Origin of the sequence: Nostoc sp., from assembly GCF_036917615.1 — a bacterium.
Taxonomy (GTDB): Bacteria; Cyanobacteriota; Cyanobacteriia; order Cyanobacteriales; family Nostocaceae; genus Nostoc.
Map to the genome: position 1 here is coordinate 1 of NZ_JBALCZ010000004.1, position 57,671 is coordinate 57,671.

Sequence of the window (57,671 nt, forward strand, 5' to 3'; positions counted from 1 at the left end):
TGACAGTAATCTGCTGTCGGGCTGGATTAGCTATTTACGGACTGGTTACCGTGATTTACTAATCAACGAATCGCACGTATTGTCCAAACTGAATCCTAGCTGCTCCTTTAGGATTCATTGGATTATAAGTGTAGTACTTCCCTGGTTCTGTAGTAGCTTCCCAGTGATCTACGATTTTGGGAACACCATTTACTACTTCAATGACAATCCGCCGATCATTAAATTGATTGGGTGTATCACTATTTAAACTCCAGTTTCCATTTATACCCTCTACATAAACAATGTTGTATTCTTTTAGATTGGTGAATACCTGATAATCTTTAGATAGCAAGTATTTCACAATCCTGCTGGCAATGTCATTACCAAGTTTTAAGGGGGGTTTAGGAAGATCATCTGGTTTGGTTTCAATTAGTTTCTTGGCTGTGACTGCTCCTAAAAAGTCACTTTCTCCAGTCTTTGCTAATTCTTGAAATTTTTTGAGAGATATCACAGAAACCGGCCCAAATTTCCCATCGGCTGGAGGTTCTAGCAAATCTAAGCCGATTAACAGTATCTGAATCTGACGAGCCAAGTCTGCATCTTGTGCGATCGCCTCGAATCCCCATTTCTCATCTTTTCCCAAGAAATCTTGTAGTTTCATTATGCACCTGCTTTCATTTTCTCGGTTCTAAGTATAAACATCATTTTGAGTATTGATATTGTTTAAAACAATACTCTCACTATTGTCAAAATTTTTACTATTATATAATTTAGCACTTAAAAACTAATTCAGTATTTATACGTAGCTAGCCTTGACTTCACAAAAAGACATAAATCAGCTTCAGACTAGTTTTTGAAGCATAAAATCTCAAAAATTTTTGTGTTAAAACATTAATTATTTGTGTAAATAATTTACAAATGCTAGATAAATAAAGTTGTTTTGCCATAACTAGAAAATCAAAATTATTCTTGGGTATTCAATAAAAATGGCAAATACAATACTACTTAGTCTGCAAGAACTAAAACCAGAATATCAAAGGCTTTGGGATAGCTGCGAAATTAGGCCAGATAAACTCAGCACTACTCAAAATATAGTTGCAAAAATCAATGCAAATCGGCGTCATTACGAAGCATTACAGCAAAAAATTAATGTGCCTTGGCACTTTGTTGCAGTCATCCATAATATGGAATCTTCGCTGAACTTTGCCACGCATCTGCACAACGGCGACTCGCTAAAAAAACGCACTGTCAACGAACCATCTGGCAGACCACTAGCCGACCCGATCAAGAGCTGGCAGGAGGGATACACTTGGGAAGAAAGCGCAATTGATGCTTTGACAATGAAAGAATTCAACCGAGTCAAAGATTGGAGTTTGCCAGCACAGCTTTGGCAGCTAGAGAGATACAACGGTATTGGTTATAGAAAATACCATCCAGAAGTTCTCACACCTTACTTGTGGTCAGCGACTAACCACTACAACAAAGGCAAATATGTAGTCGATGGGAAATGGGATGCTAATGCAGTTTCTGACCAAATTGGCATAGTAGCTTTGTTAAAAGTTTTAATAAAGGAAGCAAATCTGAACATTCAACACTTCTGGTGGCGATCAAGTGACGGGGACGCAAAGACGCAAAGAGTGGGGGACGCGGAAAGTGGAGAAGATGCGATGACGCGCTAAGGTAAATTGTCCCCGTGTCCTCGCGTCTTTGTTAACCTCAACCCATCAATTTCAAGTTGACAGACTATTACTTGATTTGCGGATAAACATCTTGTCCATCCCAACAGACTAAGGTAGGTGTAGCAATGGCTTTAGTTTGGTAAGCGTTTTTGACACCAACCCAGTTACTAGCGATAGGCATTCGCCAACCAGTTCCAAAGGCGCGATCGGTGATTTTTAAACCGGGGGGTGCTTGTCGCCGTTTAAATTCAGCCCGCGCCACCATTTGGATTACTCGGTTTACAATCACCGGATCGTGACCGGCTACAACAATTTGCGCTGCTGATTGGTGATTATGAATCAGGCGTTGCAAAATATCGTCCAAAATTTCGTAAGGCGGTAGAGAGTCTTGATCAACTTGACCTGGTTTGAGTTCGGCGCTGGGTGCTTTAGTCAAGACATTTTGCGGGATGATTTCGCGTAGGCGTAGCCCGTCGTAGACATCGCGATTTAACCATTGGCAAAGTGAATATACACGGGTTTTAGGAACATCTGCAATTACTGCTAACCCGCCATTCATATCGCCGTAGAGAGTACAGTAACCGACTGCCATTTCTGACTTGTTACCGGTAGATAGGAGAAGATAGCCAAATTTGTTAGCGATCGCCATTAATAAATTACCCCGAATTCGGGATTGTATATTCTCCTCAGCCAGTCCAAACTCGGTATCTGCAAACAAATCACCTAAAGTTTGATCAAAGCCTTGCATTAACTCCCCAATTGGCAAAAGGTTAGTCTTAATCCCCAAATTTTCGGCTAATGCCACAGCATCACTGATGGAATGCTCAGAACTATAAGGGGAAGGCATGAGAACACCGAGAACATTTTCTTTACCAAGTGCAGCAGTGGCGATCGCAGCTACTATTGCAGAATCAATCCCGCCGCTTAAACCCAACACTACTTTAGAAAAGCGACACTTGCGGGCATAATCTCGGACTCCCAAAACCAAAGCTTGCCAAATTTCTTCATCTTCCGATTCATATGCAGGTGCTACAGAACCCAACTGCAAATCCCGTTGCGCCTCATCAAATTCGACTACTACTAAATCGGTGTCAAAACCACGGGCACGACAGATAATTTTACCTTGACGATTCAAGGCAAAACTACGCCCATCAAAAATTAGGTCATCATTTCCCCCAACTTGATTAGCATAAATAATTGGTTGTTGAAAACGTACTGCACTATGCCTGAGAATGGTTTCACGAAACTGCTGCTTGCTGACACTGTAGGGGGAAGCAGACAAATTTACAATCAAATCTACACCCAGAATTGCCAAGTCAGCAATCGGATTCACTGCATAACTACGTTTGCCCCAAAATTCCTCATCGTTCCATAAATCTTCGCAAATAGTTACGCCAATATGAATATTATCAAGAGTGAAATAATTAGCTTGTAATCCTGGTTCAAAATAGCGACGTTCGTCAAATACATCGTAAGTAGGCAAAAGTCGCTTGTGAAAAACTTGTTTTACCTTACCATTCTCTAACAAAGCCATACTGTTAAATAAAGTTTTACCGCCAGTAATAGACGCTTTCAGGTTCTGTTCAACAGTTCCTACCAATACAGCTAAATTTGGTGGTAAATCCTGGGCCAAGTTTTGCAAAGTGATGCCCATCGCTTCCACAAAACTAGGATTTAGTAATAAATCCCTTGGTGGATAGCCACACAAAGAAAGTTCTGGTGTCAACAACAAACGCACACCGCTAGATGCAGCGCGTTGTGCCGCCTCCAGGATTTTTTGGGCATTCAAAAGCAAATCACCAATTGTCGGATTAATTTGAGCGATCGCAATCTTCATTGTATTAGTCATTAGTCATTGGTCATTGGTCATTGATCAAGAGTCAAAATAAGTTACTCAGGATTTTCGACTCTGCAAAGTGATTAGCTAAATAAACACTAAAGGTTTATCTTTTAAGGGAGCAAAAGCTTCAGCGTCAAACTTATACAAACTAGCCGGACGACCAGCACCCCGTGATACCTTAATTCCGGTATCGCATAAAAAACCTAACTTGAGTAGACGCGCCCGAAAATTAGAATAATCGGAAAAGTTGTCACCTAAAACTGTGGCGTATAACTGATATAAATCATTCAAGGTGAACATTTCTGGCAAGACTTCAAAAGCCACCGGGCTATACTCTAATTTATTTCGCAATCGCCTGTGCCCATAGGTCAGAATTTCATTATGGTCAAAAGCTAATTGCGGCACTTGTTTTATCGGATACCAAGCTATGCCAGTCATGCGATCGGCAATTAATTCGGCTTCCTCAAATCGCACTAGGGCAAAGTAACTAACTGATAGATAACGCACACCATAACTATCGGTTGCTTCGCGTGGGTCGCGATTCGGCCCTCCAAATGTATAAAGTTGTTCTAAGTAGAGATTGTTGACCTTAATTTTCTCTGCCATAATGCGATAGGCGGCATCTTCTAAAGACTCTCCTCGACGCACCAAAGTACCGGGAAGACTCCAATGATTTAGAAATGGTTCTTGCTGTCGCATTACTAGAAGAACTAACAGCCGATTTTGTACAGTATCTACAGAAAAAATTACATTATCAACACCAACCTTGAAATCGGCCAAAGGTTGTTGGTTTAGCGGAGTTGGTATCTTTTTTTGGGAACGTCCTGGCATTTGTACAAATGCTCTCGATTAATATAGGCAACTACAGGGGCTGTGAGGGCTTGGGGATTTCCATGTTCGCGGTACGCTGTTGAGGAAACATCTAGACCGGTCAGACTTGCGATCGCAATCTTCCCTCCCAGCTTTTGGACTACCTCTGAACTAGACTCATCTATTCCATATCCCGGTCGCGGCACGATCAGTAGTTGCACTTCCTGTAACAAATCTTCAACGCGATACCAACGTGGTAGCTGACTGAGTAAATCTGAACCAATGATCAACGTCAATTCAGCCTCTTCACCCCAAGTAAGTTTCGCTTTTTCTACTGTTTCCAGTGTTCTGAAGCTACTCAATTCTTGTTCCAAAGCAATATTATGCCGTGGCGCGTTTATATCCGCAATCAACAGTTGCAGCATTGCCGCCCGATGCTCTAAGGGTGTTTGATGGGACTTAAATGGATTATCCGCTGCCCAAACCGCTACCCAATCATAACGCTCAGATAACCAACTCAGAATTTCTTCATGTCCAGCAGTTGGTGGATCGGCACTAGTACCAAACAAAGCAATTCTCATCATCTTACTTTGCGTCCTTCTCTACGTTCGCGCAGCGTGTCGCAGACAGACGCTGCGCGTAGCTTGCTTCTCCGTAGGAGTATGCGTCCTTTGCGGTAGCCTGCGGCAAGCCGCTGGTGCGTCTACGTTTCTTAGTTTCTTCAGTCAACACCCGTAACCCCTCAGAAATTTCCACCTCCACCGCCACAGGATGATCCAAACGCCGTGTCTGTTCTGGCAAACTAGCAACTGAGGCGGCGGTACGCTGACGAATTGTTGCCAAAGACTCTAGTGGTTGCACCCGTTCACCCTCCTGTACTACCAACTGCAACAAAGGTTCTTCTTCCACAGAACTTTCACCTAAGAGTCCCAGCCTGTCTGCTTTTACCTTACCTCCCGTAAAGGAGCGAAAAATCTGCTTGCGCCCTGGATAAGTAACCTTACCACTCGACTGCTTCATCACTGGGATACCATCAATGTCTACAAGTTTATAAACTCCATTTACAGGCGAACCTGTAACTAGTCGCGTTCCCAGTCCGTAACCATCAATTTGGGCCCCAGCAGTTTTTAACCTGGCAATTTCCCACTCGTCCAAATCGCCACTGGCAAAAATTGGCACACCGGGAAGGAGCGATCGCACCTGTTTTGACAAGATAACTAAATCTCCTGAGTCCAATCTCACTCCTGTTAATTGCATTTCCCCGGAATTTACTTTTTCGGCCAAGCGCTGGGCAGCAGCAACTGTATCGTAAGTATCAATCAACAATGGCGCACCCGGAAAATATCGATGAAATGCACTAAAAGCTTGTTCTTCAGTGCCTTCTATTGCTGACAACGCCATCACTAAGGCGTGTGCCATCGTACCACTTGGCTTTTGTCCTAGTTGTAGCGCTGCTAACACATTGGAAGTGGAATCTAACCCACCTGCCAACGCCGCCCGCGCCGCCCACAAAGAAGCCTGGGGACTAAATGCTCGTCTTGTACCAAATTCTAAAAGTGTTGCTGACTCCCCCGCTACATCCCGCAACCGTGCTGCTTTTGTGGCAATCAAAGTCTGGTAATTAATCGTATTCAGCAGGTAAGTTTCCACTAGTTGCGCTTGCCAAAGGGGTGCTTCCACCCGCAACAGTGGCTGATTGGCAAAGACGGCTGTCCCTTCCGGCACTGCCCAAACATCACCCGTAAACTTTCCCTCAGCTAAAAGTGACCAAAAGCGATCGCCTGCTTGAGCAAAAATTTCCGTTGCCTGTAATGCCGCAATTTGCGAAGGACTAAAGCGGATTTTGGCCAAATATTCCAATGCTTGCGTTAGCCCCATTGCAATTAAATAACCAAAACCCTCTGGCAATCGCCTGACAGACAATTCAAAGCTTGCCCGTCGTTGTTCTATTCCTTCGCCTGTGTAACAAACTGCCATCGTCAACTGGTAAAGGTCGGTCAGTAAGCTGTAGTCATCCCCAGAGAGGTTTAGTTCCTGGTTCTGCTGGCTTTGCTGTTTATGTACATAGTCCAAATCTGGCAAAGTTGTCATGCAAGACCTTCCTTACAAGAATGCTTCTTTTACTTATAGTAATATTTACCATAAATAATGTCAACTCCCGGCAAGTATATTTTAGATATTGCCGTATAACAGTAGATTCCGAGGCAAATTAATACTAACTTCATAAAATAATTAATATTTTTTAATAGTAATAATAGTAATAATGTTAATCGGACAAGGCGGCTAATGAAAAGAAATAATATCCTGTAAGGCAAGTTTGTTTACGAGCCTCTTTCCCAGACTGGGGTTGAAAAAATAGCTAAGTTACAATTAGAATTAATGAGAAAAGTTTGGCTTTTTGACAAGCTAAAGTATTGCGAAGTTATCTGAATAAACATTGCATATAATCTCAATATATTGAGAATATGAGCCACCGAAGAATATCAACATTAAAGTAATAGGTATCACTTATATAGCGACTCGAAAATAAGGAGTCAAATATCATGGCTATTTCCAACATCATTGCGAACATAACCAAGTATATTTCTGAAGCTGCAATGCGGATTTTTGGGACTAATGATGACGCTTATCCTGCTACAGGCGTACAACCTTTTACAGGTGAACCTTACGATAAGCGTAAAGATGATAATAATTAGGTGCTGAATATAAAAATCTCTGCTGATAGTAGCGGGCAAGGTGCCCGCACTACTTATTTATCGGTGTTTTATATCTCTGAAAAGATAAAAATTAAGATGCTGACCTTCAATCTTTTTCAAAGCCGCATAAACAAGGTTTTTAATATTTTCTATTCATGGTAAAAAAAAGCGTTATATAGCAATCCTATTTGATTTGTGAAAATCGCAAGACTCCGATCCCCGACTTATTAGAAAAGTCGGGGATCTCCTTTTTCACTAATAATTTAGGATTGCTATAACTTATGCCAAAAATATAAATTTAGGACTTACGCATTGATAGGAAAAACTAAATGTGTGTATGGATTTCAAGCATTAAACCCTGATTTTTTGACACTTTTTAGGCGATTGCTATTTATTAAAGAATGATTAATAGAAGCCTGAAACGACGTATTTTAGTTGATGCACAAGATAATAAATTTGTACAGGGCGTGAGTCATAAAATTTTACGAGTTTTACTAACTTGACTTATCAGCGACAAAAGATTAATATAAGCTCGTTATGAACTTCAGAGGAAGTTTTGAAAGTTTAATTTATTACTCGCGAGGGCAACTTTTAGTCGCGGCTGGACAGACAAAACCTGTCTTTGCAGATTAACAAACTCTTGATTTTGCATTAGTCCACCTCTGTGGACTTGTGTTGTGTAGTAGCGAATTATATTTGCCCAATACCCCAATACTTTTAAAACATCCTCTGATAATATTTACTTGTTTTTTATCGGGATTTTAATCTGAAAAAGTAAAGGTTTTAGCAACTCTCTCAGACTAATTTAGTAGTTTGGCAGAATGCATTTTTTATTTTTCAGACATCCTTTCATCTGGCTTGATTTGGGTAATTAAGACTACTTGCGTCTACGATTACACGTTTGTTTTGTCTATTCGAGACATTTAATCACATAGCAAAGGACTGAAAATTTATGAATGGGAAACTTTTCAAGTATTTGGGTTTACCTTGTGCTTTAATTATGCTGGGTAATACATCAGCTTTGGCTGACGATGTAACTGGTACAATTGTAGATTATCATATAAATTCAGGTAATCTAAATTCAGGTAATCCGATCGAACAAAGGGGTGTATGTCTTCAAATGAACCCTACATCACCAACTGTTAATGGTTGGGTATGTTTGTGGAAGGATAATGCTTCGTACAAAGAAATTACTGATTTACTTCTTGAGGCTTATTCGTCAAGAAAAACCTGTAGTATCACTTATTCGTACTCAAAACCGTCGATAACTTCTCTGGCAGTTATTGATTATGTACACTGCTACAATTAAGCGTTTCCACAGTTGAAACCAAATACAGGCTTTGAGTATTTCAACGGCGGACTAACATCTGTCAAGATAAAATTGATGGCGTGAATAGTTACTTAACGCCATCAATTTTATCTCAAACCTAACCCCCAACCCCTTCCCTTGTAGGGAAGGGGAGCGAAAATCAAAGCCTATGACGCCACTTGCTTCATTTTTGTCAACATATATTAGTGGACTGGCTCTCTAGGAATTATTCATTAGCAGAACGTTCAAACACTACTGAAAGATTATTTGCTGGCATTTGGTAAGTCTGTTTCAAGGTAAGATTTTGGGTGCTAGCTACTGCTACAACATCATCCAAGTTACGTACACCCCACTGTGGGTTTTGGGCGCGTAAAGATTTGTCAAAAGCTGCATTACTCGCTGCTGTATGTTCTCCACCTTGTTTAAAAGGCCCATATAAATAGAGGATACCTCCTGCTGGTAAGATCCGACCTGCCCCTGCCATTAGTCCTAGACAGGCTGACCACGATGAAATGTGAATCATATTGATGTTGACAATAGCAACAATTGGCTCCCTATTAAGCCAATCAAATGCAGGATTCTCGACTGCCCAAACTGGTTCTCTGACATCAAGCTCAAGCGGTGGATAAAGATTATAACAGCCAAAGTGTTCAGCCCATGCAGTAATGCTGGCTCGTAACTGGGGATTTGCATCTGTTGGCAGCCACGAACGAGGACTGAGCTTGGGGGCAAAAAATACTGCATGTTCGCCAGTACCACTTGCTATTTCCAATATCGTGCCACTCTCTGGCAACACTTGTAAAAGTACTTCTATAATTGGTTTGCTATTGCGCTGAGTTGCTGGTGCGTATTGTCGTGCGTCTTGTGGTGTCATCCGTATCGTTATATTATAAAATCTGACCGCATCTTATTTCATTTCACTGAATGACTGATCGCCCAGCCGTAAAAACTTGTTGTGCTGTTAGTTGCAAGTTGGGAAAGATTGAGGAAATAAGTTGATCGTTGTTTTGAAACAACTGTTTTTGATACTCATCCTCTATTAGAGTACAAATTGTTATCGTTGGCTGTTTAGGTTTGCCAATATATTCTCTGCCACCAATGCCCAGATAGTCAACAATCCAATATTCATGAACTCCCAACAAGGCGTAATCTTCAGCTTTGCGGGCGTAATCGTTTTGCCAGTTTGTGCTGACAACTTCAGCAATCAGTTTGATTGAGTTTCCTGATGTAATTACAGGTTCTTGCTGCCACAATGGTTCATTAATCAATTGAGTTTGGTCTAACACAATCACATCGGGACGAAAAGCTGTTTCTGTTCCTAATAGTTTGATTAGACAGCGATGGGGGATAAAGTAGCTCAGTTCCTGACGGTCAATTTCTACATTCAGTTTTCGTCCAATCAACGCAGATACTTGCTCGTGTGGCCCGGTTGGTTCCATCTCAATTAATTCACCATCAATTAATTCATAGCGATCACACTCACCGTAATGGCTAATAAATTCATCAACGGTTAGAACTTTTGGGGCTGATTGAACCATTGTGATTATTCCTGATGATTTGGTACAAGCCAGCTATGAAGTAATGCTTTCATTGTCGGATGCGTTATTTAAGATGAAGGCGTGATGAAAAAACTCACGCCTTTTTATTTAAACTTTTTTCCCCCAGCCTGCTAAAAGTTCCAGAATAACTCCATTTGTCCAGCCGAAGCCAACTTCGTTAGAACTATATCCAAAGCAGATTTCGTCGGAAACGTTAGCAGAACAGCGTTCAACATCGTATTTCTCGACTAGGGTGTTGTAACGCCCAAATTCCTTAATGACCATAGCCAGGAACTTGTTGGCAATGCGATCGCCTTCTGTATGATACCCATAGCGGTGAAGTCCCTGAACGGCAATTAATGTCAGTGGTGCCCAACCGAAGGGTGCATCCCACTGGTTTCCGGTGACATGAGTACTAGTAAGAATTCCTCCTGGGGCTTCAAACAAAGAGAGATTTTCCACAACACGTTTAGCTTGGGTTGGAGAAGCAATTCCCAGCCACAGGGGATAGAAGGTGGTAGCAAATTCGTAGCGGCGGCGTTTTCCACTCTGGAAGTGATAATCCAGATAAAGTCCCTGTTCTTCATCCCAGAGAAACTGATCGATGCGATCGCGGCGGATATCTGCGCGATTGCTCCATTTTTGTTCCAATTGTTCGTTCCCCAGAATATGCTTAATTTGCGCCATGTCTCGTTCAACCTGATACAGCAAACTGTTGAGGCACACAGGAGCGTAGTGGAGGATATCAGCACTGAAAGGGCCAAATCGGTTGGTGATATCAAAACCAGACTCGCGCATGGTGCGATCGCCTTTGTAAAATAGGTTGGTCAGTTCGTCAGTTTCCTGGTTGTAATAAAGACTAACGTCATAATCCTCAACTTCAAAAGTTTTATAGTACTCCTTGACGCGATCGTAGTGGCTTTTTCCTTGCTCATCCCGCTCGGAGAACAAAACTTCTGGCGCGGGGCCTTCCCCAAGAGCATAAAATCTAGATAAGCCTGTTGCGGAATTTAGGTGAGGCGGTACTACCCAGTAATAGTAAAATTGCTCTAGCAGCGGTACAATTGACTTTAACCACTCTTCATCCTGGGTGTGCTGGAATAATGCCAAAACCATCATGCTGAGAACAGGAGGCTGCGATCGCGACAGCATGTAAGTCCGGTTGGAATTGAGGATGATCCCGTAATTCTGCACCTGGTACAGCAGTTGGTCTACTTGGCTTTGCGCTAGCTCCAATTCTCCATCGTGCAAAAGTCCCAGTAATATAAAGTAGCTGTCCCAGCCATACATTTCATTAAAGCGACCACCTGGTACCACATAAGGCCCTGGTAGGTATAGTAACCCATGCTCTTTAATCGCCTCGACTTCAGGTGGCAAAGTGCGAATTTCCAGCTGTTGCATATCCTTGGGAGATAGCGATCGCTCCAACACACTCTGAATATTGGGACAATCTTCTAAAGGTGAAATGTAGACAATCCAAGGAGCGTGTGTATTGTGGTCTAGCTTGGTATCCTTTGCAGATTGCAATAAATGTTCGTGAGATCGCGTTAAGGTTTTCCAGGTTTTTTTGATATGCGATCGCACAGCATCAATCTGCGCCGTGGTAAGTGATGGTGGAGTATCGGTGTAAGCTGGAGTGGTCATAATTCATCTCAAAATTCAAAATGGGGGCTGGGGAATAGAGACTAAGGACTACGAATAGGGAGTAGCGCTGTCAAAGTGAGTCTGGCTAAGACTGCAACTTCTATTTCATTACTAGCTTAGAACTCGGAACTTCGAGATCAGTACTTGGAACTTCCAGAATTCTAAAAGAACAAGTGAAGATTTGAGTTGAACAAATATGAAATTCAACGAAGAGGCAGGGAGCAGGGAGAAATGACTCCATCCAAGATCTGACAAGCGTTGCGGAACATGGGTTTTAATCCCCCACAACAACCAAGCGTGGCTCTTGTTCAGGTAGGGTCGAATCCCCATCTGAATTATCCCCCCTGCTCCCTTGCTTCTTATTTCAATCTACATGTCACCTTGACACGGCTAAACCAGGGAGCAAGGGAGCAAGGCAGAAGAGTTTTCTCCTCTGCCCTCTACACTTTTCCCCTCTGCCTCTTTTGCCCAATACCCCTTAATCACTGACTAACAGCGCAACTGGAAAATGGGCGAGGGCTGCTGCGATCGATAATGTTTCTTGAGCCTGTAAGGATTGCTGAGTCAGGACGTTTTTCCCAGAGAAGGAAGTTCCATCGGGTAATTGCAGGTGCGTATCTTGCCATACCGACTCGCCTAAGGGATTATCTCCAGGCTGGATGAGGCTAGTTAAAAAGCGAGGCGCGATTGCGATCGCTGTTTGATTCCCCTCCCGCCGCGCAAAGGCGATAATGTGATTGGCGTAGGTTCCCTGAACTTCTAACGGTAAATAATCGCCGTCCTGGAATAATGAGACATAGTTTGTTCTGGCTTGGAGTAATTGAGCCGTTAAAAACAGTTTGATTCTGCCGTCTGTTTTTTGGCTTAGTAACTCCTGAATTAGTCCGAGAATATCTGTTTTTACCTGTTCGCGGATGGCGCTTAAGTAAGTACGTCGCTGTTCAAAATCCACGGGACGGCGATTGTCTGGATCGACTAGGCTTAGTTCCCAAAGTTCTGTTCCCTGGTAAAAGTCGGGTACACCTGGCACAGTAATTTTCAGTAGAGTTTGGGAAAGGGAATTGAAAATACCATAGTCTGCAATCCGCTGTTGAAAGGGACGAAAGGCTTCTAGAAATTCCCTGGAGATGGAAGAGTCGAGTACCTTGTCAATAAAGGAGGTACAAGCTTCTTCATACTCGCTATCAGGTCGTAACCAAGCTGTATGGACTTTCGCTTCTCTAATTGCCTTTATTATATAGTCTTTCACCCGTTCTACGAAGGATGCATGTTCATGTTCCTCAAAGGGAAACGCTCCCACCAGGGTTTGATAGATAAAATACTCATCGTTGCGATCAGGCATAGCTAACTCGTGGCGATTGCTACGATGTCCTTGATTCATCGCGCTCCAGGTATTTACCTGCTGCTCCCACTGATCGGGGATTTCTGAGAGGACATTCAACCTGGCCCGCACATCTTCGCCGCGTTTGGTGTCGTGGGTGGCTGTGGTGTTCATGGTGTGCGGCCAGGTTGCTTGGTGTTGTTGATTAAAGGCATGAAATTTGGTTACTGGAATCCCAAAATGACCAGGATTACCTCCTACTTCATTCAGCGACAGCAACCGATTGTAAACATATAATGTGGTGTCTTCTACGCCTTTCGCCATTAGCGGGCCGCTGTATTGCTGCATTCGCAAGACAAAATATATCCACTGTTCGCGTTCTGTTTGAGTCAGAGAATTATCAAACTCTAGCAGCATTAACTTTTCAATAAAGGTCAATTCATGATGCAACAGGGGCGTTTCTTTTTTGGCTTGGCGAATTACTTCTTGAATAGTAGCGCGATCGCTATCTCCAATTCCATCGGGTGTAATATAGGTGCGGTAAATCGGGAACAGTGTCAAAACTTCAGCGATCGCTCTTTTTAATCCATTCAGTGTGAAATCATTGCCATAACGATATTTGCTAGAAATATTTTTTAATAAAACAGCCAGATTGTCAATATCACCTGCTAAATTCTTTTCCAGTATCAGGTGCTTTTTATCCTTCACCACCGATGCATAATCTACTCTTGAGCCGATAAAGTTCTGGTATATTTTATCGAACTGCGATTTATTTTCCGTTTGACAAAATACACCATTTACATAGTTCAAAAAGTCATATCCAGATGTACCTTCAATTCCCCAATTTTCTGGCAAATCTTCCGTGAGTTCTAAAATCTTCTCGACCGTGATGTAAACATCACCCGTCTTTTCGCGTAGCCTTTCTAGATATTGGATTGGGTTATAAAGTCCATCAATATGATCAATGCGTAAACCTGTAAATATCCCTTCTTCAACCAGCTTTTGAATTAGGCTGTGGGTATTATTAAAAACTCGCAGTTCTTCGACTTTAACGGAAATCAGTTCATTGACAGTAAAGAAACGGCGGTAGTTCATTTCTTCCGCCCCAACCTTCCAGAAGGCGAGACGGTAAAATTGGTCATTCAGTAAATCATCTAGCAGGTTAAAGCTTTCTGAATTGCCTGGTTCTCCGTTGAAAGTTTGGATATTTTCGTCGATGAACTCGCGGATAGCATCGTTTGTGGTGTAGAGTTCCCAAACCAATCCTTTAATAAATGCGATTTGGTCTTGTCGCTGTTTTCCCGCAACCTCTGAGGGGACATTTTTGAGAATGTAGAGAATACCCAATAGCTTAATAAAATCGGGGTGATTGCGTCCCAGTGTGCGCGTGAGTTTACCCAGATTCTGAGTGATAACTTTTGTGTAAGAATCTAACCGCAACGGCAGTTTCAAGCTGTAATAGTTTACACTTAAACCGTTTTGTTCATATTGTAGTTGAATATCTCCATTTTCCAAGGATACACCGTAGAAGTCTCCCAATAGCGGCGCTAGGATTCCCTCTTGGCGATCGCCAAAGGGAGCATTCCAAGAAAGGTCGAAGTAGTCGGTATAGCTGGAATCTGGGCCGTGTTCCAAGATATCCATCAAGTAAGGGTTTTCGCTGGTATAGGCCATGTGGTTTGGCACAATATCTTGTAACCAGCCCATACCAAGGGATTGGACTTCGCCAACTAATGTATCAAAGGACTCATTAGTTCCTAGTTCTGGATTAAGTTGATTGGCATCTACTATATCGTAGCCGTGCGTACTCCCAGATCGTGCCTTGAAAATGGGGGAGGCATATAAATCGGAAATACCTAAATCTGCCAAATAAGCTGCGATCGCTTTAGCGTTGTCAAAGCCAAACTCAGGTGTAAACTGAATTCGATAAGTTGCGGTGGGAATTCGCATAAGTTTGTTGTTTCTAATGGGAGGTGGGGCGATACAGTTCGGTTAACATGTTTGTCTCTCGAAGATCCCCCCAACCCCCCTTAAAAAGGGGGGCTTTTTTTTTCTGATCTTTACCCCCTTTTTAAGGGGGTCGCCGCAGGCGGGGGGATCTGATCTGAAACCTATTGAGAGCTGGGGGAGTTTGAGCCTTTTAGCTCGAATGTTGAGCCTTTTAGCTCGAACGTTGAGCCTTTTAGCTTGAACGTTGAGCCTTTTAGCTCGAACGTTGAGCCTTTTAGCTTGAACGTTGAGCCTTTTAGCTTGAACGTTGAGCCTTTTAGCTTGAACGTTGAGCCTTTTAGCTTGAACGTTGAGCCTTTTAGCTCGAACGTTGAGCCTTTTAGCTTGAACGTTGAGCCTTTTAGCTCGAACGTTGAGCCTTTTAGCTCGAAACTTGAGGTTATGAGGCTGAAACTTTAAGTTCTAACTCTCCCCCTCATTCCCTTTCATACAGGACTATACTAGTAGCTTTTATTCTCACTTCTTGTCCCACAGACAGATGTTCAGCGGCTTCAGAACCAGTCCCAGACCATGAGGTATCTGCTGAGTCTAATAGCTTATGAGCATTTTGCTCAAATGGCAGAGCCACTGTCACTGCCGACGAATTGAAATTCATCACAAATATTAGTTCAGTTGATTCGCACCAACGACGCACGATGACCAACTCCTTCTCTTTATTGCTAGTCGCTTGGATGAAATTGCGGTCTTGATTCAAAAGGGCTGGATGCGTCTTGCGTAAATTAATTAAGTGGCGATACCAATTCCACAGAACTTTGTGCTTACCTTCATTGCGTAATTGCCAATTGAGTTTAGACTTTAGGAAAGTTTCTGCCGATTCCGGATCTGGGGGATCATCTGCGTAGTGAAATGCTTCAAATTCTTGTTTACGTCCAGCTCGAACTAATTGAATTAAATCAGGATCGGAGTGACTGACAAAGTAAATGAAGGGTGCTGTTTCTCCGTATTCCTCTCCCATGAACAACAGGGGTAAGTTGGGCGACAGCAGCACAGCGCCGGCGGCTAACTTTAATCCTTCAAAAGAGATCCGCTGGGTAAGGCGTTCTCCTTTCATTTGATTGCCGATTTGATCGTGATTCTGAATGCAGACAGAAAATTGTGATAAAGGGCGATCGCGGCAAGATACGCCATGAAATCGCTTACGGTGTGGTGCGTATTTCCAATCGTAGATAAAAGTATCTTCATAAGCTTTCGCCAACTGAGCAGTTTGCCCAAAATCTTGATAATATCCTTGGCGATCGCCTGTTAAAAGTGCGTGTAATGCATGGTGGAAATCATCACTCCACTGAGCATCAAGTCCATATCCACCTAATTCCACCGGACGAATTATTTGCGGATTATTCATATCACTTTCGGCAATTAAATGGCGTTTCCATTTTTGCCCTTGTTGTGAAAAATGATGAACAGCTTCTGCCAGTTCCCATAAAAAGTGCTTGGCTCCCAAGTCATAAATTGCTTGAGTGGCATCCAGCCGCAATGCATCAATGTGAAACTCACCCAACCAGTAAAGCGCATTTTGAATAAAATAGTTTCGCACACCCTGACTATGGGCATCGTCAAAATTCAGCGCATCGCCCCACGGCGTTTTATAGGTTTTAGTAAAGTAGGGCGCGAACTGCGCCATATAATTACCTTCTGGGCCAAAGTGGTTATACACCACATCCAGCACTACGGCGATATCGTGTTGGTGGCAAGCATTTACCAGTTGCTTAAGTTCAGCTGGGCTACCGTAGGAATTTTGGACAGTAAAAGGGTAAACGCCATCATAGCCCCAGTTGCGATATGTCAAAGAAGCTTCAACATGGGTGTCTCCCGGAAACTGGGAGATGGGCATGATTTCAATGGCGTTAATTCCCAATTCCCTCAGTTCCGGTAAGCGGGGAATAATGGCGGTGAAATTTCCTTCAGGCGTGAATGTGCCAACGTGGAGTTCATAAAAAATCAGCGACTCCACAGGAACGCCAGTCCATCCTTCATCAGTCCACTCAAAGTGTTGATCAACAATTTGAGACGGCCCATGTACCCCTTCAGGTTGATACTGCGACGCCGGATCAGCAAAGGTATCTTGGCCATTCAAGACATACTGATAAAGCGTGCCTGGATACACATCGTTGACTTTTATCTGCCAGTATCCCTCAGACTGAGGCTTGAGCGGAATTAACTGCTGTTCTGGCGTCATAATTTTTACAGTGACGCTATCTAGTAGCGGAGACCAAACTGTAAACTCACACTCTCCGTTACCCAAGTAGTTAGCACCAATCTTCACGCAGTATCCTCCCATCAGTTCAGTTTGTTGTGCCGAATTGTGGCGCGATGGCGTATCGCAAATGTCATTGATTGCACAATGTTTACAAACACGCCAGATAGCATAATGGTTGGTCTACCAGACTTTTTGCTAGCACCTGGAGGCGGATTTTTTACCAAAACAAATTCAGTCTAATGACAAATTTAGTTAGAACACCCTCGTTAAGAGCCTCCGACTGGGAATGTCCTCTGTGAGGCTCTGCCTTCCAAATTCGCGGCAGCAGCCCAATAGTATTTCCCGCCTCTAGCTGGAAACGAGGTTTTAAAGGGGTTTTGGCTTAAGTTGATTGACACTAATGACTAGAAAGAAAAAGGTACAAGCCCACTTCGGCTAGCGAGCGTGCATCGCCTAAATTTATTTATGGAAAATAAAAAAATGTATTTCGAGACACGTAGTACAAGAAATACTACTTCAGTTGACTCAGAGCAACTAAATAAATAATGATGTTGTTGGCGAATTAACAGGGGGTATTACCAGTCTGGTGATTATCTGTCACTGAGGTTACACTTTCTGACATTGGCGATCATAATAACCCAAGTTGCGGGTTATGCGACAGAGGAGTGCGAAGCATCCACAGAATCATGCGATCGCATGAAAAATGTTTCGGTTACATGCTTAGGTAACTGAAACATCTAGTCTGATTACAAGTGTTAAAATGATCATAGTAGTGCGATTGCTGCACCAAAGGCGATCGCTATCTTGATTTTTGGCAATCAGCTTGGGACCTATTTGCCATAATCACCGCGACTATTAGTCAAAAATAGAAATTACTCTAATACTTGTGACTCTGAACATCGGCTTTGTCGGTTTTGCGATTGTAAAGAGCTTTGGGAAGTACCTCTAACTTGATAAATACACTTGAGGCAAAATCTCGTTCAGAGTCTGCTAGTATTTCAAGGGCTTTTTCGGATATATCCCCCGCACCACGCGCTGCTGTAACTAGTACTCCAGCATCAATAAAAGTTATCTTCATTCACCTATATCTTGTAACCCACCTCGCCGACTAACTATCGCACTCGTCTGGTGGTACTGCTAGGTATGGGTGGTATGGGCAAAACCGCACTTTCGGTGAAACTGGCAGAATAGTTACAGGGAGAATTTGAGTATGTCATTTGGCGATCGCTGCGGCACGCACCTTTTTTCCATGACAAGCTGACGGACTGCATCAAAATTCTTTGTGATCAACTTATCACATTGCCTGCTGACCCTCACGAGCAAATCACCTGTTTAATTGAGTCCCTTCGGAAATCTCGCTGCTTGCTGATTCTAGATAATTTTGACCAGAAGGCGAGACGCAAGCCCCTGGCTTTAGACATGGGGATAAGTCGGGGGCGGCTTCAGCCGCATTGAAAAGGTATACCACTTGTCTTAATCTTTAAAATAGTTATATAGCTCAATAATGAGTCAAAAATACAAGTCAAACAGCAATATTACCTATTCCTGTAAATACCATGTTGTCTGGTGTCCTAAGTACCGAAGGAAAGTTTTAATTCAGGGTGTAGACGTTCGTCTCAAAGCTATTTTGCAGGAAGTAGCTACCGAGTTTAAAAGTGAAATTATTGAGATGGAGATAATGCCCGACCATGTTCATATCTTGGTAGAGGTAGATCCTCAATTTGGGATTGCAAAACTAATTCGATAAAGGACAACGCCAAAACATTAACTTAGGGAGTAAAACAAATCAAAAGTTTGTGCAAATTCCGACGGCACGACTTAAGGATAGGATTGCCGGATTGTGTCAATACTATGGGATTCAATTCGTAGAGACTGAAGAATCATACACCTCTAAATCATCTTTTCTTGATAACGATCTGCTACCTACTGTCGGCGCAAAACCCGAAGGGTGGCAACCATCAGGGAAACGGATTAATCGTGGGTTGTACCGGACAGCATTTGGACATAAAATCAACGCAGATTGCAACGGTAGTGCCAATATTATTAAGAAAGTAGCGGTAAAGTTGGGACTAGCTCTCGACGGAATCAGTAGGGTGTCTTTGTCCGCGCCATTGAAAGTTCGTTTATGGACTCTTCAAGAATCCCCGTCCCTTGAGGGCTGGGGAGTGTCAAACGCTGTTGCAACATGGTAGGCAAACAGGCTGTTATCAGGAGGGCTATGAATCCTACGGTGAACTTTTGTGGCGATTAGGAGAAACTGGGCATCAAAGCTGTGTTCTGCTCACCAGTCGGGAAAAACCTGCCCAAGGGTGATCAGCACTGGATAAAAGCGATCGCCTTTAGCCCAGAGGGACAAAGATTAGTCAGTCCCAGTTTTGATCAAACTGTGAAACTGTGGGATGTACATACTGGAGTGTGGGTATGTTTCAGGTTAAAGCTTGACCGAGGCAGAGATGTCAACTTTAAAAGCTTTGGGGGCGGTAGAGGTGAATTCAGGTTGTTCAATGACTGTCAACTTTCGCTAAATTGGAAAAAGGTAAACTTAAGGAAATTTTAAATGTCAGCACAATTGTTACTGGTGGATGATGAACCAGGCATACGGGAAGCCGTGAAAGACTATTTGCAAGAGAGCGGTTTCAGCGTTCAAGTCGCCAGTAACGCCCTTGAAGGTTGGGAATGGATGCAGCTAAATACGCCTGATTTAGTGATTTCCGATGTCATGATGCCTCAGGTGGATGGCTATCAGTTCCTTAAGCAACTACGGGAAGACCCCCGCTTCCAAGCGGTCCCAGTAGTATTTTTAACTGCTAAAGGTATGACAGGCGATCGCATCCAAGGCTATCATGCTGGTGTTGATGCCTATCTACCCAAACCCTTCGATCCAGACGAGTTAGTGGCTATAGTCGAAAATTTGCTAGCCCGTCGCGCCGCTAAGGCCGCAAGTACGGGAGATGAGGTTGAAACCCCTGATATTGCTGAACTAGCCAATCAAATTGCCCAAATTAAGGCATTGTTAACTCAAAGAAATGCCATTTCCCAATCGCCAGCCCCTTTCAAAATTGATTTGACTCCCAGAGAACAAAGTGTTTTAAACTTGGTCGCTGAAGGGTTGATGAACAAAGAAATCGCCCGACGCTTGGAAACCAGCGTCCGCAATGTAGAAAAGTATGTCAGCCGTTTGTTTAGTAAAACTGGCACCAATAGCCGTACAGAGTTAGTTCGTTTTGCTCTAGAACACGGTCTTGCTAAATAGGAATGGGCATTGGGGAAGCAGTGCGGTCTTCTGCCTTGGCGCTAGCCTCTCCCTTTGGGAGAAGGGGAGACGCCCGCCGTAAAATGCCCGTAGGGCTGTAGGGCGATAGCGGAGCGTTAGCGAGTCCGCGTTCGCGCAGCGTCTCGTAGAGAGCGTCTGGGGTTTCCCCAAGTGGAGCAACTGCCGTCATTGGGCCTTGGGCACTTGTACTGAGCGTAGTCGTAAAGCCTGCGGCATAGCTACGCTTAGGGCGCAGCCTCTCGTAGAGAAGTATTGGGCATTGGTTATTCTCCATCTCTCCCTGCTCCCCCGCTCCCCCTGCTCCTGGGTAATTGGTAATAGGTAACTGGCTGCTAAACCATGACCTATTACCAGTAATAGATAAAACATAAGTATTTCAGCAAATCAGGCACTTAGCTAAAGCAAAAAGCTAAAAGAAAGGTTATTTATTTTTACTTTGGTCTTTTAGGTTTTCATTTGATTTGCACCTGTTGTCCAATTCCCCATCTGTAAAGACACAGGGTTTTGTTATTCCTGCAATGTTCTGATAAAAACTCGGTAAAATGCACCCGGCTGAATTTGCTCTCAGATTCTACCAGTACCCTTTGCTACAAAGTTTTTAATAGCGGAAACTATTCCTGGGACTTTGTGCTGCTAAATAAGACTTTCACAAAGTAGAAATCACAATATTTTATGAATTCTACTTGCTGCTTAGTTTTTATTGCAACGGGGGTATGGGATCAACATTTGATTTGATGCCCAATTCACGTTTTGCCACTATTCAAATTACACCTTTAAGTTTGTGGATTTTCAGCAGCATTACGCAAGCGCATTAGCTGGCGTCGCATTTGAGGTGAGGCTTTGAACTCGGACACTTCCTGGGCTTTGACGGACGCTTGCAGCGTCTCTAGAAAGTCGTCAGAACCCTCGGTCAAGGCATCAAGTAGCACCTGTAAGAGCTGCTCGCGATCGCCCAATAGACTCTTTTCCTCAATCAACCGGAATTTGAGATGTATTTCGCACTCATAAACACCTACTTCGAGATTATTTATCTGGCGTGGTAATGCTTTGGAGTTCATAGCTATTGAGATTCCTTTACTTGGTGGTCATGAGGGTAAGGAGGTAGAAGTCCAGCAAAATTCTTTATATCTTTTTTGAATCCAAAGTGCTTGACTTGAGAATTTTTCTTCATCAATCACCTTTGTATTCCATTTCACTCTCCTGTGCTTTATTTTAAAGCTAGATTTTCACTGTCTAGATTTTGATGTGACTGTGCCAGATATAGCTTATGGTAAGCCATAACTATTATTCAGTTTTTAAGATTCTACACAATAAAGTTTCTGTAAGAAGTTGTTCGACCTTTTTAAAGCTTTTTACATCAACTTTATGTTAACGGCAATTACAGTTTCACTTGTTACTTTGATTTTAGTGTTTATACGTAAGTAAAACCCCGTAATTTTTTTGAGTTTATTAAAGCCAGAGGTCGATGTAGCGCTATTCCGTAAAATTACTAGATGTACGTTTTTTTCAGCAGCAAATTCAGAATAAATTTCTGAGTATAGTTATTAAGGAAAAAACTTTTGTTCTCCATAAAAAAATGTACACAGATCAAATTATTCCTGCCGAGTGCCTTACCCTACCGTCTTTTGGGCTTGATTGAGTACAAAAATCTTAGCAGTAGGTAAAAGAAACACACCGCTTAGACTTATTTATATGCCCCAAATAAAAACACTCTACCCAGTAATTTTTACAGAAAAATAATTTAACTACTGTCAGTACTAGCAACTAGATCCGTCTTCAACTCCTAACAGAAGTAGTAAGTTAATCAGTCCTACTGATATTTTTACTTATGCCGATTCAATATACCCTTTTGAAACTGCGTTCAAAGCTTGTAAATTGAGAGCATTCAAGCTCAGATATAACGTTTACAATAATTTCAGTGTAATCCACCCAAATCTTACACCCTTTTATGGATAACCCGATGCTGCTCAAGTCCACAACCCGGCATGTCCGCATTTTTGCAGGCGAAATTGACCGGGATGGCGACCTGGTTCCCAGTGAACAGGTCTTAACGTTAGATGTTGACCCAGACAACGAATTTAACTGGAATGAAGATGCGCTGCAAAAGGTTTACCGAAAATTTGATGAACTAGTAGAAGCATCTAGTGGCGCAGACCTTACAGACTATAACTTACGTCGTGTTGGGTCAGACTTAGAGCATTATCTGCGATCGCTCCTGCAACTGGGCGAAATCAGCTACAATCTCTCTGCCCGTGTTACCAATTACAGTATGGGAGTCCCCCAAGTTGCAATTGACGACAAATCAATAAGCTAAAGAGTTGATAGCGGGCTGGCTGAACCCTTCTGTGTCAACTTACAGCTATTTTCATTAGTACCGAATACCTCGTTCCCAGCCTCTGGCTGGGAATGCCCTATGAGAATATTGATTGATTTTTATTTTCAACAGTTAGATGCAACCCTGATAGACTAATTATTTTTATTTAGCAAGAAAAAATTTTAATTTACGAGAGTTATTAATCTCAAAGTCTCAAGCCTAGTAGTCAACAAAACCAATAATTCTCAGTCGAGTTAGAAAAATATATTTACTTCGTTAATTTAGGTTTAGTCCTCTAATGATTGGCTTAACCAACCACTAATATTGTTTCAAAGCCTGCTGCTGACAGGTGCGGTTGTTCTTTTGATTAGCACTCCTGCTACATCTAAGGAAGTACCAAAGGATGGAATAGGTGAATCTTTTACCCAGGCGGTAGGGAAATCTAGATTAGATCAGAAGGTTGCAGTTAAAGATAAAGAATTTGCGATGCCTGCTTTAGGCATTGTATCGAGCGGAAAGTGCCGCGAGATACGTTAAATCAAAGCTCGGAGTAAGCGGCTCTAGCCCTTGAGAACCTTATATAGAGCGATAAATCGCTCACTACGAACAGAAGTTTTATCTGACATTTAATTACATCTACCTAATTACCTGTGGCTAAAGGTGGCTCTGACGACAAACAGAACCATTATGCACTTACACAAAGCGTGTCACAAGCAGGTACATTCCAAATCCCAGTATAACTGCCTTGAAGCAAGGTTTAAGCCGTGTGATTGGAAACTAATCATGCACGGTTCTTAGGGGAGAGGCGAGGGGCGATCCTCAAACCTTACCCGCTCTGATCTTAATTCTTAATTAAAGTTAATTGTTGCTATCCTACTTATAAACTAAATAAATACCAACATTATCTGCTTGTTGATGATCGGGTAATTAAACAAAAGCAAATAGCGCAGTTATGCTTGGGTTATGCTTTGGTAACAGGGTTGGAGTTAGTTGCTTTGGCGATGGAGAGTCACAGGACAATAGAAGCTATGATGAGGCTGTAGGGTTGACTTAGGAGCGTATTCTTTGGATAAGTAAGTATTAGCACCTGCTGATATCCGCCAGCTAAAATCATCATCTAAAGTCTGGATATGTCAAGTTTAAGAAAGATGAGCGGTCTAGATTGTCCCTACTAATGCTATTAAAGAAATTGCCAATCGCTGATCGGTGCGAAAACTATGGAAAATGACGCGGCAACGCTCTACTGTCCAAATGAAAATTGTCAGGCTGCCAACCCCCTGACCCACAAGTTTTGCCAGCGATGTTCCACGCCCCTACCCAAAAATTACCTCTGGGCTGTGGTAGATGGCCCGAGTGTGGGTAGCCCTGGACAAATATTAGCCGATCGCTATTTAGTCCTTGATAAATTTGTTCTTTTAGATACGAAGCCTGGTTTATTAGCGCTAACGCCTGAGTTAGATAATTTCCAGCCTCTAAAAGCTTACCTGAGACTCATTCCCTACCGCTTACATGTACCGCAGGTATATGGAGTGCTTTTTCTAGCTGAGGGTTCCTCCCATCGAGAAATATTACTCTTAGAAAAACCGCCACTATTAGTAGATGACACAATCCAACAAGTGCATTTGGGCAGCGAGTTAACCACCGCTTGGCGTGATGCAACATCGATGCGCCAACTCAATTGGTTATGGCAAATAGCTCATCTGTGGCAACCTCTTGTCAGTGAAGGTGTCGCCTCAAGCTTGCTTGACTCCTATGTATTACGGATAGAAGGATCATTAGTACGTTTGTTGGACTTGCGTTTCGACGCCGCAACATCACCAGAATTGCCCCAATTAGGTAAATTTTGGCAGCAGTTGGTCAATGATGCCAAACCAGCTATAGCTAAATTTGTTGAGCAAGTTAGCCTTTCCTTAATTCAGGGAGAGATTAATTCAACCGATCAATTAATTGGAGTTTTAGATGGGGGACTGGCACAATTAGGGCGATCGCAAACACCCACGATCAAAATTATCACCAAAACCGACACTGGGCCAAGTCGCCAACGTAACGAAGATGCCTGTAGCCCTCCCAGTGGAACTCTGGTGAGCAAACCACCCCAGCCAACAGCCTTAGCAATTGTCTGTGATGGCATCGGTGGACACGAGGGCGGTAATGTCGCCTCAAATTTAGCCATTGAAACGATCCAGCAGCAGGTACAGCAACTAACAAAAGTTCCCTACGACCACATAGACCCCTCACTGCTGCTGAATGACCTAGAAAAGGCAGTGGCAATTGCCAATGACAAAATTAGTCAGCGCAATGACGGTGAAAATCGCCAAGGGCGTCAACGCATGGGCACGACTTTAGTAATGGCATTGTCTGTTGCACACGAAATGTACATTACCCACGTTGGCGATAGTCGTGCTTACTGGATTACACGCCACGGCTGTTATCAAGTTACCCTCGACGATGATGTCGCCTCCCGCGAGGTGCGGCTAGGCTATGCCATTTACCGCGAGGCTGTACAACAGAGTGCTGCTGGCTCTCTGGTCCAAGCTTTGGGCATGGGGCCCAGCACTTTATTGCATCCCACATCGGGACGGTTTATGCTCGATGAAGATGCTGTTTTTCTGCTCACATCCGATGGTTTGAGTGATTTTGATCGGGTGGAGGAGCACTGGGAAACAGAAATCTTGCCGATTCTAGTTGGAGAAGCAAATATAGCAAATGTTGCGGATAGATTAGTCGAAATCGCTAATGCTAAGAACGGACACGATAATGTCACCGTTGCTTTAGTCCACTATCAAGTCCAATACTGGGAACCAGAGATCACGATCAAAGCCGTCATTTCAAACAGTTATTCAGCAAAAACTGTTGACTTCGCGTCTAGAGCAGCAGATGCGACACTTTTAGGTAGCCCAAACCACAAAACTCAGGTCATTACCGACAAAGAGCCGGTCAAAACTCCCAGTTTACCGTTACAGTGGATAGTTCCGTTAATATTTGTGGTAGCAGCAGGTTCTTTGGGATTGTTCGTGAAGCAACTGCGATCGCAATCATGGCCATTTCCAATTTTTTCTAATCCGACACCAACTCCAAACCCTACCATCCAAGCGACACCCACACCACGATCGCTTGCTAACCTTTCTCCTGGTTGGGTAATAAAAACCAACAATGAAATCTCCTTGGGAAACAACCAATCGCTTCCCCGTGGGACTTATTTAGAAGTTATTGAGAAAAGATCAAATCCCAAACCTGCTTCTGGTGATTTTTCGGTGTATATGCGAGTCTGTGCCAATAAAAGCACACAAATTCCAGCTAATACTAATAACCCAGCAGTAACTTCCTCAGTTTTACCAAATTCAAAACCTTTGCCAGCAACAGAGAAACCAGTATTGCTGGACTTGTCCCAACTGAACCGTTTTGGCGTATATGTTTTACAATCAGACGCACCCAATCCATGTAGAACTGTCAGGCAACCGCCAGTTATTCAACCACCTGGCACTAGTCCAACTTAGTCAAATACTCGATAAACTTGTAAAAACCTGGAATAATAACAGGTAACAACCAGAGTAAAAAATTTACAAGGTCAAAAAGTAGAAAATTTTCACCTTGAAGAATTGTTATTTGAAATTATTTGTTTTAGCTTTTAATTTAATGAATCCATGCCATCCCTGAATTTGGCGATCGCCCGTCTGTTAAACACTGGCACTGACAACTTCGCCATTTGGGTGGTCAAGGCTCCCTATCCCAGTGGCTATGTTTTACGTGACTGTGTGTGCCCTGTTGAACTCACCCAAGTCTGGCAAGAATGGCAGCAGATGTTTGCTGGTCATAGTCACCTAGATATTTCTTCAAACTCAACATCTCAAAAGGCCAACCCATTCCCCCTAGATTGGATTTCACCCCCTTCAGGTCAAACCACTGGCCCTCACAGCAGTCGTCTGATGCAATACTTGGGAATGAATTTATGGCGCTGGGTATTTGACGGACAAATTCTCGGTAGTTTAGAACGCAGTCGCGGTATTGCTATGGGTGAGCATACACGTTTGCGCTTTCGACTGGAAATTCGCGACCCAGATCTGATCGCTCTCCCTTGGGAAATTATGCAGCGTGAGCCTGGTCAATCGGCTATGTCTCTCTCCCCAGATTTGCTATTTAGTCGCACCAGCAGTGAAGTTGATGCCTTACCGTATTTGCGAACTGACCAGGCTTTAAGTATCCTGCTGGTTTTAGGTCATGATGAAAAGCTGCAACTAGAACAAGAAGCTGCTATCTTACAGCAAACTCTTGCTGATACGCCTGTAGGTGGTAATTCCCAAAGATATGCACCTTGTATAGTAAATCAACTCCTACAACCAACTCCACAGGAGTTAATTGATGAATTAGAAACCAAAGCATACAATGTTTTCTTTTACGCTGGACATGGTTTGCCAGACCCAGACGGAGGTTTACTGTTTTTGCGACCAGACATGCCCCTGAATGGAATAGAATTGGCGCAAGTATTGACCCGTACAGGTGTGAAACTAGCGGTTTTCAACGCCTGTTGGGGCGCACAACCAGCTGCGATCAATCATCAAGCTATACCTACCAGTAGTTTAGCAGAAGTACTGATTCGTAATGGTGTGCCTGCGGTTTTGGGGATGCGCGATGAAATCGCTGACCACGAAAGCCACAGTTTTATTCAAGCCTTTACCGAAGCTTTGCGATTGCACAAGCCAATTGATGAAGCCGTAGCCCAGGCTAGGCAAGAGTTGTTAACAGTGTATAAATTTAATCAACCTGCTTGGACTTTGCCTGTTCTCTACCTGCATCCAGATTTTGATGGCGAACTTATTAAGAACCTGGATGAAGGGATTACAGAACTACCAGACACAGCTATTCCTGATGTCGGTTCCTCACTTCCGACTGCTTCTTTGCGATCGCTCACCCCAAAAGGTAAAACCTGGTTGTTGCGTTATGGAGTCGTCACTCGCATCGGCCGCACGACGAGGGACAATGATATTGTTATCCCTGAACCATCTGTATCCAAACGCCACGCCGAAATCTTCTGCCGCAATACTCTTACTGATGCTACACTGGTGCGAACTTATTACTTGCAAGATTTTTCCACCTACGGGACAACCTGGTTTTTAGGCCCTAATGGCTGGCAACAAATCCTCCGAGAGGAAGTCCCTTTGAAATCGGGAATGCAGTTAAAGTTTGGAAGTGCTAAAGGTGAAACCTGGGAGTTTATTATTGAAGGCTCTTAGCAGAGCTATTGCAGAAATGGATTTGAGTCTTTAGTATCAGTCTTTAAAATCTGTTTTTACTAGATAAAAAATCAACGATTTTTGCGGAAATCTCTTCTGAGGAATTGTAGCTGTCAATACCACCAAAGAATCATGAGGCAATAAAAAATGGCTGACAAAATTAACGGCTCAGACACTTTCTCCTCTTTGCCATCTCAAGTAGAGTTAGAGTTTTTAGAAGCGTTACTGCAACCAGACGATGCTACCTATCCCTGGAATCCAGCTGATGATCAATCAGAAGCTTATTTTCAGGAACTAGAGCAACAGTTCGGAATGCAAGATTTGCTCGAAGAAGAACTGACGACGCGATCGCAAGATTTTTACAGTCATTTAGACACACTCTGGTCTAATATCTCCCTTGGGTCAAACTATAATCTCAATCCCCAAGAGGCAGTAGTGCTTAATCTTCAAGAAACATTACGTACTACTTTTTTTGCCTATGTCCCCCAAGTGTTGCTCAACGCCATCGCCACCAAAGCTGCTGAGATATTTGCTTCTCACCAATTAATGGGTGAGCAACTGGTTGAGTGCGTTCAGACAGTACTACCAACTTGGGGAACAGACGATCTTTTAGTTTTGGCTCGCCCTTTTGCTTACGCCATGCGAAGTAGCGAATCACAAAACACGGCATCTGCGCTCAGTAATCTTAACAATAGCGAATGGACAGCTTTATCAGAAGTAGACAAAGCAAAGGTTACTTTAGCGATCGCTTCCTATGCTTTCAATCAACTCAAAAACTCTCAGTCTGAACCATAACTTGAGTCTACTATCTCTCTTTTTTATAGAAATTTGCGGGGCAGGGTAGGCAGATTTATCTGCTGATAACGTTTGTGCTGCGATTTTAAGCATTTACTAATTCTCAGTCTTTTAGTAAAATGTGCCTAAAGTAACAATACGATAAGCTAATTCTCAGATGAGGCCATCTATCCCAAGATATAAATATTCAAAAGTTAAGAGTCAAAAGTTCTTTTATCTCTTCTTTCCCTACTTCCCTATTGCTACTGAAGTTTAGATGCCTGCGGCAAGCCGCAAAGGTCTATGGCGGTACTTCTTCTCTACCAGACGCTACGCGTAGCAAGCTTTAAGAGAAAGGGTACAAAGAACCCGCAGGGTAGCGGCCGCGATCACTGCTCTCTACTCCCCCTGCCGCATCTCTTATTTTGGGCCAAGAAATCGGGTAGCAAAATTTTGCGATCGCGTCGGTGACAGTGCCCGTGCCTTGAGAATTGCCGCCATCAAAAAGGCGTAAGATAACACCCCAACAACGACCAACAGTAAGGCATTGATTGATCCTGTAGCATTCCACAAAGCATGGAGCGCAGCGGCACTAAGATAACCAATAGAGAGAATTTGCCAACTTCTACGGGGTTTGAGAACAGCCAACCCGATGAAATAACCCAGGTAGCCACTATAAGCCATGTGTCCGGCTACAGAGCCTAAAATTCGCGGAATTAGCAGTTGTAAACCCGCCAGTTGACCAGCAGCACCTGTACCCACCTGTTGCGTGACATTTTGAGTAATATCTGGCACATATTGTCCGAGAGTTTCCAAGAGAGTGAAGCCCACAGCAGAAGCTGTTCCCAGGAGAATACCATCTAGAGGTTCCCAGACCCCGATACGTTCCCGCCAAGGTGAAGACAATATTCTACCGATGGCAAAGGCCCCTAGTACAGGCAATGCCTTGAGTAATTCCTCCATCAAGCCAGCGCCAAAAAACATCCGCACCAGCAACTCTGTGAAGGTGATCGATTCTTGGGATGAGGGCAAGTTTCCAGGTAGAATGCCGCGAAACACGAAGATAAATAAATTCAACAGCGGACTGAGCAAAATCAGCATCGTGCCCAATGTTGCAGCCATTAGCACCCACCAAGGCTTCTGTTTACCGCAAAGTTGGTAAACGAAATAGTAGGCAGCGAAGGCGATGTAAGTTGCGACGATAACTTGATTAGCTCGGGGCTGACCGACTGTAGCAAACATTAACACAACAAAGATTACAGTCAGTATTCCCGGTACGAGGTAAGCTTTACGAGTTAAATCTTTACCAGTGGAAATAATCGGAAAAAGCTGGGTGAAGCTAACAGAATCTGGTTGCTTTAATTGCGTGTGGTTGTGGTAGTTTGTCGCCGAAGGTAATGGTGTAACTTGGTTAACTGTCGTGGCCGGGGTGAGTGAGGTCAACTCGTACTCAAAAACGTATTGTGGGCCATCAGCACCTAGAGAAATGCGATCGCCTGGGTGCAATTCCTGACATTCATACAAGCGTTGTCCATTCAAATAAGTGCCATTAGCACTATTCAAATCACAAAGCACCCAGCTGAATTTGCTATCTGGAGATAGAGAAAGGGGACGAACCACCGCATGACGACGAGATACCATTCGGTAGCTCATGGCATCCAAGACAACTTGGCAGCTGGGGTCGCGTCCAATTACCATCTCTTTACTGGGGGGCAGCGAGTAGCGAGATTCTGCTCCAAAAGCTGCCCCATTACCAGACACTAGCCGCAGAAATGCATTATGTCTTGCGTTTTTGCCTGTCATCGATAAGAAGTGCGTTTCTAAACTAATTCTTCACATAATTTGGCAGCAGGACTAACCTTAGCCACATTAACAGCAGCATTGCTAAATCCACTATAGCTTCACTTCCTGCTAAGAAATTTAAAATTTCAGATGCAAAACTTCAAATGGTTTCACCTAATGTAAATAAGTATTCTATGTGCGGAGAGTTTGTCCTGAACCTGGCTTGTTAGGCGGATAAATCAGATTGTATCGGTGGTGTACTTTTGACATCCTAGCTGCAAATTAAACCCACGACAATTTATCAAAAAATAGTAGTTTTTATTGCATATAGTTTCATCAAAAAACTATATGATTTTCAGTTGTCTGTTGTCTGTTGTTTTTGCCACTGATAATTGACTAAGCTCCTTCGGGGCAGGGAGTAGGGAGTAGTGAAAGAAACTGCCCCGAAGATTGAACCAAAAGATTTTCCGTATCTTGCCTCAAACAACTGTAGCCAGTTCTGGGTGTTCAATCTTAGTTCCAAGTACTGTGAGGAACTCTGCCAGCCAACGGGGGTGAGCAGGCCAAGCTGGTGCTGTCACCAAGTTACCATCAACTATTGCCTGATTAACAGGGATATCGACATAAATCCCTCCAGCACTCTTGACATCTGGGCTACAAGCAGGGTAACCAGTACATTTTTTGCCTTGAAGTACATCAGCCGCTGCCAACAACTGCAAGCCGTGGCAGATGGCAGCAATAGGTTTATTCGTTTGGGCAAAGTGACGGGTGATTTCTAGCACCTGCTGATTCAGACGGATATATTCTGGTGCTCGTCCTCCGGGAATGACTAAAGCATCATAGATCGCGGCTTCTACTTCTGCAAACGTAGCATTTAAAGTGAAATTGTGACCGGGTTTTTCGCTGTAAGTCTGGTCTCCTTCAAAGTCGTGAACTGCTGTGCGCACCTTGTCGCCAGCTTTTTTGTCGGGGCAAACTGCATGGACAGTGTGTCCCACCATTTGCAACGCCTGGAAAGGAACCATTACTTCATAGTCTTCTACATAGTCCCCAATAAGCATCAAAAGTTTTTTTGCAGCCATATTTTTGTTACCCTCACCTATTAGTCAATAGTTAATAGTTGTTTATAAAGTAAATATTAATTTAGAGTCAGCTACGTTAGGCGTTAGCCTATGTACGAATTACTGATACATTACAGCACTAACTATGCCGTAATGTATCATTTAAGGGCGGCAAGTTAACAAAGTGTAATCCATCTTACAGATTTGTTGTGTTAATGACTATTGACTAATTAAAGCAGATGAAATTCTGCCATTGCTCTGGGAAAGTTTTTATTTTCATGTCCTGAGCGGCTGAGTTTAATCAAGGCAAAACGCTGTAAGGGCGTTAAAGCTGCCCAATGTTGCTGTTTCAAGGTTACACCTATTTCTTGAGCTTTTTCCTGGATGCTAGCTGGTACAGTGGCAGAGTCTAGCCATGCAGGATGAGGCTCGATGGGTAATTTTGTAGCTGCTAGACCCGTGCGTTGTACAATTAATTGCTGGATATGCTTGTGGTAAAACTGAATTTCCGTTTCTGTAGTGCAAGGTAATTCGACTAAAGCTTGACGCTCTGCTGTAGTCATTTGATTCCAATCAGACAATTTTAGCTTGATGCCACAGGTATCTAATTTGCAACGCACCTGCATGGGGATGCAACGCAGAGAATCAACAAAGTCGGCTTCAAATTGAAAGAAATCTCTCATAATAAAGTATTAAAAATTAGTTCATTATACTGTTACCTTCTGCCTTCTGCCTGGTTGGCGATCATAATTGAAACACTGACTCCTGCTTCCTTCAATTAACTTGCACTTTTGTTATTACTGAGACGAATTATCAAATAACTAATTGATAAGGCAAGAATAGCAATTCCCAAACCAATTATATCAATCCCTCCAACTTTTTCTAAATCAAGAATAATAATTTTTCTCGCAACAGCAATTAAAGAAGTAACAATGACTAATTCAACTTGAAAAACGTGCCTTCGTAAATATGCTGTAATATTTTCTAAAATTTCTAAAGCGATTAAAATATTCAAAAATAGCCCAAAAATTTTATACAACGTTGTGTAAAATTTTGCATAAGGCGCTGTAAATAACTCTTTAAAAATAAATACTCCTAAATCCGCGATCGCTACCAAAATTACGATCACCATAAAAATAGATAGAACTTTAGAAACTATCACTTCTATGTTTTCAATGATGTGCATGAAGTTTTCATCTGTAGTAGCCCCTAAAATTTTTTTCAGTAGCTTTTTCATCTGCTATACCCAATTTTTTAATAAAATAAAATCCCATAGATAAATCTAGAGGATTAAAAATAATTCGTAATTTGTAATTAATTTTTCAACTCTTTGATCCTAGCAAAAACCTTGCTGACGCTCTAGCTTTATGGACTGAAACCGCCAGAATTTATTAAAAAAAGATGTTTGACAATGTCTTACAAGTTTCTATGCTTTTTATTCTTTATCCATAGCTAAAACTAACTCTAGTAAAACCTCTTGTTGCTATAATTTTGCCTCTTTAGATATAGTAATTGGTAACAGTCAAAACTAGAGAGTTATAAAAAATGATAATAACTATTAACTATTGATTATTGACAAAATTACCTATTGCTGGTTATAAATTACCACTTTCGAGCTACACTTTGCAGCTTACGATTGTGAAGACTGGAGTTGATAATCTTTGATGGGAACTTCCACCGAAATTGGTATCAACTGCACAGCACAAGCTTTTAATTCTGGTTGCAGCGAATCGGGGCAAGATTCTGGATGAGTCAGGGCATTAGCTTCGGCATTATCTGCCCACAGCGAACCCCAATGCATGGGGACAAAAACTGTACCAGGTGCGATCGCTTTTGTCACCTTTGCCGGAAACTTAGCTTTACCACGACGTGATCGCACTTCTACACATATATTATCTACAATGCCTAACCGAGCAGCATCACGGGGATGAATTTCAATAAACGGTTCGGGATGCATTTTACAAATTTTTTCAATTCGGCCGGTGCGTGTCTGCGTATGCCAGTGTCCGTAAAGGCGTCCATTAGTTAGCACAAAAGGATAATCTGGGTCTGGTGGTTCTGCTAATCCCTTTGAGTAATATGCCCCAAATCGAGCGCGTCCATCAGGGGTGTGGAAGCGGAGATTGGTGTAGAGGCGTTTGGAGGGAGTAGGGAGTAGGGAGTGGGGAGTAGGGGATTCACCACTCCCTACTACCCATTCCCCACTCCCCATTTCTGGGTGAGGCCATTGAGTCGGGCCTTCTGCTTGTAATTGCTCATGACTGATACCCGTCATATCGCAGGGGCGAGTTTTAGTTAGTTTGACAAACTCAGCATAAACTTCAGCAGAGTTAGCAAAAGCAAATTCTCTTTCAAAACCTAATCTACGTCCAACTTCGGCAAAAATTTCCCAATCTGGTTTAGCTTCTGCTGGCGGTTGGCGGAATGCTTGACACAGAGTTACGACTCGTTCGGAGTTTGTCATCACACCAGTTTTTTCACCCCACTGGGCTGCTGGTAGCAAAACGTGAGCGTAAGTAGAGGTTTCTGTAGGATAATAAGCGTCTTGGTAAATAGTAAAAGGCGATCGCAACAATGCCTTCTTAGTTCGCTCCAAATCTGGCATACTCACAGCTGGATTGGTAGCTGCAATCCACAGTAACTCTACAGCGCCATTTTCTAACTCAGTAATCATGTCCCAAGCAGTCAAACCGGGATTGGGCGAAATCTGTCCTGGCTTGAGTCCCCAAAACTCCTCAACTTCTGTGCGGTGCTGAGGATTTATTACCGCCCGATAACCCGGTAATAAATTCGCCAAGCCTCCGGCTTCCCGTCCTCCCATTGCGTTTGGCTGACCAGTGAGGGAAAAAGGGCCTGCGCCAGGTTTGCCAATCTGTCCAGTCATCAGGTGCAGGTTAATGATAGTTCTGACCTTAGCCGTCCCTTCTGAGGATTGATTCACACCCATTGACCACAAAGACAGTACTCGCTGTGATTCACCCCAGTAGCGAGCTGCTGTTTCTAAATCTTCAATGCTGATTCCACATTGACGAGCGACTATTTCTGGGGGATAGTGGCGAATCACTTCAGCATATGCAGGAAAGTTACTGGTGCAGTCGTCCATGAACATGGTATCAATGTAGTTCCAGCGCATCAACAAGTGGGCGATGCCGTTTAACAAGTCGATATCTGTACCGGGACGAATCGCTAAATGCAAATCAGCGGCTTCTGCGGTTGGTGTGCGACGGGGATCAATCACAATCATTTTGACTTTGCGATTCTTTTTGTGATATTTCTCCAGTCGGTTAAAAACGATGGGGTGACATTCAGCTGTATTAGTGCCAATTAAAAACGCACAGTCAGTTAACTCCAAGTCTTCGTAACAGCAGGGCGGCCCATCTGAGCCAAAGCTTTGAATGTAGCCAGCTACAGCACTAGACATACATAAACGAGAGTTGGCATCAAAATTATTGCTACCCAAACACCCTTTCATGAGTTTCTGGGCTGTGTAGTAGTCTTCGGTTTGAAACTGACCGGAACCATACATACATATAGCTTCTGGCCCTTGAGTGAATAGCACGGTTTGAATGCGCTGCGTGATTATATTAAAAGCTTCATCCCAACTAACCCGGCGGAACTCTTGCTCTAAAGAGTCTCGCACCATTGGGTAATGTAATCTATTTTTATCTAAAGATTCCGCGATTGTCGCACCTTTGACGCAAACCATACCCTGACTGGATGGATGGGCTTTATCGCCCCGGACTCGCCAAATTAGATTTCCTTGGCTATCTCGATTAGTTGCTTTGCCATGTTGTGCTGGGGGTGAAACTTCTAAACCACAACCAACACCACAGTAAGGACAAAGGGTTTTGGTAAATTCACTCATGGCAGTTGTACCATTTTGTTATTTTGATTATGCAATCTCAGATGTAGCGATAGTTTGAGGAATTTGTGTGTTGCACGCCAATTCTGGATAAAGATATCAATGCGCTTGGGTTAAAGATATATAAGTTAGGTTTCGCTTTTCTTATCCCAAAATTAAACGATAATTATTGAGTTTCTTGCTCAACTCAACTTACTATTGCGTAGGGTGGGTCAGTTTTTACAGGTCGAGACATTGGCATTGCAGGTTTGGCATTAACAATGCAGGTTCATACATTGGCATTGCAGGTTTGGCATTAACAATGTAGGTTTATACATTGGCATTGCAGGTTTGGCATTAACAATGTAGGTTCATACATTGGCATTGCAGGTCTGGCATTAACACTGTAGGCAAGCGGTGAAAGGAGACTTTGATGTAAGTCAAAGACGGGGTGGGATTCTTATTTTTGATTTATACAAGAAGTCTATTCTTCCGCGAAAAAGGTAGGATTTTCAGTTGCGGTTTCTGGTAATTCACCTTCATAAGCAACGGCAAAGGAACTTTTTGGTTCTTTGAGCAAGAAGGCACACATGAAAGCGCAGACTAAAGCAGCTAAACCCATTGTGTTAAATAGTGTAGATGCGTCGGTTAAGCTAAAAATTGTCAGGTAAACCACGCCGCCAAAATTACCGTAAGCTCCCACATTACCGGCAATTTGTCCCGTGGCTTCTTTCTTGATTAGGGGTACGATGCTGTAGGTTGCACCGCAGCCAGCTTGGGCAAAGTAGGCGGCAAACATTGTAACTGCGATCGCTAGCGGAATCGGCCAGTTACTATTAATAAAATGTGCCATCAAATAGCTAACACCAATACCAGCACTGATAATTGTCATTGTCCACTTACGTGAGCCAAATTTATCAGAAATTAAGCCCCCACTGGGACGAGAAATCAAATTTAAGAAAGGATAGGTAGCAGCAATCATCCCAGCTATAACATGCTCTAAACCAAAGGTTTTCTCAAAAAAGGCTGGGAGCATAGAAACAACTGCTAGTTCGCTGCCAAAGCTAGTCATGTAAGTGAATTCGAGTAAAGCTACTTGACCAAATTGATAACGTTCAGATGGAGCGTAGGTTTTTTTGCCAATTAAAAGTTCTCGGTTTACCTGCCAAGCTTTGTAACTTTGGTAAGCAAATAATCCTGCTAATAGCAACCAAGTAAGATACATTTGGTTCAGAGTCAGGAAGTGAATGTTCTTTTGTTCCAAACGCCAAGCTAATAAACCTAGAGCGAAAATCAAACCAAAATTTGAGACAATCATCGCCCAGAAGCTTTTAATATTGGTCACTTCTAGAGAACCATTTTTCTGAGGTTTCTTGTAGACTTTTCCTACGGGTGTATCTTGGACAGTGTTGTAATAAATTACGCCGTAGATGGCTGCAATAATCCCTGTAAGTGCGATCGCTAACCGCCAGTTAGAAGCACCACCAGCCAAAAAGCTAGTAGAAATTGCAATCATTGGCAAGGCAAACTCCGCGCCAAAAGCCCCAAAGTTACCCCAACCGCCATAAATGCCTTGGGCAATTCCCATCTCCTTCGGTTGGAACCACTCCGCCACCATGCGGATACCGACAACAAACCCAGATCCGACAATTCCCATCAGCAAACGACTGATGACTAATTGATTGAAATCTTGCGCTAGCGCCGTCGCTAAACAAGGAACAGCCGCAAACATCAGCAGGATTGAATAGGTGATTCTGGGGCCAAAACGATCCAGAAGCATCCCAATAATTACTCGTGCGGGGATTGTGAGGGCGAGGTTACAGATGCCCAAAGTTTTGATTTGTTCTGGTGCTAAATGTAGCTCTTTGCCAATAGTTGTAGCAAAGGGAGCAAAATTAAACCAACAGACAAAAGTGAGAAAGAAAGCAAACCAAGTCTGATGTAAGATGCGGTAGCGATCGCTGAATGAAAATAAGTTTTTAAGCATTCTAATCTTTCTAATTGAATAAAATACGGAGAAGAAGTAGGGAAAGATGAGCCTTTGAACTCGGAGGTTGAGCCTTTTAGCTCGGAAGTTGAGCCTTTTATCTCGGAGGTTGAGCCTTTTAGCTCGGAAGTTGAGCCTTTTAGCTCGAAGGTTGAGCCTTTTAGCTCGGAAGTTGAGCCTTTTATCTCGAAGATTGAGCCTTTTAGCTCGGAAGTTGAGCCTTTGACCAATGCCTAATACTCCCGATAAGCACTAGCAGTTATTAACTACTAAGACTTCTCACCTGGGTTTGGCCCCAAAGTTGTTGATTAGTAAATCTTGCAATACTGGCTGCAAGTCTTCGCAAGGTATGCTTTTGATGACGCAAGTTCCCAAATGGGCATCTTTGCCAACTTTGCCGCCCATATATATGTCAACGGCTTCCAAAGTTTTGCCATTTTTGCGAGTCTTAGTTCCCATCAAACCGATGTCTGCAACTTGGGGCTGTCCACAGGAGTTAGGGCAACCTGTCCAGTGAATTCGCACTGGTTTGGTGAAGGTTAAGTCTTCTTCTAAGGCTTTAATCATTGCCAGGGCGCGGTTTTTGGTTTCGATGAGAGCAAAGTTGCAAAATTGTGCGCCTGTACAAGATACTAGCGATCGCGTCAACAAACCTGGCTCAATGGAAAACCTTTCTAGCAAAGGCTCTGTTAAAAATGATTCTAAGCGCGATTCAGCAATATTGGGGATAACGATGTTTTGTTCAACTGTGAAGCGGATTTCACCACTGCCGTAAACTTCTGCTAGACGGGCGATTTCAAACATATCTTCAGCATACAGTCGCCCGACAGGAATGTGCAAGCCTACGTAATTTAATCCCGGTTCTTTTTGTTTGTATACACCAATGTGGTCGCGTTTTTCCCAGTCGATTTCGTCTTTTGCAGCTGCGGGTAATAATGATTTACCCAAACGGTTTTCGACTTCTGCTCGAAACTTTTCTAAACCCCATTGATCAATTAGCCACATCAAGCGCGATTTTTGCCGATTAGCACGCGGCCCGTGGTCACGAAAGACTTCCAAAACCGCTCTACATACCGCTACCACATTTTCTGGAGCTACCCAAGCATTCAGAGGAATTGCCGCTTCACAACGTTTAGCTGAGAAAAAACCACCCACAAGGATATTGAAGCCAAATATTGGTGATTGGGAAAATTCTTGGCCTATCCCCTGTCCCCTGTCCCCTGTCCTCTCCTTAAATGCTGGAACAAAAGCTAAATCGTTGATTTCAGCGTGAACTGAATTGTCTCTTCCACCTGCGATCGCAATGTTAAACTTCCGTGGTAGGTTGCTAAACTCTGGGTTCCCTTCTCCTTTGTTGGTGAGCATATCTTGAATTTGCTGTATCAACTCTCGTGTGTCGTACAACTCATCTGCATCCAATCCCGCCACGGGATCACCTGTAATATTGCGGACGTTATCCATTCCTGACTGAACGCTAGTTAAACCAACTGTGTCAAATCTATTAAAGATATCTGGTAAATCTTCAATTCTGATCCCCCGTAATTGAATATTCTGTCTGGTAGTAATATCAGCGTTGCCATCATCTCCGTAACGCTGCACCACTTGGGCTAAAACACGCATCTGACCGCTGGTAAGAATACCGTTAGGCATCCGCAACCGCATCATAAATTTGCCTGGGGTGACTGGGCGAAAAAACACACCCACCCATTTGAGTCGATGATCGCGATCTGTTTCGTTCATTGCTTCCCAGCCGAGGGCAGCAAATTTCTCTATCTCACTCTTGATGGCGAGTCCATCTTTTTCTGCTTTGAATTTCTCGAACTTATTGAGGCTGGTAGTAGTTGCTGTGTCTGTCATCAGGCTAATGGTTGCAAGTTACTAAATATGGTGAGAATTTGTAGGGGTAATTGCCCAACATCAATCAACCCGGAGTTACATCAGGTGTTGTATCTACGAGGGTTAGGTAATAAAAACTTAATATTTGCTTACGGCTGATTATTTTTACTTAAGAGCATTCCAAAGCGAAACTCCAAATCTGTGATTACTTAAGGAAAACTTGTCGTTATTTACATATTGGGGATTTGTCAAGCAGGTTTAGATACTGTTTATGTAACAATTTCGATACTCATAAGTTAAAGGGAGATTTATGTTAAAATCGTATAAATTGTTACTATTTATTAGTAAAATTGATGAATATGGATGAAAACTATGCATTTTTTGCATCAAAGTCATCAATAAGCCAGGGTAAATAAGAGAATCAATGGGACATCCCTTGCACTTCAAAGAAAGCCAAGCAAGTATGGATGCCACCAATATCTCCGGCAAGAATCATCGGTCAATCTGGGAGCCACTGCCGACCATCGCGCACCAACAAATCATTTGCTGCCACTGGTCCCCATGAGCCTGCTGTGTAGTTGGGAAAGTTTTCAGGTGAAGTGCTTGCCCAAGCCTCCAGAATGGGGCTGACGACGCTCCAGCCCAGTTCTACGTTGTCTGAGCGCTGAAACAAAGTCGCATCACCGATCATGCAATCGTACAGCAAGGTTTCATAGCCGGTACTCGGGATCGTGCCAAAGTAGTCAGTGTAGCAAAACTCCATTTCCACCGCATCCATTTTCATGGCGGGACCTGGCACCTTTGCACCAAATTGGAGGTGAATTCCTTCCTCTGGTTGAATACGGATGGTTAAGAAATTGGGCGTGAGGCGCTCAATCGACGTTTGGCGAAACAATAGTGAGGGTACTTGCTTAAACTGAATTACAATTTCAGTCACGCGTTGAGCCAGACGCTTGCCGGTTCGGAGATAAAACGGCACCCCTGCCCAGCGCCAGTTGTCGATGTTCAGCTTTAAGGCAGCATAAGTTTCAGTGGTAGAGTCTGAGGCAACTCGTGGCTCTGAGCGATAAGCAGGCACTTGAGTATCTTTCACCATTCCCGCACTATACTGTCCCCTGACGGTATGAGTTTGCACAGTTTCAGCAGTCAGCGGAATGATGGACTTCAATAGTTTTGACTTTTCATCACGCACCTCATCGGCTGAAAACGAGATCGGCGGTTCCATCGCCGTCATTGCCAGCAGTTGAAAAAGATGGTTTTGCACCATGTCCCGTAATGCGCCTGTGCCTTCATAGAAGTTGCCTCTGCCTTCGACTCCAACCGTTTCGGCTACGGTAATCTGTACGTGATCAATATGTTCACGATTCCAAATCGGTTCAAACAAGCCATTACCAAACCGAAACACCAGAATATTTTGTACAGTCTCTTTGCCCAGATAGTGATCAATGCGGTATATCTGTTTTTCTTCAAGGACAGCACCAATGGATTTGTTCAGGGCACGAGCCGAGTCCAAGTCATGCCCAAATGGTTTTTCGATGATGACTCGCCGCCATTGATTGTTGTCTTCGCGCACCAATCCTGCCGCGCCCAGCTGCGTAATGATGTCGCAAAAGAAGTTAGAGGCAGTTGCCAGATAGAACAAATAGTTTCCCTGAGTGCCACAGTCTTGATCAACTTGAGTCAGTAAGTCTTGCAACTGATGGTAAGTGTCAGCTTCTTGAAACTCACCAGCAAGATAGTAGAGTCGCTGCTCAAGCGGTTGCCAAAGCTGATCGTCTACGGGAACCGTTGCGAACTCATGAATGTCTTGGGCGAGTTTGCTGCGAAAATCATCCTGGCTCATTGGACTGTGTGCGACTCCAACGATCGCAAATTCCGGCGGCAGCAAATTGCTTTGTTTGAGGTTATAGAGGGCGGGAAGCAGCAGACGCTTGGTTAAATCTCCCGCTGCTCCAAAGATAACGATCACGCAGGGTTCTGCCGGATGGATTGAGGCTTTAACAGGAACCTGGGGCGTGGTGGCAGCCGTCATGATAAAATCTCCGCATGTTCTTCAAGATGTCCACCAAACTATAGCGCATTGCAGACAGCAGTTTATCTGCAAACTCACCTTCACCTGTGGAGCTTAATTGTTAGTAGAGTGCAGCAGTAATCGTCCATCGGTCTTCACCAGAATCAAACACTTGATGTACAAGTTTTAGGTAATAGTGGCGAATGGTGAATTAGGTTTAGTCCTGTATGAATTCATCCGCGGATCAGTCTCTACAAACAAGCATCTCCATTCACTCTAGACAAAAGTGTATTTAGTTGTAATCCGAAAATTCCCCGATGTAAAATCAGGGGATTTTTCGCATCTTAAGAGTGACCGACAAAATCACTAGTATGGATGCTCTTACTTTATCCTTAATTTTTTATGCTTTCTTGCCTTGCTTTGTAATTGCTGGGGTTGGGCTAGCTAGTTATTTTTTAATGCGGATATTACCGGAAGATATGAAAGATTTTCTCAATCTGGATTTGACAAATCTTTCCAAGAAGAAGCGCAAAAAGTAGACATAATCTCTATTTCGTCACACCTGACCTACTCACCACGGTCTCGCGGTTCCATCTGGTAAACTTCGTAATTGTGTTGAAATTCCTCTAATTCCCTTACCCTGCTTTCCAATTGCTCTATCTTCAGCAGCAATCCATCTTGAGCAAAAGAGATAGGCTCAAGGCTATTAAGTACGTTCCCATTCAATACAGACATCTTCTGTTGGAGAATTTTAACAACTTTACCAGTTTTTGGTGTCGCCAGAATAAGGAAAATGGTAGAGTTAAGAGCGATCGCTATACTAAAACTTAGATATTATTTCAGCAGCTATGAAACGTCGTGATTTTATTAATTGGGTAGGTTTGGGTTGGATAGCGAGTTCTCTACCTGTAGCGATCGCAGCCTGTTCTTCCCAGACGGCTACACCAGCATCCGGGGATTGGCAAACAGTGGGCACTTCCGCAGAATTAGATAAAACAGGTCAATTGCTGGCGAAAAATTCACCCGTCGGGCCTGTGTTGGTAATCGGTACATCTAAAGGCGAAATCACTGCTGTTGACCCTACTTGTACTCACGCAGGTTGCACCGTAGGATGGCAAGCTAAAGCGAAAAAATTCGCCTGTCCTTGTCATGGTTCAGAATTTGGGGTTGATGGTAAAGTGCAAAAAGGCCCAGCGACAAACCCCCTGAAAACTTATGCCGCCAAGATTCAGGGTAATTCAGTTGTAGTCAAACCAACCTAGTGGAGGCAGGAGGCAAAAGATTGATAATTAAAGCAGGGTATTGTGAGTAACATCAACCAGCTTTTGGTGCAAGCCCAGGCAGCATATGATGCAGCTAATTGGTCATCGTTAATTCAATATTTGCAACAATTAATTTTAGGGATAGACTCTGAACATCCAGAAATAGTTAAAAATCGAGAATATCTGCTGAGATTAGCACTTTCAATCTTAGAAATAGGGGATTTTCAACAACGCTGGGAAATGACCAAGGTGTTGACTCACTTGGGAAATATTGCCATCCCACCACTGATTGACATATTAGAAGATGAAGAGGCAGAGTCAGAATTGCGCTGGTATGCAGCACGGACTTTGGGCGAATTCCAGCACCCAAAAGCGATCGCGTCAATGGTTGAATTGTTGAAAACTGATGAGGATGAAGAACTCAAAGCGATCGCAGCTACAGCACTGGGGCAAATGGGTACTGTTGCGATCGCTGCCCTCTGTGAACTTCTATTAGATGAAGATACACGGCTTTTGGCCGTGCGATCGCTTTTTTGTATTCGGCAACCAGAAACCATTACACCGCTATTGAGTGTAGTAAAAGATCCACAACCAGCAATCCGCGCCGCCGCAATTGAAGCCCTCAGCAGTTTTCATGACGAACGTGTACCGCCAGTATTGTTAAACGCTTTGGATGATGTAGCTGCCACAGTCAGGCGTGCAGCAGTGCTTGGTTTAGGTTTTCGCCCCGATTTACACCAAGCATTAGATTTAGTAACCAGACTGCAACCCAAGCTTTACGACTTTAACCTTGAGGTTTGTTATGCAGCCGCAGTTTCCCTTTCTCGGATGGGTTGTGATGACGCTGCCAAATACTTATTTGATTTGGTGATTTCACCTTATACACCGATAATGCTGCAATTAGAAACCATTCGCGCTTTAAGTTGGGTGGGGACGCCATCCAGTTTGGAACATTTACAAACAGCATTTAACCAAATCACATCCGAGACACTTTGGCAAGAAATTGTCACAGTTTTGGGACGAGTCCAAAAACCGCAGTTAAATACACCAGCAGCAGAAATTTTACTGCAAATACTGCGATCGCAACATCCAGCCACAGAGATTGCCAGCATCAAAAGTGCGATTGCTTTCTCTTTAGGACAGTTAGGCGAAATGCAAGCAATTGAACCATTGATTTCGCTGCTAGCCGATTCTAATGCATCGGTGAGACTACATGCGATCGCTGCACTGAAAAATCTGGATGGGTCAGCCGCACATCAAAAATTGCAGCAGTTAGCAAATAACACCACAGTTACACCAGATTTGCAACAAGGAATAGCGATCGCTTTGGCTGAGTGGTAAATTTTTTCAAAGAGTATGCGCTACCTGTGTGCGTTCAGTATTAAGTAACTAAATAGTTCTTTATGATCCACTTATTTTAGTCTTTTGACAGCGATAAGATTAAGCTGGCATCAAAAAAGTTATTCGGTCAACTTGGGCGACATTTACATCTATAGTTTCTGCCTCGGAAAATAACAATACTCGTTTTACGTTACCGGATAGTACCACGTTAACGGCTGGTCAAAATTATAATTGGGCTGTACAAGCTGTTAGCAGCACAGGGCAATCTGAACTTGATTTTGGTAATTTTATGGCTCAGATGATAAATTTTTTGATGATAATGGTAATCCTTTAATGGTTGGTCAAGATCCAAATAATGATTGGGACATAAATTTTTCCCTTCTTGCCACTCAAAAAGAGTATGGATTATTTAATGTAGACCAGATCGAAAGTCTAACTGGATATGATTTCTTTTCTAATATTCCGACAGAAATTCAGGAAAAAATAGAAGGGCGAACTGTTGAGGGAATCAAAGCAATGCTCAAATCTATTGAGCCTCCTACTTTACTTGCTGATGGATTTCCACTGTCCGAAGTAGGGTCCTCGTTCAACAGTACCATCGAACATAATAGTTTTATAAATAAAATTCATACCACGACAGATCAAGTCGTGGAGGGCTGGAGTCGCTCCTCGGAAATCAGCCTCAATCAAAATGGCATATTCAAAAGGAGTAAGTTTAGCTCGACAAAAGATAGCATGACTAGCGTTCATATGATTCAAGTCGGTTCCCCTCAAGTCGGCTTCAGTCAAATTGCACCAACTCAAGTTAGCGGAAAACAAATTAGCATCCCTTACGATGGCACGATCCAACCAAGCCCTTTCCAAGTAAGCACCAAACAAATCGGCTCCACACAGATCGGCTCCACACAGATCGGCTTGTCTCAAATAGGCTCCACGCAAGTTGATATCTCTCAAAATAGCCCCTTCGAGGTCAATCGAACTATCGAGAGGAACACCCTCGGATTGAATCAACTCAATTCCAGCGAAGTTACGTTCCCCATCAGCATACCGCTCCAACAATTCTTCAGCAGTAATTTCCCAGACCATTATTTACCTTTCGCATTAATTAACATATATAGAACCCATTTGGTATCTTGTAGACTGTTCAAATAACAGTATTCTTATGTGCTTATGTATTCAAGCAGTTTAACGGATGAAGAATGGTCAATTATTGAACCATTATTACCCAAGTGGTTCGTGTAGACGAACGAACAGGGAATGTGTTCTTCTTGGCAGGCGAGGAGAATATTATTGAGATATATCCCAATGGCAGATGGAGGTACGTGCAATGAGCAAACCTAACTTTCAAGCAATGAGTCAGAAAGATTTGCAAGCCTACATTTTAGCGTATCGGGATGATCAAGAAGCATTTTATGCCTATGTTGATAAGCTACACGCAGAAGCTAACTGGGTTGAAATGGCGCCGTTACAGTCTCCTGATGACTTGGAAAATTATCCTGAATTTATTGAACGGGTTCGCAACGGTTCAAAGCCATATTCGTAATTAGTAAATGCAAATATGACGCGTAGATGTAGCCCGCACTTCTCTACGAGACGCTGCGCGAACGGCTGCGCTCAGTGACCGCCGTAGGCATCGCAGCCCTATCCGCAAGTTGCACAAAAACTTGTGTTGCTCAAACCTCATAATCCGGCGCATAATGTGATGAATTAAAAATCTTATCTAAAAATTTATATATTTCAGCAGAAAATAGTCAATTCTTTTTTGGCGATATTTTCCGAAAAAATCCATGCAAAGCGGGTAATTGACGATAAAGGTGGTAAAACCTGATTTACACAAATGTAAATCTCAGGAAAAGACCTGTAACAAACCCTACCAAACTTTGGTTAAAAATCCGTTAACTTAATGAAACCGATAAATGTAATTCAGGCTACATAAAAATGCGCCTAGAGCAGTTGCAAGCCTTTCTAGCGATCGCCCAAACCGGCAGCTTTCAACAAGCAGCGCGAACATGTGGTGTAACCCAATCGACGATTAGTCGCCAAATCCAGGCATTGGAAGCAGATTTGGGTGTAGAACTGTTTCACAGAACAAGTCATGGAAAATTGACACTCGGAGGTGAATGTTTACTACCCCGTGTCCGCAAAATTTGCCAAGAATGGCTGACAGCTACAGAAGAATTAGCTGATTTAATCGCCGGAAAGCAGCCAGAACTTTGCATTGCCGCGATTCACTCCCTGTGCGGATCTTATCTGCCACCAGTCTTGCAAAAATTTTGTCATGATTATCCAGATGTGCAATTGCGGGTAACTTCATTGGGAAGCGATCGCGCCCTCAAAGTCCTCAAAGATGGATTGGTGGATTTAGCAATTGTGATGAATAATCGCTTTTTAACCACTGGTAGAGAAATGGTGGTAGAAGTACTTTATGATGAACCTATAGAAGTTCTAACCGCAGCCAATCATCCACTAACCCAATATGAATGCGTCCCTTGGTCGCAGCTAATTCGTTATCCTCAAGTGGTTTTTAAAGATGGTTATGGGATGCAGCGCTTAATACAAGATAGATTTGAGCGAATGGAAGCTACACTCCAGGCGGCTTTAGAGGTAAATACCCTAGATGCCTTCCGGGGAGTTGTGCGCCAAGGAGAACTGATAGCTTTGCTACCTCAATCAGCATTAGTGGAAGCACGTCAAGACCCTACTCTGGCGATTCGTTCTTTAGCCAGCAATAGTACTAGTGGTTTAGCAGATGGTTCCAGTTTGACTCGGCGGGTAGTAATGGTCACAACTCAAGACCGACTCCAAATTCCCCCGATCAAGCACTTTTGGCAACTCGTGCGCGAAAATATCCCACTGCAAATTGACCAACAGCGATCGGCTTGTTAAGTCAGTGAACCAAAAAGTTTTTAAGAGAAGAGCGATCGCTATAAAGCGGACAGGTACGCCATCGCTGCTAGTGGTCTGTTTCTTTGAGAGAGTTATTCATTGCCTAAATTGGCTCATTTTAGGCAATGCCCAATTGCTTTGTAACGGAACAAAAGGGTTGTGGCTTATTCAGAAAGTACTGCCTAAGTTTTCTTTTTGACAAAGTTTCTTAAGTGCGTAACTTTCTGGATGAATGGTAATAAAACCCTGACTACGACTGTGAAACCCACACAGAAACTGAACCAGCACTGCATCCAAAATCAGCCCAGCCCTCATCATTCGTTGTGACGGGTTCGCTGATATGTTCAGTGATATCAATGTAAGTGCTGTTGGGTTGCCCAACTTCCATCCACTTAGTCCCCTCTCCCCCATTACTCAAAACAACCGCCATACCGCCAGGATGCTCTTCATCTCCTAAGCGTGTCCAGCCGATTGTATTAGGGTGGTCGAAGTAATCGTATTGGTCGCCATACGCATAGGTTTGACGAGCGTGTAAAAATTTATCAATTATCCATTGATGACTATCGAGCCAAATCTCATACTCATTCCCATCTGGGGCTTTATCCTTGTAATTAGCACCATAGTAATCTGCGTAGAAGATACAGGGATAACCCTCACTTCGCAGTAGGATCAATGCATAAGCCAACGGTTTAAACCAGCTTTCTACTACAGACTCCAACGACTGCAAGGGTTGAGAATCATGATTCTCTACTAAAGTAACGGCTAAAGTAGGTTGTTGTTGCACCAAGGTGTTATCAAATATCTGCCGCATGTCGTAGTCACTGCCTTGTGTGCTGGCAGCGCTAAAGTTATAGTGCAATGGCGCATCAAACAACATCACATTACCCTCGGTAATGTTAAGGAAATGGTGGAGCGCTTCAACTTCATAAGACCAATATTCACCAACGGCAAACAGATCGCGACCTGCCTTTTGGCGACAGTGAATCAGCCATTCTGGGAAAAAGCCAGCTCTAACGTGTTTAACGGCATCAAAACGAAAACCATCTATATTAGTGGTTTCTACAAACCATTCACCCCAGCGATTCAACTCCTCGCGCACTTCTGGACTCTCCATATCCAGATCGCATCCCATGAGATAGTCGAAAGCGCCTTTTTCTAAGTCAACGTTGTCGTCAAAGTGTTTATCTTTGAACAGATAAACTGCATTCTCACCTTGGTTGTAAACGTTGTAATCAACTGCGTCGAAATGCCACCAGTGCCATTCCATATCGGAGTATTTGCCTTGGCGACCTGGGAAGGTAAAGTGAGTCCACACTTTAATCTTTTGCATCTCACCGATCGCCTGGTTGCGATCGTCTGGACTATAGGGCGTTGCTTCCACCTCTTCTTCTACGTCTGCACCTAATTTGTGGTTGAGGACAACATCAGCATACACTCGAATACCAGCATCTTTTGCAGCCTTGACAGCAGAGATATACTCGTCTTTTGTACCGTACTTTGTCCGAACCGAGCCTTTCTGGTCAAACTCGCCTAAATCATACATATCGTAGACCCCGTAGCCGACATCAGAGCTACCCCCTATTCCTTTGTAAGCTGGGGGTAGCCAAACAGATGTAACACCTGCATCAGCTAACTCTTTGACTTTCTCTTTAAACTCATTCCAAAGATTGCCATCTGGAGGGATATACCAATGGAAGTACTGCATCATTACACCATTCAGTTGAGCCATCTGTATCCCTCTACTCAAATATTACGATAAATTGTTATTGCTGACACAAAAATTATACTTTAAGTTTTGTTTGATGTTTCTAAATAGAAAAAAAATCTCCTAAAAAACTGCATCAACTCATCTTGTTTTCTTCTGTGGATGACAGTTCTTTAGCTAGGTTTTTCTGGAGTGCTTCCAATACTGCGATCGGGTCAGCAGCTTCCCGCATCAATTCAGCTTCCGAATCATGCCGATTTATCACATCAGGTAAATCGTTACGGAGTTCTTCTAATAGAGCAATAATCTTGGCTATTTTTTGCTCGGAGAGCAGGTTAAGCTGTAGCATCAATTGCGCCCGCTGTTCGGCAAAGTTTTCTTGGCGAGTTTGTCGCACCAGCACTCCGGTTGAAATCACCAATGCAGCTGCGTCTAAGCCTTGACCTGACCAGCTAAACGAGGGCAGGTCGAATGGCAAAAAGGGATCAAGAAAACTGCCAAAAATCCACATAGCCAGTATGAGTAGTAAACTATACATAAATGTCGATCGCCCAAAGAATGTAGCGATCGCTTCTAGTATCCGCTGGTGGGTGGGAATATCTCGAACTTCCTGAGTATGAAGTAAACTAATCGCTTCAATATTTTTTGCGATCGCGTCTGGTAATGGAGCCGTGATCACTTGATTTCGAGAAGCTTTCTCTTTGAGTTCGTTAGCAGCTGTGAAGTATTTGTTGGCTGTGTCGTTTGTTTTTCGCGTCATGCAGCAACTACTGAATCTAAATGTTACTTGTTTATTGCTTGTCTTGTGATGGTGTCGGCAAATGGATCTCAAAAGGCTGAAAACCTGATTACACCATGATTAAATTTAGTGTATCATATGCTACGCACTACTTTGTTAATTTCATTTTTTGAAACCTTTCAGAGCAGTATAACAAGTAATTATACAGTAAGTAGTAGATAGCACTTTCTACTACGTAAGCTTGATTAGTGTAAGTTAGCAAGAACCGCAGGTATCGCTCTTTGGGAAAAACTTTTTGGTTTACTTTAAGTCTCATTAGTTATTAGTCATTGGTCATTAGTTATTTTCAGAAAGGACAAAGGACAAATGAGCAATGTATTTAGGGAATTCCTGCAAAAAGTAGGCAGCGGTAACCACACAGCGGAGAATTTAACTCGCGCCCAAGCAGCCACCGCTACTAAAATGATGTTGCTGGGTGAAGCTACACCAGCCCAAATTGGAGCGTTTTTGATTGCTCATCGGATCAAGCGTCCCACAGGTGAAGAGTTGGCGGGAATGTTGGATGCCTATGAGGAACTGGGGCCAAAACTGCAACCAATCGTCTCTGGGCGACCAGCGATCGCTTTTGGTATACCTTATGATGGCAGAACACGCACAGCACCAATTAGTCCGGTAACAGCTTTACTACTCGCCGCAGTTGGACAACCAGTGGTAATGCACGGTGGCGATCGCCTACCAACTAAGTACGGTTTACCCTTAATAGATATTTGGCAGGGTTTAGGAATCGATTGGACTACCCTACCACTAGCAAAAACCCAGCAAGTGTTTGAGCAAACGGGAATCGGCTTTATTTATCAACCTCAGCATTTTCCCTTAACTAAAAGTATTTGGGAGTACCGCGACCAACTCGGCAAACGTCCGCCCTTGGCGACAATGGAGCTAATTTGGTGTCCTTATGCTGGGGATGCTCACGTAATTGCTGGGTTTGTTCATCCCCCGACAGAAGGGATGTTTCAGATAGCTCTGGAACTGCGGGGAGTAACAAAATTTACATTAGTGAAAGGATTGGAAGGTAGTTGCGACTTACCGCGCGATCGGACTGCGATCATCAGCTTATCTTCATCCGTAGCATCCCAAGAGGTAGAACGATTGCACCTCGTACCGCGTGATTACGGCTTTACTACCAAGAACGTACCCCTTGGAACTACTGAAGAACTGGTGGCGGATATTCAGGAGGTTTTAGCAGGTAAACCAGGCGAACTAATGCAAACAGCCTTGTGGAATGGTGGATTTTACCTATGGCGGAGTGGTATTTGTCCAGATATGTCAAAAGGTTTAGCCAAGGCAGAAGAATTATTAACCAATGGTGTGGTAGCAGCTAAACTCCAAGAACTTAGCCAGGTAGTAAATTCACTGACACCAGCAGTATTTCAACCAGTGTAAACAGTTCAGTTAGAAACATCGATTTCATCATTTCAGGGTGTCAACATAATTCGTAATTAATTACGAATTACGTTAGTGTAGCGGTAGCGAGTCCGCGTCCCTTGCGCGTCTTTTAGAGAGCGTCATTAGTAATTATTTACTCAGCGACTCCTCCAAAAGAGATTTTTGTTGCAACCAATCCTGACCCACTTGGATACTGATATCCGAGCCAATGTTGCCAGTACTTTCCACACGCACTTCGCCAAATCCCAAAGTGTTGCGAATTGATTCGGCAGTGTCACCATCTCCTTTTTGGGCGACAATGTGAGTTACATCTAAAGGTTCACCCCATGCCTTAGCCACATAGATATTGCGATATCCAGATTTTTCCAAGGCTCTAATTAATGGTCGGAGGTTAGAGCGATCGCCTCCTGTACTATCTTGAATTGCTACACGCAAAGAGCGTGGGTCAGTCGCAGTCGCCTGCTGTTCCTGCTCTGATTCCAAACCAAAGTGTTGAGCCATCAGTTTAGCAATACCATCTTTGTTGGGTAACCAGTAGCTAGCATCAAACTCGCCTTTCTCGCTAAAGCGACCTGGCAGCATTAACATTTGCATATTGGAGCGATTTGTCCGCACCCCAAAACCCATTAGCGCCACTAACTCCTCAACCGTCAAGTTGGTATCGATGTGGTCTTTCACTACATCAAGAACTTTAGGTAATTGAGCAACAGTAGCTGGGTTGAGTGTTTGATCCATCAAAGCACGGATGACCATTTGCTGCCGCTGAATCCGACCAATATCACCGAGTTCGTCATGGCGAAAACGCAGCAATTCCAGTGCCTTATCGCCGTTGAGATGCTGCTTACCCGCCTTCAAATTGATGTACAAATGCTGGGAATCATCCTGGTACTTCATATCTTTGGGGACGTAGACTGTTACGCCCCCCAAAGCATCGATCAGCTTGGCAACTCCCAAAACGTTAATTCGGACATAGCGATCAATTCCCGCCCCCCCTAAGAGATTACTGACGGTTCTGGCAGTCAAAGCTGGCCCACCGTCAACATTGGCAGCATTAATTTTTTTCACCCCATACCCCTCTATTTCTGTGCGGGTATCTCTGGGAATGGAGAGCATAATTATTTTTTTCGTCTCTGGATCAAATTTGAGCAAGAGCATCACATCGGAAAGACCATCAAAGGAGTTTACCTGAGGCTGGTATCTGAGGTTTTTGGTTTCTGGGGGAGGGTTTTGGATATCCGGGGGAAGTACGCTCATTCCCATAACCAAAATATTCACGGGGCGAGTTAATTCTGAAAATCGCAGCCCACCTCCAGAAATGCGATCGCCATCAAACACCGCCTCATCCTTTGGACTTAGCTGGGCTTGTTGCAAAGGCGTACTGGTCAAAGACACCGCCAAAAGCGCCCCTGCTGTTGCTGACACCATCGCAATCCCACTCATACCTACCCAAAACCACAGCCAACGTCCGGATTTCGAGTTCTGGGAAATTTTCTTACTGGACTTTGAGGCTTTTCCCGACTGGTTTTCTTCCGCCGAACTTCTTTGAATGGTCACAGACTTCCTCACACTTACTCACTAATCAAATTCGGTAAATTTGCAGACTAAAAACATGCAGACAAATCAACCCATAATAGCTAACTCTTAATTATTAGTGCTATCTTTTTTAATGTAGTGTCAACCACAACACTTATAGCAGCATTTATCCTTCTTTTGGGCCAATCTAGAGATGTTTTTCTGAAGTATGGCAATAATAAACTGGATTTGACTAGATATATGGATAAATCAACCATAATTTTTTAGGAAATAAGTAAAAATACTGGTAAAATCTCACCCTAAAAAATTAAGATAAATACTTGCCAAGCACTCGTTCTGCTAAAGTACTAAATCCTGGTAAACGCCCAGATTTGCCCTGCATCAGACGCAAAATCAACCAGACACTTACTAAAAAGTAGCCCGATGTGAGAAAGCTATTGAGGATAAATAGACGTAGCGTCAAAAAATCTGAAGTTGCTGCACCGGTAGCCAATAATAAATATCCTAACAGCCAAGTAAGTGCCAAAGTAATAGATAGACGACTAATAGCAAGTTGTTCCCGACTACCCTGGCCCCGATAGAGAGTCCACAAGGAGGGAAAAAAGCCGATAATCGGAATCAAATATAAAAGCAACTGTGTTTTGGGGATTAGGGATTGGGGATTGGGCAGAAAAGGCAGAGAGGCTCTTTGCTGGGTGCAAGGGGGAGAATTAAAAATTACTTCTTTGCCCTCTGCTCCCTGCTCCCTGCTCCCTGCTCCACTACTTCCCCACTCCCTAGTCTCTTTCGGTTCAAAGTTTTCCATTGGGCTTAGTCTAACTCCTAAACTAGAGGGATGAATGAGACTCATATAGTTAGAGATAATAAGCTGTAAAGAAAGATTTCATTTAGTTCTATCCCGCAATCAGCTCAAAATGCAGACACGCAAGCTACTCGACTGGTGGCAAAAATTCACACCAATAGCGCGAATCGGGGCGATCGCGTTATTCCTGCCGCTGCTAGTTCTCAATGGTTGGGCACTTTCGGTATTCTTTAATTATTTCCATTCTCTCATAGTCATTTTAGTTGCAGCCTCAGTGCTAGCATTTCTGCTCAACTACCCCGTGAGCTGGATGGAGCATCATGGTGCGAGGCGAGAGCAAGTCGCTATCCTAGTATTTCTCTTAGCTTTATCAATTTTATTGGCGTTGGGTGTTACACTTATTCCCCTGGCCCTTACCCAAGCCCAACAACTGGTGGCTCGTTTGCCAGAGTTGATCGACTCTGGACGCTCTCAGTTAATGATATTAAACGAAAAAGCTGAGACTTTTGGCTTACCGATTAACCTTGATGCTCTGGTTGTGCAAATCAACGATCGCGTCAAGGGACAATTACAAGCGATCGCTGGACAAGTTCTAAATCTGGCGGTAGTTACAGTCACTAGTCTGCTAGATATTCTCTTGACGATGGTTTTGACTTTCTATCTTTTACAGCATGGGGGTGAACTCTGGCAAAGTTTAGTGGAATGGCTACCTAATAAATTTCGCGATCCTTTCTCCAAAACAGTCCGCCTCAGCTTCCAAAATTTCTTCATCACCCAGCTAATTTTATCTACTTGCATGGCATCAGCCCTCATTCCTACCTTTTTGTGGCTGAAAGTGCCATTTGGGCTGCTGTTTGGCCTAACTATTGGCCTGATGGCTCTCGTCCCCTTTGGCGGTTCTGTAGGCATCGCCCTGACTACACTATTGGTAGCGTTGCAAGATTTCTCAATGGGTGTGAGAGTCTTGATAGCAGCAGTGATTGTACAACAAATTCTTGAAAACTTAATTGCCCCCCGAATTTTAGGTAGCTTTACGGGTTTAAATCCAGTTTGGATTTTAATTTCAGTCTTAACAGGGGCAAGAATTGGCGGACTGTTGGGTGTAATTGTGGCAGTACCCACAGCTGTTGTAATTAAGACCGCCTTAAGTGCCTTGCGTCCTGGTAGCCAGACAAACGACAGCGCCACTGGGGAGATAACTGCACCCGTTGCAGCAAACGAGTCCCCGAAAGCTGACGCGAAAAACACTCTGAGTATTTCGGAAGCGACATTACCCTAGAATTAAATTCAAAATTCAAAATTCAAAATGAAAGAATTTTGAATTTTTTACTGTGGGTCAATGATCGAACCCATAAACAAAACCCTTCCCGTCTGATTATCCCTAATCGCACAGAAGAAGGGACGGTCAACAATCATTCGGAATGGTTCTGGTTCCAGTCTCACAGCTGTTGCTCTTATACCCACTGAAGTAACCGCAGCCGCTTCCGTGCCTTCTTCGTTCACTTCCACAAAAGTTTTATGCTTAACTTCGCTAATAGCAAAATTTTTACCCATGCCGGAAAAATTGGCTTTGTCGCTGAAAGCCTCTTCCATGCCTAAAGTTTTTAAGGCATCATTGAGTGTAACGTCGTAATCTGTTTTGAAGCGGGGTAAACGAATAAACCCTTTTTGTTGGCTGAACTGAGTCATCCATTTTTCCCAGTTCTCAACATTCAAGTTTTGATAGAAGGCTTTGAGGTTAGAGTTCTGTTTCGGCAAGAAAATATAAAAGCTGAATTTACCATCTTTGCCATAAGGTAAACTAACTGCCTGAAATTGTTTGCTTTCATAGTATCTATAGTCACCATCCTGTGACATCATCGGATGTTGTTTTTGTTTGCCAGGTGTGCTGTAAAAAGGGTATTGAGCAGTTTGATTTTTATCAAATTCTTTGCTCCATTTTCCTTTAAAATATATGGCATTTATCAGAAACAACACCTGATCTGGTTCAATGTTTCCAATTATCTGATCGATTTTGCCATTAGTATTCTCTTTTACCCAGTTATTGATAATACTAGGTGCTGCGGGATCTTGAAAATTTAAATTGCTGACCTTAGCTTGATAGAAATCCTGCGTTCTTTGGAGGAAGTCTGGCCGAAAGCTAACATTTTTATTTGCCCAAAGTGAGTTAGCAATCTTCAGTTGTACATTGGGATCTGAATTTTCTAAAAGCTGCTTTAATGCCGCCTTGTAAGAAGAGTTGATTTCTTGCAGATTTATCCCTTGTAATTCCAGGGTTTTGGCGATCGCTAGTTGAGTCGTGCCGCTCGCGCCATTGTAGGTCATAGCTAGAGCGATCGCGACACTCGAAGGTGAGATAAAAACATTCTTCTTACCATTATCACTTTTCAGAACTTCTGAAAATAGTTTGAAGCCAAACTTATTGGTAGACTCAAGGATTTTTGTATCAGTCTTGAGTGTTTTTTTTTGCGATGGAGTTTCTGGCTGAGGTAAACTAGATTGGGCAAGGGCACTTTTATTACTATCGACTTGAGAATACCCTAATACACTAAATAGAACAACACTTGCAGCTGCCAGAGCATAACGTCTGCCTAGACTCACACCATAACGTCTTTGCATGAAATTTTCTCTCATACTACTATATTTCTGCGTGTTCATTATATCACCTCACTTGCCAAAGATTCCCGATCTGTGCTAAAGGTTGACGCAGATACTGTGTCAATGATTAACTATTGCATTTGCTCCAATAGAAAAAGGGGACTGTTACAGAAACTGTAACAGCAAGTTAGTAGCTTAGAGGAATAAAACACAACTTGTGATTGCTAATTCCTAATTCAGGCGGCTATACAGGAGTTATGAAAATTTTGCTTTTTAGGAATTTTCCTATTTATGTATAAACGTATTGTAAGCTACGTAATCACAAAATAACTACTTCTGTTGGGTTTTTATAGATAAAATAACCTTTCTCAGTTGTACGAAATACAGAACTTTCGTAGGAATGCACAGCTGTGCGCCCCTACAGGGGACTGTGCTTAAAATAGATGATATAAACGCTGTAAGTTCACACAGATGACAGTTGTGCGCCCCTATTTCAATTCATAGGTACACTCCACCAAGCTAAACTATAGGGTTGACTCACTTGATTGAGCTTTTGACGAAACTGGACGCGGATTTTGTAATTGCGAGTAGCAGCAACCGGGCAGAAAATATGTTCTACACTATCGATTTGACTAATTGAGGAGCAAACAGCACCAGCATCTGAATTTTGAGCATCAGCTTTTACTAAGTAGAGGTCGAGATTATTCAAACCGCGATCGCGAAAATTTTCGCCCACGTCATATTGCTGGTTTTTATTTTTATCGTTGAGTTCTACCAATCGATCCCAACTTAGGGTAACAGCAACAAAACTCCCCTGCTTTAACGGTTTTGCTAATATATAGTCAACAGATGTTCCAACATTGACTGTGCGATAATCCCAACCAATAGCCGGCACCGCGGCTGATGGCTGCCATTGACCAGCACTAAATTGCTGATAAGCGCGAAATGCGTTCAAATGACCCGCTCCCATTTGGGCATCCAAGGGAATCTTTGGATCTTTATAAGCATCTGAATCTAGCCAGTTTTGATTTTGTTTATCAATTAGCGTCCGGCTCATTCCCAACCGTAAGCCATCACCGCTATCTTGGATTTTGTCTGCTGAATTCAGCAATACAGCTTTCATCACTTGATGATGCCGAGAATCGATGCTCCAGTGGGGTTGTTTTGCCCGGAGCTGTCGGTCAGCAAATTCCTGCAACAGAGCAACAGTAGCCGCAACTTGAGGTGCTGCAAAACTTGTCCCTGTAACCTTATTCAATTTGCCATCTGGATTGAGCAAAGCAATATTATTCCCAGGAGCAACTAAACTGATAGCGCGACGCCCACCAAGATCAAATTCCCTTCCAACTAGCTTTCCACTCACTCCTTGGTTAGCACCCGCGAGATTAGCCACGTCTACTTTGTTAAAAACTCCCCCTCTGCGGGATGAAAAAGCCACGTTCACTCCGTTAAAATTATCTGTAGGAATGGGAATACCCCCCTTACCCTGGTTGCCAGCGATCGCATACAAAACATCATGAACGCGACTAGACCAGTCAACACATAAAGTTAGTAAAGCATTACCGTCTAAAGTAGCCTCTGGTCTAGGATCGCGGCTCAGAGGTTCACCAAAGCTAAAATTAATGGCACGGACATCGCCACTATTTTGTAGCGCTATGTGCTGGGCCGATAAGCACTCTTCTGGCTGACCCATGTTTTTAGTAGAACCCACCGCAGATGAATACAGTCGTGCTCCCGGAGCAACTCCCGGTAAAGCTTTGTTTTGACTCACCATCACACCAGCGACATTGTAGGCGTGGGAATCAACACCGCTATTTGATTTAGCTGGGCCATCGCGTAAGAATACTGCCGCTAAAGATATGGCGCGATTTTTAGACACCGCCTTATCCCACCCAAACATTCCCGGTCGGCCAATTTCCACTTGACCAATAGCAATCTTACGACCGATTAAATTATAAGGAAATTGGTGTAGCTTCAGAGCATCAATGCCATTAGTTCCGAAAGCAGATTCTAAAGCTGAAGCAATTACCGGCGCACTCAGACAAGAAGCACTTAATCCCCAAATTATCCAGGTTAGTTTTTTAGTCATTTGTCATTAGTCATTGGTCATTAGTCATTGGTCATTAGTTAGGAGTTAGGAGTTATTATTCTCCTGATCTCCCTCATCTCCCCATCTCCCAAAAAAGCCGGGATCAAAGTTATGAGTCTTGCTCAATGTTTTGTTA

At 43.2% G+C, this 57,671-nt stretch carries 48 protein-coding genes and 3 pseudogenes; 20 read left to right on the forward strand and 31 right to left on the reverse strand.

The annotated features are described in order from the left end of the window. Nucleotides 1-76 precede the first annotated feature (76 nt). Nucleotides 77-640, reverse strand: a pseudogene (locus tag V7K85_RS00160) (peptidoglycan-binding domain-containing protein); the annotation flags it as partial. A 325-nt stretch (nt 641-965) separates the two neighbouring features. Here V7K85_RS00160 and V7K85_RS00165 point away from each other — a divergent pair. After that, complete coding sequence (locus tag V7K85_RS00165) at nt 966-1,658, forward strand: hypothetical protein (RefSeq protein WP_334810645.1); 693 nt, start codon at nt 966-968, stop codon at nt 1,656-1,658. 67 nt (nt 1,659-1,725) lie between these two features. On the opposite strand, the gene V7K85_RS00170 is transcribed toward V7K85_RS00165, so the two are convergent. The 4 genes from V7K85_RS00170 to V7K85_RS00185 all read right to left on the reverse strand — a co-directional run bounded on the left by V7K85_RS00170 (nt 1,726) and on the right by V7K85_RS00185 (nt 6,399). After that, the gene (locus V7K85_RS00170; protein ID WP_334810702.1) at nt 1,726-3,495 is read right to left on the reverse strand and encodes an NAD+ synthase; all 1,770 of its coding nucleotides are present in this window, start codon (nt 3,493-3,495) and stop codon (nt 1,726-1,728) included. Nucleotides 3,496-3,582: 87 nt separating this feature from the next. Beyond that, nucleotides 3,583-4,329: an NUDIX hydrolase gene (locus tag V7K85_RS00175; RefSeq protein ID WP_334810646.1), complete on the reverse strand. Its 747-nt coding sequence runs from the start codon at nt 4,327-4,329 to the stop codon at nt 3,583-3,585. Then, a complete protein-coding gene (locus V7K85_RS00180) occupies nt 4,290-4,889 on the reverse strand; it encodes a nicotinate-nucleotide adenylyltransferase (protein ID WP_334810703.1) in 600 nt (199 codons plus the stop codon). Before V7K85_RS00180 ends, V7K85_RS00175 begins: the two co-directional genes overlap by 40 nt. Before the next feature lie 4 nt (nt 4,890-4,893). Continuing rightward, on the reverse strand, nt 4,894-6,399 hold the full coding sequence (locus V7K85_RS00185; protein ID WP_334810647.1) for a nicotinate phosphoribosyltransferase: 1,506 nt from the start codon (nt 6,397-6,399) through the stop codon (nt 4,894-4,896). Between the two features lie 452 nt (nt 6,400-6,851). On the opposite strand from V7K85_RS00185, the gene V7K85_RS00190 reads away from it, so the two are divergent. Beyond that, the gene (locus tag V7K85_RS00190) at nt 6,852-7,004 is read left to right on the forward strand and encodes a hypothetical protein (RefSeq protein ID WP_334810649.1); all 153 of its coding nucleotides are present in this window, start codon (nt 6,852-6,854) and stop codon (nt 7,002-7,004) included. A gap of 952 nt (nt 7,005-7,956) precedes the next feature. Next, nucleotides 7,957-8,313, forward strand: a complete 357-nt coding sequence (locus tag V7K85_RS00195; protein ID WP_334810650.1) for a hypothetical protein — start codon at nt 7,957-7,959, stop codon at nt 8,311-8,313. A gap of 226 nt (nt 8,314-8,539) precedes the next feature. Here the strand turns inward: V7K85_RS00195 and V7K85_RS00200 are convergent, their stop codons facing one another. From V7K85_RS00200 to V7K85_RS00230, 8 genes and pseudogenes are all read right to left on the reverse strand, one after another. Next, the gene (locus V7K85_RS00200) at nt 8,540-9,187 is read right to left on the reverse strand and encodes a DUF938 domain-containing protein (protein ID WP_334810651.1); all 648 of its coding nucleotides are present in this window, start codon (nt 9,185-9,187) and stop codon (nt 8,540-8,542) included. Nucleotides 9,188-9,230: 43 nt separating this feature from the next. Further along, nucleotides 9,231-9,851, reverse strand: coding sequence for a Uma2 family endonuclease (locus V7K85_RS00205; RefSeq protein WP_334810652.1), 621 nt, complete (start codon nt 9,849-9,851; stop codon nt 9,231-9,233). A 108-nt stretch (nt 9,852-9,959) separates the two neighbouring features. After that, nucleotides 9,960-11,495: a trehalase family glycosidase gene (locus tag V7K85_RS00210; RefSeq protein ID WP_334810653.1), complete on the reverse strand. Its 1,536-nt coding sequence runs from the start codon at nt 11,493-11,495 to the stop codon at nt 9,960-9,962. Between the two features lie 478 nt (nt 11,496-11,973). Then, a complete protein-coding gene (gene treY, locus V7K85_RS00215; protein ID WP_334810654.1) occupies nt 11,974-14,766 on the reverse strand; it encodes a malto-oligosyltrehalose synthase in 2,793 nt (930 codons plus the stop codon). Between the two features lie 42 nt (nt 14,767-14,808). Next, nucleotides 14,809-15,171, reverse strand: a pseudogene (locus V7K85_RS36315) (DUF3540 domain-containing protein); the annotation flags it as partial. Between the two features lie 70 nt (nt 15,172-15,241). Further along, nucleotides 15,242-17,104, reverse strand: a complete 1,863-nt coding sequence (gene treZ, locus V7K85_RS00220) for a malto-oligosyltrehalose trehalohydrolase (RefSeq protein WP_442940526.1) — start codon at nt 17,102-17,104, stop codon at nt 15,242-15,244. A 796-nt stretch (nt 17,105-17,900) separates the two neighbouring features. Beyond that, a complete protein-coding gene (locus tag V7K85_RS00225; protein ID WP_334810655.1) occupies nt 17,901-18,101 on the reverse strand; it encodes a hypothetical protein in 201 nt (66 codons plus the stop codon). 34 nt (nt 18,102-18,135) lie between these two features. Beyond that, nucleotides 18,136-18,294, reverse strand: a complete 159-nt coding sequence (locus V7K85_RS00230) for a hypothetical protein (RefSeq protein WP_334810656.1) — start codon at nt 18,292-18,294, stop codon at nt 18,136-18,138. Between the two features lie 233 nt (nt 18,295-18,527). On the opposite strand from V7K85_RS00230, the pseudogene tnpA reads away from it, so the two are divergent. The 4 genes and pseudogenes from tnpA to V7K85_RS00250 all read left to right on the forward strand — a co-directional run. Beyond that, nucleotides 18,528-18,767, forward strand: a pseudogene (gene tnpA, locus V7K85_RS00235) (IS200/IS605 family transposase); the annotation flags it as partial. Nucleotides 18,768-18,819: 52 nt separating this feature from the next. Continuing rightward, a complete protein-coding gene (locus tag V7K85_RS00240; protein ID WP_334810657.1) occupies nt 18,820-19,215 on the forward strand; it encodes a zinc ribbon domain-containing protein in 396 nt (131 codons plus the stop codon). 80 nt (nt 19,216-19,295) lie between these two features. Next, complete coding sequence (locus V7K85_RS00245; RefSeq protein ID WP_334810658.1) at nt 19,296-19,580, forward strand: WD40 repeat domain-containing protein; 285 nt, start codon at nt 19,296-19,298, stop codon at nt 19,578-19,580. Further along, nucleotides 19,581-20,276 carry a response regulator transcription factor gene (locus V7K85_RS00250; protein WP_334810659.1) on the forward strand — a complete coding sequence of 232 codons (696 nt, stop codon included), beginning with the start codon at nt 19,581-19,583 and terminating at the stop codon, nt 20,274-20,276. Here V7K85_RS00250 and V7K85_RS00255 read toward each other — a convergent pair. Both V7K85_RS00255 and V7K85_RS00260 read right to left on the reverse strand, forming a co-directional pair. Then, nucleotides 20,269-20,571 carry a hypothetical protein gene (locus tag V7K85_RS00255; protein WP_334810660.1) on the reverse strand — a complete coding sequence of 101 codons (303 nt, stop codon included), beginning with the start codon at nt 20,569-20,571 and terminating at the stop codon, nt 20,269-20,271. The genes V7K85_RS00250 and V7K85_RS00255 overlap by 8 nt on opposite strands. 499 nt (nt 20,572-21,070) lie before the next feature. Further along, entirely contained in the window at nt 21,071-21,355 is a 285-nt protein-coding gene (locus tag V7K85_RS00260) for an Npun_R1517 family heterocyst differentiation transcriptional regulator (RefSeq protein ID WP_138498346.1), read from the reverse strand. 890 nt (nt 21,356-22,245) lie between these two features. On the opposite strand from V7K85_RS00260, the gene V7K85_RS00265 reads away from it, so the two are divergent. The 5 genes from V7K85_RS00265 (at nt 22,246) to V7K85_RS00285 (ending at nt 28,637) form a co-directional block, all read left to right on the forward strand. Next, entirely contained in the window at nt 22,246-22,611 is a 366-nt protein-coding gene (locus V7K85_RS00265; RefSeq protein WP_334810661.1) for an NAD(P)H-quinone oxidoreductase subunit M, read from the forward strand. A gap of 324 nt (nt 22,612-22,935) precedes the next feature. Next, nucleotides 22,936-23,148 (forward strand): hypothetical protein, encoded by a 213-nt coding sequence (locus tag V7K85_RS00270; RefSeq protein ID WP_334810662.1) that lies wholly within the window; start codon nt 22,936-22,938, stop codon nt 23,146-23,148. A 680-nt stretch (nt 23,149-23,828) separates the two neighbouring features. After that, the gene (locus tag V7K85_RS00275) at nt 23,829-26,108 is read left to right on the forward strand and encodes a protein phosphatase 2C domain-containing protein (protein WP_334810663.1); all 2,280 of its coding nucleotides are present in this window, start codon (nt 23,829-23,831) and stop codon (nt 26,106-26,108) included. 147 nt (nt 26,109-26,255) lie between these two features. Continuing rightward, nucleotides 26,256-27,842, forward strand: coding sequence for a CHAT domain-containing protein (locus V7K85_RS00280; protein ID WP_334810664.1), 1,587 nt, complete (start codon nt 26,256-26,258; stop codon nt 27,840-27,842). Nucleotides 27,843-27,989: 147 nt separating this feature from the next. Further along, nucleotides 27,990-28,637, forward strand: coding sequence for a hypothetical protein (locus tag V7K85_RS00285; protein WP_334810665.1), 648 nt, complete (start codon nt 27,990-27,992; stop codon nt 28,635-28,637). 399 nt (nt 28,638-29,036) lie between these two features. On the opposite strand, the gene V7K85_RS00290 is transcribed toward V7K85_RS00285, so the two are convergent. From V7K85_RS00290 to V7K85_RS00315, 6 genes are all read right to left on the reverse strand, one after another. After that, nucleotides 29,037-30,419, reverse strand: a complete 1,383-nt coding sequence (locus V7K85_RS00290) for a PrsW family glutamic-type intramembrane protease (protein ID WP_334810666.1) — start codon at nt 30,417-30,419, stop codon at nt 29,037-29,039. Between the two features lie 458 nt (nt 30,420-30,877). Continuing rightward, nucleotides 30,878-31,480 carry a DJ-1/PfpI family protein gene (locus V7K85_RS00295; protein WP_334810667.1) on the reverse strand — a complete coding sequence of 201 codons (603 nt, stop codon included), beginning with the start codon at nt 31,478-31,480 and terminating at the stop codon, nt 30,878-30,880. Between the two features lie 209 nt (nt 31,481-31,689). Next, nucleotides 31,690-32,142: a nitrate reductase associated protein gene (locus V7K85_RS00300; RefSeq protein WP_334810668.1), complete on the reverse strand. Its 453-nt coding sequence runs from the start codon at nt 32,140-32,142 to the stop codon at nt 31,690-31,692. A gap of 95 nt (nt 32,143-32,237) precedes the next feature. Next, complete coding sequence (locus V7K85_RS00305; protein WP_334810669.1) at nt 32,238-32,696, reverse strand: phosphate-starvation-inducible PsiE family protein; 459 nt, start codon at nt 32,694-32,696, stop codon at nt 32,238-32,240. 393 nt (nt 32,697-33,089) lie between these two features. Next, nucleotides 33,090-35,324, reverse strand: coding sequence for a molybdopterin oxidoreductase family protein (locus V7K85_RS00310; RefSeq protein WP_334810670.1), 2,235 nt, complete (start codon nt 35,322-35,324; stop codon nt 33,090-33,092). Between the two features lie 460 nt (nt 35,325-35,784). Further along, a complete protein-coding gene (locus V7K85_RS00315; RefSeq protein WP_334810671.1) occupies nt 35,785-37,287 on the reverse strand; it encodes a NarK family nitrate/nitrite MFS transporter in 1,503 nt (500 codons plus the stop codon). A 54-nt stretch (nt 37,288-37,341) separates the two neighbouring features. Here V7K85_RS00315 and V7K85_RS00320 point away from each other — a divergent pair, with 54 nt between their 5' ends. After that, nucleotides 37,342-37,524 carry a hypothetical protein gene (locus tag V7K85_RS00320; RefSeq protein ID WP_334810672.1) on the forward strand — a complete coding sequence of 61 codons (183 nt, stop codon included), beginning with the start codon at nt 37,342-37,344 and terminating at the stop codon, nt 37,522-37,524. A gap of 42 nt (nt 37,525-37,566) precedes the next feature. Here the strand turns inward: V7K85_RS00320 and V7K85_RS00325 are convergent, their stop codons facing one another. The 3 genes from V7K85_RS00325 to V7K85_RS00335 form a co-directional block, all read right to left on the reverse strand. Continuing rightward, nucleotides 37,567-39,144 (reverse strand): ferredoxin--nitrite reductase, encoded by a 1,578-nt coding sequence (locus V7K85_RS00325; protein ID WP_334810673.1) that lies wholly within the window; start codon nt 39,142-39,144, stop codon nt 37,567-37,569. A 478-nt stretch (nt 39,145-39,622) separates the two neighbouring features. Then, nucleotides 39,623-41,155, reverse strand: a complete 1,533-nt coding sequence (zwf, locus tag V7K85_RS00330) for a glucose-6-phosphate dehydrogenase (RefSeq protein WP_334810675.1) — start codon at nt 41,153-41,155, stop codon at nt 39,623-39,625. Nucleotides 41,156-41,701: 546 nt separating this feature from the next. Then, nucleotides 41,702-41,869, reverse strand: a complete 168-nt coding sequence (locus V7K85_RS00335) for a hypothetical protein (RefSeq protein ID WP_334810676.1) — start codon at nt 41,867-41,869, stop codon at nt 41,702-41,704. 113 nt (nt 41,870-41,982) lie between these two features. Here V7K85_RS00335 and V7K85_RS00340 point away from each other — a divergent pair, with 113 nt between their 5' ends. Next, nucleotides 41,983-42,396, forward strand: coding sequence for a QcrA and Rieske domain-containing protein (locus V7K85_RS00340; protein WP_334810677.1), 414 nt, complete (start codon nt 41,983-41,985; stop codon nt 42,394-42,396). A 39-nt stretch (nt 42,397-42,435) separates the two neighbouring features. Beyond that, nucleotides 42,436-43,737, forward strand: coding sequence for a HEAT repeat domain-containing protein (locus V7K85_RS00345; RefSeq protein WP_334810705.1), 1,302 nt, complete (start codon nt 42,436-42,438; stop codon nt 43,735-43,737). A gap of 543 nt (nt 43,738-44,280) precedes the next feature. Here the strand turns inward: V7K85_RS00345 and V7K85_RS00350 are convergent. Beyond that, nucleotides 44,281-44,823: a pentapeptide repeat-containing protein gene (locus V7K85_RS00350; RefSeq protein ID WP_334810678.1), complete on the reverse strand. Its 543-nt coding sequence runs from the start codon at nt 44,821-44,823 to the stop codon at nt 44,281-44,283. A 143-nt stretch (nt 44,824-44,966) separates the two neighbouring features. Between V7K85_RS00350 and V7K85_RS36320 the strand changes: the two genes are divergently transcribed. The 3 genes from V7K85_RS36320 (at nt 44,967) to V7K85_RS00360 (ending at nt 46,623) form a co-directional block, all read left to right on the forward strand. Beyond that, on the forward strand, nt 44,967-45,068 hold the full coding sequence (locus V7K85_RS36320) for a DUF6888 family protein (RefSeq protein ID WP_442940527.1): 102 nt from the start codon (nt 44,967-44,969) through the stop codon (nt 45,066-45,068). Further along, the gene (locus V7K85_RS00355; RefSeq protein WP_334810679.1) at nt 45,065-45,280 is read left to right on the forward strand and encodes a DUF6887 family protein; all 216 of its coding nucleotides are present in this window, start codon (nt 45,065-45,067) and stop codon (nt 45,278-45,280) included. The genes V7K85_RS36320 and V7K85_RS00355 overlap by 4 nt, the downstream gene beginning before the upstream one ends. 395 nt (nt 45,281-45,675) lie before the next feature. Then, nucleotides 45,676-46,623: a LysR family transcriptional regulator gene (locus V7K85_RS00360; protein ID WP_334810680.1), complete on the forward strand. Its 948-nt coding sequence runs from the start codon at nt 45,676-45,678 to the stop codon at nt 46,621-46,623. Between the two features lie 250 nt (nt 46,624-46,873). Here V7K85_RS00360 and V7K85_RS00365 read toward each other — a convergent pair whose 3' ends face one another. Both V7K85_RS00365 and V7K85_RS00370 read right to left on the reverse strand, forming a co-directional pair. Continuing rightward, nucleotides 46,874-48,352 (reverse strand): alpha-amylase, encoded by a 1,479-nt coding sequence (locus tag V7K85_RS00365; RefSeq protein ID WP_334810681.1) that lies wholly within the window; start codon nt 48,350-48,352, stop codon nt 46,874-46,876. A gap of 112 nt (nt 48,353-48,464) precedes the next feature. Next, the gene (locus tag V7K85_RS00370) at nt 48,465-49,088 is read right to left on the reverse strand and encodes a DUF1003 domain-containing protein (protein ID WP_334810682.1); all 624 of its coding nucleotides are present in this window, start codon (nt 49,086-49,088) and stop codon (nt 48,465-48,467) included. Between the two features lie 345 nt (nt 49,089-49,433). On the opposite strand from V7K85_RS00370, the gene V7K85_RS00375 reads away from it, so the two are divergent. Beyond that, nucleotides 49,434-50,510, forward strand: coding sequence for an anthranilate phosphoribosyltransferase family protein (locus V7K85_RS00375; protein WP_334810683.1), 1,077 nt, complete (start codon nt 49,434-49,436; stop codon nt 50,508-50,510). A 132-nt stretch (nt 50,511-50,642) separates the two neighbouring features. Here the strand turns inward: V7K85_RS00375 and V7K85_RS00380 are convergent, their stop codons facing one another. Beyond that, a complete protein-coding gene (locus V7K85_RS00380) occupies nt 50,643-52,067 on the reverse strand; it encodes an LCP family protein (protein ID WP_334810684.1) in 1,425 nt (474 codons plus the stop codon). 286 nt (nt 52,068-52,353) lie between these two features. Then, complete coding sequence (locus V7K85_RS00385; RefSeq protein ID WP_334810685.1) at nt 52,354-52,851, reverse strand: hypothetical protein; 498 nt, start codon at nt 52,849-52,851, stop codon at nt 52,354-52,356. A gap of 109 nt (nt 52,852-52,960) precedes the next feature. Between V7K85_RS00385 and V7K85_RS00390 the strand changes: the two genes are divergently transcribed. Continuing rightward, on the forward strand, nt 52,961-54,127 hold the full coding sequence (locus V7K85_RS00390; protein ID WP_334810686.1) for an AI-2E family transporter: 1,167 nt from the start codon (nt 52,961-52,963) through the stop codon (nt 54,125-54,127). Nucleotides 54,128-54,174: 47 nt separating this feature from the next. Here the strand turns inward: V7K85_RS00390 and V7K85_RS00395 are convergent, their stop codons facing one another. Together V7K85_RS00395 and V7K85_RS00400 are read right to left on the reverse strand one after the other, a co-directional pair. Next, nucleotides 54,175-55,506, reverse strand: a complete 1,332-nt coding sequence (locus tag V7K85_RS00395; protein ID WP_334810687.1) for a serpin family protein — start codon at nt 55,504-55,506, stop codon at nt 54,175-54,177. Between the two features lie 433 nt (nt 55,507-55,939). Beyond that, complete coding sequence (locus V7K85_RS00400) at nt 55,940-57,535, reverse strand: S8 family serine peptidase (RefSeq protein ID WP_334810688.1); 1,596 nt, start codon at nt 57,533-57,535, stop codon at nt 55,940-55,942. Nucleotides 57,536-57,671 lie beyond the last annotated feature (136 nt).

Excerpts from the sequence above, each read along its gene's own strand:
- V7K85_RS00165 (WP_334810645.1), top strand. The coding sequence starts at position 966 with ATGGCAAATACAATACTACTTAGTCTGCAAGAACTAAAACCAGAATAT.
- V7K85_RS00170 (WP_334810702.1), bottom strand. The coding sequence starts at position 3,495 with ATGAAGATTGCGATCGCTCAAATTAATCCGACAATTGGTGATTTGCTT.
- V7K85_RS00175 (WP_334810646.1), bottom strand. The coding sequence starts at position 4,329 with ATGCCAGGACGTTCCCAAAAAAAGATACCAACTCCGCTAAACCAACAA.
- V7K85_RS00180 (WP_334810703.1), bottom strand. The coding sequence starts at position 4,889 with ATGAGAATTGCTTTGTTTGGTACTAGTGCCGATCCACCAACTGCTGGA.
- V7K85_RS00185 (WP_334810647.1), bottom strand. The coding sequence starts at position 6,399 with ATGACAACTTTGCCAGATTTGGACTATGTACATAAACAGCAAAGCCAG.
- V7K85_RS00190 (WP_334810649.1), top strand. The coding sequence starts at position 6,852 with ATGGCTATTTCCAACATCATTGCGAACATAACCAAGTATATTTCTGAA.
- V7K85_RS00195 (WP_334810650.1), top strand. The coding sequence starts at position 7,957 with ATGAATGGGAAACTTTTCAAGTATTTGGGTTTACCTTGTGCTTTAATT.
- V7K85_RS00200 (WP_334810651.1), bottom strand. The coding sequence starts at position 9,187 with ATGACACCACAAGACGCACGACAATACGCACCAGCAACTCAGCGCAAT.
- V7K85_RS00205 (WP_334810652.1), bottom strand. The coding sequence starts at position 9,851 with ATGGTTCAATCAGCCCCAAAAGTTCTAACCGTTGATGAATTTATTAGC.
- V7K85_RS00210 (WP_334810653.1), bottom strand. The coding sequence starts at position 11,495 with ATGACCACTCCAGCTTACACCGATACTCCACCATCACTTACCACGGCG.
- treY (WP_334810654.1), bottom strand. The coding sequence starts at position 14,766 with ATGCGAATTCCCACCGCAACTTATCGAATTCAGTTTACACCTGAGTTT.
- treZ (WP_442940526.1), bottom strand. The coding sequence starts at position 17,104 with ATGGGAGGATACTGCGTGAAGATTGGTGCTAACTACTTGGGTAACGGA.
- V7K85_RS00225 (WP_334810655.1), bottom strand. The coding sequence starts at position 18,101 with ATGAAGATAACTTTTATTGATGCTGGAGTACTAGTTACAGCAGCGCGT.
- V7K85_RS00230 (WP_334810656.1), bottom strand. The coding sequence starts at position 18,294 with ATGCAGTCCGTCAGCTTGTCATGGAAAAAAGGTGCGTGCCGCAGCGAT.
- V7K85_RS00250 (WP_334810659.1), top strand. The coding sequence starts at position 19,581 with ATGTCAGCACAATTGTTACTGGTGGATGATGAACCAGGCATACGGGAA.
- V7K85_RS00255 (WP_334810660.1), bottom strand. The coding sequence starts at position 20,571 with ATGGAGAATAACCAATGCCCAATACTTCTCTACGAGAGGCTGCGCCCT.
- V7K85_RS00260 (WP_138498346.1), bottom strand. The coding sequence starts at position 21,355 with ATGAACTCCAAAGCATTACCACGCCAGATAAATAATCTCGAAGTAGGT.
- V7K85_RS00265 (WP_334810661.1), top strand. The coding sequence starts at position 22,246 with ATGGATAACCCGATGCTGCTCAAGTCCACAACCCGGCATGTCCGCATT.
- V7K85_RS00275 (WP_334810663.1), top strand. The coding sequence starts at position 23,829 with ATGGAAAATGACGCGGCAACGCTCTACTGTCCAAATGAAAATTGTCAG.
- V7K85_RS00280 (WP_334810664.1), top strand. The coding sequence starts at position 26,256 with ATGCCATCCCTGAATTTGGCGATCGCCCGTCTGTTAAACACTGGCACT.
- V7K85_RS00285 (WP_334810665.1), top strand. The coding sequence starts at position 27,990 with ATGGCTGACAAAATTAACGGCTCAGACACTTTCTCCTCTTTGCCATCT.
- V7K85_RS00290 (WP_334810666.1), bottom strand. The coding sequence starts at position 30,419 with ATGACAGGCAAAAACGCAAGACATAATGCATTTCTGCGGCTAGTGTCT.
- V7K85_RS00295 (WP_334810667.1), bottom strand. The coding sequence starts at position 31,480 with ATGGCTGCAAAAAAACTTTTGATGCTTATTGGGGACTATGTAGAAGAC.
- V7K85_RS00300 (WP_334810668.1), bottom strand. The coding sequence starts at position 32,142 with ATGAGAGATTTCTTTCAATTTGAAGCCGACTTTGTTGATTCTCTGCGT.
- V7K85_RS00305 (WP_334810669.1), bottom strand. The coding sequence starts at position 32,696 with ATGAAAAAGCTACTGAAAAAAATTTTAGGGGCTACTACAGATGAAAAC.
- V7K85_RS00310 (WP_334810670.1), bottom strand. The coding sequence starts at position 35,324 with ATGAGTGAATTTACCAAAACCCTTTGTCCTTACTGTGGTGTTGGTTGT.
- V7K85_RS00315 (WP_334810671.1), bottom strand. The coding sequence starts at position 37,287 with ATGCTTAAAAACTTATTTTCATTCAGCGATCGCTACCGCATCTTACAT.
- V7K85_RS00325 (WP_334810673.1), bottom strand. The coding sequence starts at position 39,144 with ATGACAGACACAGCAACTACTACCAGCCTCAATAAGTTCGAGAAATTC.
- zwf (WP_334810675.1), bottom strand. The coding sequence starts at position 41,155 with ATGACGGCTGCCACCACGCCCCAGGTTCCTGTTAAAGCCTCAATCCAT.
- V7K85_RS00335 (WP_334810676.1), bottom strand. The coding sequence starts at position 41,869 with ATGTCTGTATTGAATGGGAACGTACTTAATAGCCTTGAGCCTATCTCT.
- V7K85_RS00340 (WP_334810677.1), top strand. The coding sequence starts at position 41,983 with ATGAAACGTCGTGATTTTATTAATTGGGTAGGTTTGGGTTGGATAGCG.
- V7K85_RS00350 (WP_334810678.1), bottom strand. The coding sequence starts at position 44,823 with ATGGTCTGGGAAATTACTGCTGAAGAATTGTTGGAGCGGTATGCTGAT.
- V7K85_RS00355 (WP_334810679.1), top strand. The coding sequence starts at position 45,065 with ATGAGCAAACCTAACTTTCAAGCAATGAGTCAGAAAGATTTGCAAGCC.
- V7K85_RS00360 (WP_334810680.1), top strand. The coding sequence starts at position 45,676 with ATGCGCCTAGAGCAGTTGCAAGCCTTTCTAGCGATCGCCCAAACCGGC.
- V7K85_RS00365 (WP_334810681.1), bottom strand. The coding sequence starts at position 48,352 with ATGGCTCAACTGAATGGTGTAATGATGCAGTACTTCCATTGGTATATC.
- V7K85_RS00370 (WP_334810682.1), bottom strand. The coding sequence starts at position 49,088 with ATGACGCGAAAAACAAACGACACAGCCAACAAATACTTCACAGCTGCT.
- V7K85_RS00375 (WP_334810683.1), top strand. The coding sequence starts at position 49,434 with ATGAGCAATGTATTTAGGGAATTCCTGCAAAAAGTAGGCAGCGGTAAC.
- V7K85_RS00385 (WP_334810685.1), bottom strand. The coding sequence starts at position 52,851 with ATGGAAAACTTTGAACCGAAAGAGACTAGGGAGTGGGGAAGTAGTGGA.
- V7K85_RS00390 (WP_334810686.1), top strand. The coding sequence starts at position 52,961 with ATGCAGACACGCAAGCTACTCGACTGGTGGCAAAAATTCACACCAATA.
- V7K85_RS00395 (WP_334810687.1), bottom strand. The coding sequence starts at position 55,506 with ATGAACACGCAGAAATATAGTAGTATGAGAGAAAATTTCATGCAAAGA.
- V7K85_RS00400 (WP_334810688.1), bottom strand. The coding sequence starts at position 57,535 with ATGACTAAAAAACTAACCTGGATAATTTGGGGATTAAGTGCTTCTTGT.